Origin of the sequence: Sphingomonas sp. 37zxx (genome assembly GCF_000786205.1) — a bacterium.
Taxonomy (GTDB): Bacteria; Pseudomonadota; Alphaproteobacteria; order Sphingomonadales; family Sphingomonadaceae; genus Sphingomonas.
Map to the genome: position 1 here is coordinate 1 of NZ_JROH01000012.1, position 57,671 is coordinate 57,671.

A 57,671-nucleotide genomic window follows, 5' to 3' on the forward strand; every position below is an offset into this window, starting at 1 on the left:
GAAGCGTTACTTAAAGGCGGGCGCTCACACCGACCGTGATCACACGGCCCAGATCGAACGTATTGGTGTCGCGGCGCACACCGTTGTCGAAGGTCTGAAACTCCTGATAGCGGGTCCGCGTCAGGTTTCGGCCCTCAACCTTGAATTCGATCGCCTGATCCTCGCCCAATCGAATGCCCTGGCGATAAACCACATCGAAACGCAGCCCCGGCCGCTCGACCAAATCAGGCAGCCGCAATCCGTCGATCACCGGTCCACGGCTTGTCACGCGATCGCTGGCATAAGTGACCAGAAAGGTAGCCTGGCTCATCGTATCTTCGTTCTCGAGCCCGATCTGCCCGTTCACCAGATGATCCGACTGGCCGATCAGCGGCGCGTTGTTCTGAAACAACTGGTTCGCTTGCACCTGTCCAGCACCCAAAATCGGACTGGATACGAGTTGGGTACCAACCTTCAGATCGGACTGGGTGAAGGTGTAGTTCGCAAGGAGCAACAACCGAGTGCCGCCAAACGAATCACCAAGCGAGTCGAGGCTGATGTATTTTAGCGCCTCAACCTCCGCGCCATAAAGGATCGCTGAAGGAGCATTGGAGAAACCAGTGTTGAACGTGCTGCTACCGGGGGCCAGAATCGCGATCGTTTCGATCGGGTTGTCGATCCGCTTGTAAAAGCCGGCAGCGGTAAAGCGCTGATCGCGGGCAAAAAACCACTCATAACGCGCTTCCAGATTGTACAGCTCGGAATCAACCAGCGCCGGGTTACCGAAAAACTGGCGGTTCGAGTCGAAGTCGACGTAAAGCTGGGGTGCAAGCTCGCGAAACTGCGGGCGAGCGATCGTCTTGGACGCATGCAGTCGCAGCTGCATGTCTTCGGCGAAGTTCCAGGTAATGGTCGATGCTGGCAACAAATAGCTATTGTTCAAATTCGTACCCGGCAGCACGCCGCTCCCGGTGATCAGCGACACATTCTGCTGTGCATCTTCATAGCGCACGCCGATCGTGGCACGGACACCGTCAAGCACCTCGGCATCCGCCTGAATATAGCCGGCATGAACTTCCAGCGCCGCCTCATAAGCAGGAGCAGCATTGGCACCCGCGCCCGAAATATTCTGGAGGTTAATCCCCCAATAGCCGATTGTGGCCTGCGACAGCAGATAGTCGGGGCGCAGCTGGCCGACCGTGTCGTTCAGCGTGCCGTTGTTCGGGCCGACATAGCGGAATTGGTAGCGGCTCGCTGCGCGCTGGGCGTCGCTATAGGCATAGCCCGCCGACACCGTCACGGGGCGATCCCAATTAATCTCATAGCTGGCGTCGACTGCGCCCGTCCAAAGGTCTTCGTTCAAATCGCTGAACGCCACCTGAGCGGTCTGGGTCGTGCCGCCCAGCGTGTTGATATAGTCATTGATGCCGTTGGCGGCGGTGTATTCATAGCGGAAGAACCGCTCGAACGGGGCCTTACGCTTGGTGTTGGCATAGGCACCGCGAAAATCGACCTGGAGTGCGTCGAAATCCAGTTCGCCGACCATTTGCGACGTGAACAACTGGCGCTCGAACCAATGGGTATACTGCTCGATATAGGTAGGGATCGGTGCAAACGGCCCCGGAATGCCGAGGTTATCGAGATCACCGGCACCAAGAATGCCCTGCTTCAACGTGTCGTGAATATACAGGTTAGTGAAGCGGAAGCGATGCTTGCCCACTTCGGCACCCAGGCCCAGCAGCCCGTTTACCAGGATGCGGTTGTCAGTGGTGACCGTCGTAAAATCGCTGGCCAGCGCACCATCGGCCGAGATTGCGGTCTGCTGCGTCGCAGATCGGGTACGCCAGCTATTGGTGATACCTCCGCCTGCGATGATGCCGATCCGCGCATCGCTGCCCACGTCGAATGAAGTTCCGGTGCTGACATCGACGCCCCAATTGGCCGGGATGTCGTTATTTTCCTGCAACAAGGTGGTTTCGGCATTTCGCAAGGCCGCGGCCTGACTTGAGCTGAGACCGGTGTTGTTCACGCCAGCCTCTTTCACGAAACCGGGAACGGTGCGTGTGCCATCGTCATAGCCGAAAACATCGGCAGTGCCGCCGTCATAGACATAGCCGAGCTTGCTGGTGGTGTAGGTGTCGAACCCGATCGAACTGCCGACCTGAATGAAGCTCTCTTCCGGTACTGCCCGGGTGGTGAGGTTGATCGCGCCGCCCCCGAACTCGCCAGGGTAATTGGCCGAATAGCTTTTTTGTACCAGCGCCGAAGCAACAAGGTTGGTCGGAAAAATGTCGAGCGGCACAACCCGGCGCAATGGCTCCGGGCTGGGCAAAGGAAGGCCGTTTAGCAAAGAAGACGAGTAGCGATCGCCAAGGCCGCGCACGAAAACAAATCCGTTGCCGACGACACTGAGGCCGGTCACACGCGACAAGGCACCCGCAATGTCACCCTCACCAGTCCGCGCAATGTCTTCGGTCGACAACACCGATACGACCTGCGGCGTCGCGCGCACGATGTTGGGGATGTTGCGACCGATGACCACGATGTCGTCGTTGACGTCGCCCATACCGGGAGCCGAAACCTCGATCTGCTGTTCGGGCGACTGTTCGTCGCTGCCTTCCTCCCTGGAAGTACCATCAGGCGCGAGCGTTTGCGGCGTGGTGGGGTTGGCACCGCTGGCATCAGGCGTCGTCACCTGGCCCGAAGGTGGCGTTGTGGTCGACACACCGCCCGATCCCGATACCTGCGCCAGCGCAGCGGGTGCCACGAGTTGTGTGGTAAGCAGGAGCATGGTCCCGAATGCGATTTTTTTGTTCATCGTGGGTTTCCGGATCAGGAAGCTGTCGAGAAAATAACGGCAAAGCCGGGAGAGGCGGCCCCTTTGCCACCGCCCCCGGCCATAGCGCGCCGTTACTTAGAGGCCGGGGAGCGTGGTGCAGCTCTGGCTGGTCGCACCGAAGTTCCCGCGGTTCGAGTTACAGGTCCATCCGCGGTACCAATTGTCGTTCGGGCCTGCGACCGCGCCGATGAAGCTGGTCTGGACGAAGAACGACGTACCGCTGGGATTAAGCGTCGACGCATTGAACGCAGTGACTGCGGCCGCACCGGTGCCGGGAAGGAAGCCGTCGGTCAATGCAGCAGCGGCAGTGCCGTTGGTTACATTGTTCGACCCGGCATTGATGATTGCCGCCTGCTCTTCATTGGTCACGGTCACGCTGTTTTGCGTGGTCGTGGTCGTCAGCCCTTCCTGGCACGCGAAGTAGATCGAGTTGAACACCGGCGGACCAACCTCGTCGATGGCTGGGTTGGCAGCACGAATGGTCGACTTCCCGCCATTCTCGGTCGAACCAGCTACGATATTCACGCAAGGACGCTGGCCGACGATAATCCCGTTGAGGAAGGTCTGGTCAGCGCCACCGCGCAGACGGATAGCGGCGTTCACGCCGGTCGAGCGATGGATGAAGGTGAAGTTTGCGATGCGGCCATTCTGACGCGGCGTCGCATCCTCGTTACCGTTCGAGTCGATTTCCATCATGTAGGTATCGGTCTGGGTGTTGTTCGGACGCTGCGCCGCGATCACGAACTGAATGAAGCCCTTCCAGCCCACATCGGTGTCGACGCTGTCGTCATCCGATCCGGTGATCACCAGGTAGCGAGCGTTGTGGCGACCGCCGAAAATTTCGATGCCGTCATCCGAGCTGTTGTGAATCTGGATATATTCGATCCGCGTCCCCGATCCAACGCCGCCGGTGGTGAGGCCCTGCAGCTCGTTATTCGGGCTGATCACCGTACCCGAATAACGGATCTGAACGTAACGCATCACGCCCGAGCTGTCGGTTGGAGTGGCACCGCCGTAGAGGACGTTGCCCGTCCCCTCGACAACGAACTCGCAGTCCACCGTGCCGCCCACAACGCCGTCACGATTGCAGTTCGAAATCGGCGCACGGCCAGCGAGGATGATGCCACCCCAAAGGCCCTGCGACTCGTCGGTCACGTTGCCGGTCAGGTTTGCCTGCGCCGTGAAGATAATCGGCTGCGTTTCGGTGCCTTCAGCCGAGATGACCGACCCACGATTGACGACAAGGAAATCGTTATCGGCGTTGGTGGTGTTGGCATAAATGATCGCGCCGGGCTGGATCGTCAGCGTAGCGGCATCGCCGCCGGTGCCTGCGCCACCGCGATCGATACCCACATCGACGCGGCCATTCATTTCATACGCCACGCCGGCGAGACCCGGCAGCGTCAGGCTGTCAAGAATTTGCGACGGCAGGCGGCATGAACGGAAGTTGCCGATGACGCCAACGCTGGTGGTTCCGGTTGGGCAGCTTGCAGCTGGGCCGGTCGGCGTCGGCGTCGGCGTGGGGGTTGGCGTCGGCGTTGGGGTAGGCGCAGGAGCCGGCGTCGGGGCGGGCACGACGATCACGCCTTCGCCGGGCGATGCGACGCTGGTCGCGCCGTCGCATGCAGCGAGCGAGGCAGCGGCACAGCTGGTGAGCAGGACGAGGCTGAGGCGTTTGAAATCGGCCATGAAAATCTCCGTTCCGGTGTTTCCGGTTGCCAGGGTTGGGCATGGGTGCCCACGATCGACTCGGAACTCCCCCTGCCGACCACGCGCCCTGACTAGGCGCGAAGCATGACTGCAGGATGGGATTTTCACGAAAGTTTCGTGGCAGTTATATTACTTATCCGTGACGGTTATGACGGCAAGGTTACAGCCCCCCGCTGCACCAACCGGCGCGCGAAGACCCGAGATACACCGGCCTCGAACAGCAAAAACCCCGCCAGGCTAGGTGCCGGCGGGGTTCTGTATCTGGTGGGCGCGGCAAGGATTGAACTTGCGACCCCACCCGTGTGAAGGGTGTGCTCTACCACTGAGCTACGCGCCCGCTGCCGAAGCGGTGAACCGAACGGCGGGAGCGCGCTCTTAAGCGAGATGCGCGCCCTTTGTCCAGCCCGCCGATCGGCGGCGTCATTCAATCGATCAGTTGACCGAATCCTTCAGGCCCTTGCCGGCCTTGAACTTGGGCTGGGTCGACGCCTTGATCGTCATCGGCTCGCCCGTGCGCGGGTTGCGCCCGGTCGACGCCTTGCGCTTGCTGACCGAAAAGGTACCGAAACCGACCAGACGCACTTCATCGCCCTTTTTCAGCGCGCTCGAGATCGAATCGAACACCGCTTCGACCGCCTTGATCGCGTCGCCCTTGGTCAGTCCCGAATGGTCGGCGACCTGGCCGATCAGTTCCTGCTTGTTCATCCCTCAAAACCCCTGCTGTAAACTTGGAAATCGTTCGCTCGCGGCTGAAACCTCCGCAATCGGTGCGGCAGTAAGGCCGCTCCGACGCGCTGTGTCAAAGAAAATTGGGCTTTTTTGCGGCGAAACGCTCGAAAATCGGGGGTTCAATGATGTACCGAGCCTGCCACCGGTGGCACGCTGGCTGGTGGCAGTGCCGCGAGCTCGTCGGCCTCGGTCCAGTCGATCGCCGTCAGCGGTTCGACCAGCGCCAGACGAAGCACCTCGTCGACATGGCCGACCGGGATGATTTTCAGCCCGTCACGGATCACGGCGGGGATTTCGACCAGATCCTTCTCATTCTCCGCCGGGATCAACACGGTGGTGATGCCGCCGCGCATCGCCGCGAGCAGCTTCTCCTTCAGCCCGCCGATCGGCAGCACCCGGCCGCGCAGCGTCACTTCGCCGGTCATCGCGACCTCGCGGCGAACCGCAACCCCGGTAAGCGTCGAGACGATCGCGGTGACGATGCCGATACCCGCCGACGGCCCATCCTTGGGCACCGCGCCCTCAGGCAGATGGATATGGATGTCCTTGCGCGCGAACAGGCTTGGCTTGATGCCATAGGAGGGTGCGCGTGCCTTGACGAAGCTGAAAGCGGTTTCGATCGACTCCTTCATCACATCGCCCAGCTTGCCGGTGATCTTCGCCGCGCCCTTGCCCGGCACGGTCACGCTTTCGATCGTCAGCAATTCGCCGCCGACTTCGGTCCAGGCAAGCCCGGTGACCGCGCCGATCTGATGCTCTTCCTCGCCGATGCCGAAGCGATGCTTGCGCACCCCGGCATAGTCGCCAAGATTTTCGGGCGTGATCGTGATGCTGGTCGCCTTGCCCTCAAGGATCTGGCGCAGCGCCTTGCGCGCCAGCCGTGCGATTTCGCGCTCAAGGGTACGGACGCCCGCTTCGCGGGTGTAATAGCGGATCAGGTCGCGCAACGCCGATTGTTCGAGCGTGAACTCGCCTTCCTTCAGGCCATGCGCGTCGATCTGCTTGGCGATCAGATGCCCCTCGGCGATCTCGACCTTTTCATCCTCGGTATAGCCCTCCAACCGGATGATCTCCATCCGGTCGAGCAGCGCCTGTGGCAGGTTCAGCGAGTTTGCGGTGGTGACGAACATGATGTCCGACAGGTCGACGTCGATTTCGAGATAATGGTCCTGAAACTTGCCGTTCTGTTCGGGGTCGAGCACTTCGAGCAACGCCGATGCCGGATCGCCGCGGAAATCCTGGCCCAGCTTGTCGATCTCGTCGAGCAGGAACAGCGGGTTCGACGTACCGGCCTTGCGAAGGTTGGTCACGATCTTGCCCGGCAGCGACCCGATATAGGTCCGGCGATGGCCGCGAATCTCGGCCTCGTCGCGCACACCGCCCAGCGACTGGCGGATGAATTCGCGCCCGGTCGCCTTGGCGATGCTCTTGCCAAGCGAGGTCTTGCCGACGCCCGGCGGCCCGACCAGGCACAGGATCGGCCCCTTCAGCTTGTTGGTGCGCGCCTGGACCGCGAGATATTCGATGATCCGGTCCTTGACCTTCTCCAGGCCATAATGATCGGCATCGAGCACCGCTTCGGCCTCGACCAGGTCCTTCTTGACCTTCGATTTCTTGCCCCAGGGCAGCCCCAACAGCACGTCGAGATAGTTGCGGACCACCGTCGACTCGGCCGACATCGGCGCCATCGTCTTGAGCTTCTTCAGCTCGGCGGTGGCCTTGGTCCGCGCTTCCTTCGACAGCTTGAGCGTCGCGATCTTCTGCGTCAGTTCGGCGATTTCGTCGCCATCGCCTTCCTCGCCCTCATTGCCCAGCTCGCGCTGAATCGCCTTGAGCTGCTCATTGAGATAATATTCGCGCTGGGTCTTCTCCATCTGGCGCTTCACGCGGCTGCGGATCTTCTTTTCGACCTGCAACACGCCAAGCTCGCCTTCCATGAAGGCGAACACCATTTCGAGCCGCTTGCGCGGATCGATCTCGACCAGCAGCGATTGCTTGTCGGCGACCTTGACCGCGATATTGCCCGCGATCGCATCGGCGAGGCGCGAAGCGTCTTCCAGTTCGCTCAGCTGCACCGCAGTTTCGGCAGGCAGCTTGCGATTGAGCTTGGCATAGTTTTCGAATTGATCGACGACCGAGCGCATCAGTGCCTGCACCTCGGTGCCTTCGACGGCCAGCTCCTCGACCGGCGAAACCGTCGCGGTCAGATAGCCGTCCTTGGCCTCCAACTGATCGAGATTGGCGCGCGCCTTGCCCGACACCAGCACGCGAACGGTGCCGTCGGGCAGCTTCAACAGCTGCAACACTTCGGCGGAAACGCCGGTATCATATAGATCGTCGCGACCGGGGTCGTCCTCAGCCGGATCGAGCTGTGCGACCAGGAAAATTTCCTTGTTGCTCGCCATCGCGGCTTCAAGCGCGGCGACCGACTTGTCGCGGCCGACAAAGAGGGGCACGATCATATGCGGAAACACGACGATGTCGCGTAGCGGCAACACTGGATAGCTGGACTTCATGAACACTCCGATGGCGCCCGATAGGCGACGCTGTTGCATATTATATGGGGGCCAGATGCAAGGCATCAATCGTACCATGTTGCTGGCAGCAATTGTGCTGCTGTCGCCAGCCGCCGCCGATCCCGGCAAGCCGCCGCTGACGACGCAAACCGAGACGACCGGCGGGCCGCTCGATTCCGATCAGGCAAAGCTGATATTCGACACCGCCGACCTGGCGTTCGAGATATTTCCCGATCGCGAGGCGATTGCGGGCGTCGCGACGTTGGGCTTCACCGCAAAAGCCCCCTTGCAGCGGCTGGTGATCGATCTGGATCGTAACCTGCCGGTCAGCGCGGTGGCGATCGATGGCGTCGCCCTCCCCGCCGATGCATGGCGCAACCCCAGCGGGCGGCTCAGCATCGATCTGCCGCGCCAAGTCGCTGCTGGTGGCAAGCTCAGCGCGCGCATCACCTATGGCGGCACCCCGCATGTCGCGGTGCGCGCGCCCTGGGATGGCGGCTTTGTCTGGGCCAAAACGCCTGCGGGCAAGCCCTGGGTGGCCACGGCCGTTCAGGGGGAGGGATGCGACCTATTCTGGCCGTGCATCGATTACCCGACCTATGAGCCCAAGCAGGTCGATTTGCACATCACCGTCCCTGCGGGCCTTAGCGCGCCGTCGAACGGCGTTTTGACAGGGGTCGATACGCTCGCCGACGGGCGCAGCCGCTGGAATTGGCGCGCCGCGAATCCGACGCTCCATTCGGTCGCGCTTAATGTCGGGCCATATCGCGAATTGAAGGCGGTCCATAGCAGCCGCTTCGGCAACCAGATTCCGATGCATTTCTGGTATCTGGAAGGCAATGACGACAAGGCGCGCGGGCTGTTCGCAGAGTTTGCGCCGATCATCGACTTTTACGAAGCGACGGTCGGCCCCTACCCGTTCGCCGCCGAAAAAATGGGCGTGGTCGAGACCCCGCATCTCGGCATGGAGCACCAGACGATCAACGCCTATGGCAATGGCTATCGCAAGGCTCCTGAGGGGTTCGACTGGCTGCTGCACCATGAATTCGGCCATGAATGGTTCGCCAATCAGATGACGGTCGCCAACTGGGACGATTTCTGGCTGCACGAGGCTTATGCCCAATATATGCAGCCGCTCTACGGCCGCGCGCGCGAGGGCGACGGCCGCTATATGACGATGATGCGCGCCGGGCGGGCGCGGTTCGAGAATCTCCACCCGATCGTCTCCGGCACCCCGCGCGCGGCCAATCTGGTGGGCGATGCCGCGACCGGACCGGGCATCGACATTTATTTCAAGGGCGCGTGGATGCTGCACACGCTGCGCGGGCTGATCGGCGATGCCAAGTTCGGCGAAGTCACGCGCCGGCTGGTCTATGGCCGCCCCGATCCGGCACCCGGCAATTTCACCTCGCGCTTTACGTCGACCGCCGAATATCGCCGGATCGTGGATCAGGTGGCGGGGCGCGATCTGGGCTGGTTCTTCGACGTGTATCTGGGCCAGGCGGCTTTGCCCGAACTGGTCGAGACGCGCGCTCCGGGGCGGCTGTTGCTGGCATGGAAAGTGCCCGGCGGCGGCGCATTTCCGCTGCCGGTTGAGGTATCAGTTGGCGGGGCAATACAGACCCTGGCGATGACCGATGGACGCAGCTCAATCGCCGTTCCCGCCGACACGCAGGTAGTGGTCGATCCGCAAATGCGCGTGCTGCGGAAATTGCCGGGGGATGGCGGCTAAATCGGGGAAAACATGGCAGCCCTAAGCTCTATGGCCTACCCGCTGATCGCCGCCGCCATCGCGCTAAACTGCTGGACGGTGCTGCGCTTCTGGCAGGACAAGCAGCGCGCAATCGCGGGCAAGCGCCGTATTCCTGAAAGCAAGTTGCTCGGCCTCGCACTGATCGGCGGCTCGCCTGGCGCACTGCTGGCGCGGCAATGGTTTCGGCACAAGACGCGCAAACAGCCCTTTTCCACCCAATTGCTGTTGATCGTGATGATCCAGGCCGGCGTGGCGATCGGCCTGCTCATGGCGCAATAAAAAAGGCCCCGGTTCCCCGAGGCCCTTTCCAATCGCTAACGCTAGGTCAGGCAGCGCCGCTGCCCGCCTTTTCCTTCTTGGCATAGACGCGAACCGGTTCCTTGCGGCCCTCGATCACGTCCTTGTCGACCACGACTTCGTCGACACCATCCATGCTGGGCAGGTCGAACATCGTGTCGAGCAAAATGCCCTCGAGGATCGAGCGAAGCCCGCGCGCGCCGGTCTTGCGCTCGATCGCCTTCTTCGAGATCGAGACCAAAGCCTCGTCGTTGAAGCCGAGCTTCACGCCCTCCATGTCGAACAGCTTCTGATATTGCTTCACCAGCGCGTTCTTCGGCTCGGTAAGTATCTTCATCAGTGCCGAAACGTCGAGATCCTCGAGCGTCGCGATCACCGGCAGACGACCGACGAATTCGGGGATCAGGCCGAACTTCAGCAAATCCTCTGGCTCGACCTGCTTCAACGTCTCGCCGGTGCGGCGTTCCTCGGGCGCGGCGACATAGGCACCAAAGCCGATCGACTTGCCCTGCAGGCGATCGCCGATGATCTTCTCTAGGCCCGAGAACGCGCCGCCGCAGATGAACAGGATGTTGGTCGTATCCACCTGCAGGAATTCCTGCTGCGGATGCTTGCGCCCGCCCTGCGGCGGCACCGACGCGGTCGTCCCCTCCATCAGCTTGAGCAGCGCCTGCTGCACGCCTTCGCCGCTCACGTCGCGCGTGATCGAGGGATTCTCGGCCTTGCGGCTGATCTTGTCGATCTCGTCGATATAGACGATCCCGCGCTGCGCCCGCTCGACATTATAGTCGGATGCCTGGAGTAGCTTGAGGATGATGTTCTCCACATCCTCGCCGACATAGCCCGCCTCGGTCAGCGTGGTCGCATCGGCCATGGTGAAGGGGACGTCGAGGATTCGCGCCAGCGTCTGCGCGAGCAGCGTCTTGCCGCAGCCGGTTGGGCCGACGAGCAGGATGTTCGACTTGCTCAGCTCGACATCGGCACCCTTGGCACCGTGGTTGAGCCGCTTGTAATGGTTATGCACCGCCACCGACAGCACGCGCTTGGCGCGCTTCTGGCCGATGACATAATCGTCGAGCACGTCGCAGATTTCCTGCGGCGCAGGCACGCCGCCATCCTTCTTGCTCACCAGCGCGGATTTGGTTTCCTCGCGGATGATGTCGTTGCACAATTCGACGCATTCATCGCAGATGAACACCGTCGGCCCCGCGATGAGCTTGCGCACCTCGTGCTGCGACTTGCCGCAGAAGGAGCAATAGAGGGTGCTCTTGGAGTCGCCACCGCTCAACTTCGTCATTCGATTTCATCCTTGGCGCCCCATCGGGCGCTTTAATCCGCCCGCCATCCTACACGGCGGGGTAATGGGGGCAACGCACAAATTGGGGGTGCCCCCGCCCCGCTGCAACACATGCCCCACCACATCGGGCCTGCGCCGCCGTTGTTACATCGTCGGCGTGGTGCCCGTCGACGGATCCTCGACCGGTCCGGGGCGCTTGTCATACACTTCGTCGACAAGGCCGAAGGTCTTGGCTTCTTCGGCTTCCAGGAACGTGTCGCGGTCCATCGCCTTCTCGATGTCCACCAGCGGCTTGCCGGTGTATTTGGCGTACAGTTCGTTCATCCGGCGGCGGATGCGAAGTATCTCGCGCGCCTGAATCTCAATGTCGCTCGCCATGCCCTGGGCACCGCCTGAAGGCTGATGCACCATGATGCGCGCGTTGGTGAGCGCGACGCGCATGCCCGGCTCGCCCGATGCCAGCAGGAAGCTGCCCATCGACGCCGCCTGGCCCATGCAGACCGTGCCGACGCGCGGGCGGATATACTGCATCGTGTCATGGATCGCCATGCCAGCGGTCACGACGCCGCCCGGCGAATTAATATACATCCAGATGTCTTTCTTCGGATTCTCCGACTCGAGAAAGAGCAACTGCGCGGTGATGAGCGAGGCCATGCCGTCCTCGACCCCGCCGGTGACGAATACGATGCGTTCGCGCAGCAGGCGCGAGAAAATGTCGAAGCTGCGCTCGCCACGGCTCGACTGTTCGATGACGATGGGAACGAGTGCGCTCATAGGGTCGTGCATGGAAATCCCGCTCAGAAGTTGAAGCGCCAACATCGGCGCTCATGAAGTGCCGCGCAAGGGGGCGCGAAGGGGTTCAGCAATTGCAGTCGTTTGCCCCACCCTACTGGTCATAGCCTCGCGATGGTGCGGGGTACGCCAGATACGCCAGCCGTCGCACCTCGCGCCGCCCGCGCACCACCGTATCGAGGATCAATCCTGCAAAAAGGTTGAGAAAGGCGAGAATCATCAGCCCGGTGGCAAGAATCGCAGTGGGAAAACGCGGCACCAGGCCGGTCGCCAGATACGTCGCCACCAGCGGCACCGACAGGACCAGCGCGATCAGCGCGATCCCCGCCGCGATCAGGCCAAAGAACAGCATCGGGCGCTCGATCCGGTACAAGGTCGCGATCGTCGTGGCGATACGCAGGCCATCGCCATAGGTATTCAGCTTCGATTCGGAGCCTTCGGGCCGAGCGAAATAGGGGGTTTCGATCTCGGCGACCGGCATTTTCAGTTCGAGCGCATGCACGCTGATTTCGGTTTCGATTTCGAACCCCGCCGACAGCGCCGGAAAGCTTTTGACGAAGCGGCGCGAAAAAACGCGATAGCCCGACAATATGTCGCTGAAGCTGCGACCGAACAGCCGCGCCAGCATGCCGGTCAGCGCCTTGTTGCCGAACTGATGGCCACGGCGATAGGCTTCGGTCGCCTCATGCACCCGGCTGCCGACCACCATATCGAGTTGTTCATCGAGCAATCGCGCCACCAGTGCCGGGGCCGATGCCGCGTCATAGGTCGCGTCGCCATCGGCCATCACATAAACATCGGCATCGACATCGGCGAACATCCGCCGCACCACCGCGCCCTTGCCCTGCACCCGCTCGGTACGAACGATCGCGCCTGCAAAAGCGGCAACCTCGGCGGTGCGATCGCTGCTGTTGTTGTCATACACATAGACGCGCGCGTCGGGCAGCGCGGCGCGGAACGCCACCACCGTCTGCGCGATCGCGGCTTCCTCATTGTAGCAAGGCAGGATCACCGCGATGCGTGGTTCGGTCACATTGCCCCCAAAGCTTCTCCCGGCGGCGGGGGAAGGATACCGTAGCTCGGACACGAAGCAGCCTGGCGCAGGTTAAAAGAAGGCGATGCGAGCTGACTTGCTCGCACCGCCCTCACCCATATCACTCGGCGTCGGTCTTCTTTTTACGTGCCGGAGCCTTCTTCTTGGGGGCCTCGGCGGCCTCGTCCGAAGCTTCTGCCACAGGCTCAGCGGCCTTCTTGGCGGCTGCCTTCTTCTTGGGCGCAGGCGCTGCTTCGGCCTCGGCCTCGGCCTCGACTTCCGCCGACCCTTCAGCAGCTACTTCCTTTGCAGCCGCCTTCTTGGCCTTCGCCTTGGGCTTCGCAGGCGCTTCGTCATGGTCATGGCCATGATCGCAATCGGGGCCATGCACATGCGGCACCGCGCCGTCTTCGCTCTCGATCGCAGCTTCCAGTTCCTCACGCGACACTTCGCGGTCGGTCACTTCGGCCTTGTCGAACAGGAAATCGACGACCTTGTCCTCATACAGCGGCGCGCGAAGCTGGGCAGCGGCCATCGGCTCCTGCTGAATATACTGCATGAAGCGCTCGCGGTCTTCCTGGCGATATTGCTGCGCGGCCTGTGCGACCAGGCGGTTCATCTCGGCCTGGGTGACTTCGATGCCATTGGCCTGACCGATCTCCGACAGGAGCAGCCCCAGCCGCACGCGGCGCTCGGCGATCTTGCGGTAATCGTCGCGCTCGGCTTCAAGCTCGGCCATCGCCGCCGCAGGATCTTCCTCATGGCCGGCTTCATGCTCGAGCTGCTGCCAGATCTGGTTGAACTCGGCTTCGACCATCGACGGCGGCACCGGGAAATCATGCCCCTCGGCAAGCTGATCGAGCAGCTTGCGCTTCATATGGGTGCGCGTGAGCTGGCCGGTTTCGTTCTCGAGCTGGCCCTTCATCAGGCCCTGCAACTGCTCAAGGCTCTCGAGCCCAAGCGACTTGGCGAAATCATCGTCGATCGCCATTTCGCCAGAAATCTGGACCTTCTTGATCTTCAGGTCAAAGGTCGCGGGCTTGCCCGCCAGCGTATCGACGCCGTAATCCTCGGGGAAGGTCACCTCGATCTGCTTTTCGTCGCCGACCTTCACGCCGACGAGCTGATCCTCGAACCCTGGGATCAAGCGACCCGTGCCGATCTCGACTGACATGTCCTCGCCGGTGCCGCCGTCAAAGGCGACGCCATCGACCTTGCCCAGGAAATCCATCACGACCAGGTTGCCGGTGGCGGCTTCATGCCCCTCGGGCGCGTCGTCGAACTTCTTCTGCTGCGATGCCAGCTGGTTGATCTGCTCGGCGACCCGCTCCTCGGGCACCGGCACGATCAGCCGCTCGAGCTTGAGCCCCTCGATCGACGGCGCAGGCACGTCAGGGAGGACTTCCAGCTCGACCTTGACCGCTGCGTCCTTGCCCGGCGCATAATCGTCGAGCGACACTGCCGGGGCCATGGCCGGGCGCAGCTTCTGCTCGGCGATCAGCTGCTGAATGCCTTCCTGGATCGAATTGTTCAGCGCGTCCTGCGCGATCGATTCGCCGTGCATCTTGCGCACCAGGTTCGCTGGCACCTTGCCGGGGCGAAAGCCGGGCATGCGGACCTGCGGGGCAACACGCTTCACCTCGGCATCGACCTTGCGATCGATATCCTTGGCGGTGATGGTGAGCGTGTAGGCGCGCTTGAGGCCCTCGTTCAACGTCTCGACAGTCTGCATGTGCGGGGTCGCGCTTTCGTTTCTCGTGAATCCATATGTGGCTGCATCGCCCCTGCATGGGGCGAGACTGGTGCGGGCGAAGGGACTCGAACCCCCACATCTTGCGATACTTGGACCTAAACCAAGCGCGTCTACCAGTTCCGCCACGCCCGCCTGAGAGGACACCGCCGATCAGCCGGCGTCTATAGCAGCCGTGTGAGACAGGGCAAGACACAAGGCAACCGCAATCGACGCCGATCGTTGAGCAGGTGAAGGAGAATGTCGATGCCCGTAGAACCCCCGATGCCCGAACAACCAATGCCCAACGAACCCGGCCAGCCCACCGCGCCCCCTCCCGAGGCCCCGCCGCACCCAGGCGAACAGCCAAGCACGCCCGGCATCCCCGACAGCCCGCCGCCCGAGTTCAACCCGCCAGGGCCGGATATCGATGTGCCTTCACCGCGGCCAGGCGGCGATCCGGGTGTTGCGCCGGGTCAGCCGGTAATGTGATTCTCCCCAGCAGGGGATGCCATAAGCGATCGCGGCCGCAGGCCGTGCTGACGGTATCGCCCGCCCGCGCAGGCCGATTGGGCGTCGGCGTTGGCGTTCAGGATGCCAATGCGCAGAAACTTCAATCGCCGTCATGCCGGGCTTGACCCGGCATTCATGCGAGCCGCCAGCGGCAGATACCTCGCCGGCACTAATCTGCGCCTGCACGCCAGACCCAGGGCGAATGCCCCCTACCCGAGCGCCTTTTTAAGCAACTCATTCACCACGCCGGGGTTCGCCTTACCCGCCATCGCCTTCATCGTCTGCCCGACGAAGAAGCCGAACAGCTTGTCCTTGCCGCCGCGATAATCGGCGACCTTGTCGGGATTGGCGGCGATCACCTTGGCGATCTCGGCCTCGATCGCGCCGGTATCGCTGGTCTGCTTCAGCCCGCGCTCCTCGACGATCACGCCCGCAGCCTGCCCGGTTTCGAGCATGATCTCGAACACCTGCTTGCCCAGCGTGTTCGAGATCGTCCCGCCGGCGATCAGCGCCAACAGCTCGGCCCCTTGAGCGGGGCTGACCGGGCTATCGGCGATGTCGCGGCCAAGCCGGTTCAGCGCGCCGAACAGGTCCGAAATCAGCCAATTCGCCGCCGCCTTGGCCGTCACCTTCGATCCGCATTCGGCCAGCAACACTTCGAACCAGCGGGTGGTTTCGACCTCGGCCGTCAGCACCGCGGCATTATAGGCCGACAGCCCCAATTCGGTTTCATAGCGCCGGCGCTTAGGATCGGGCAGCTCAGGCAAGCTCGCCCGGCATTCTGCCAGGAAGGCATCGTCGAGCACCAGCGGCAACAAATCGGGATCGGGGAAGTAGCGATAGTCGTGCGCGTCTTCCTTCGACCGCATCGAGCGCGTCTCGCCGCGATCGGGGTCGTAGAGCCGCGTTTCCTGCACGATCTTGCCGCCGGCTTCGAGCACATCGACCTGGCGGCGCGCCTCATGCTCGATCACCGCCATCACGAATCGCACCGAATTGACGTTCTTGGTTTCGGTCCGCGTGCCGAATTCCTCGCCGGGCTTACGCACGCTGACATTGACGTCGGCGCGCATCGAGCCTTCCTCCATATTGCCGTCGCACGAACCGACATAGCGCAGGATCGAACGCAGCTTGCGGACATAGGCCCCCGCTTCGGCGGGCGAGCGCATGTCGGGCTTCGACACGATTTCCATCAGCGCAACGCCCGACCGATTGAGATCGACATAGCTGCGCGTCGGGTGCTGATCGTGCATCAGCTTGCCCGCGTCCTGCTCGACATGGATGCGCTCGACGCCGATCGCCTTGACCGGCGAATCGGGGTCTTTCTCGTCGAGCTGGACGGTGATCGTCCCCTCACCCACCAACGGATGATAAAGCTGGCTGATCTGATAGCCCTGCGGCAGATCGGCATAGAAATAATTCTTGCGGTCGAAGCGCGACCATTTGTTGATCGCCGCGTCGATCGCCATGCCGGTACGCACCGCCTGGGCGATGCACTCGCGGTTGAGCGTCGGCAACATCCCCGGCATCGCCGCATCGACCAGGCTGACCTGGCTGTTCGGCTCAGACCCGAAAGCGGTCGACGCGCCCGAAAAGAGCTTGGCGTTCGAGGTGACCTGCGCGTGAACTTCGAGGCCGATCACGACCTCCCAGTCGCCAGTGGCGCCCTGAATACGATAGCTGCTCATCTTACCACCATGCCTCGGCGCGAGCGGTGAAGCCGGCGCGTTCTTCCAATGCCAGGCCGGCATTCAGCACGCCCTGCTCGTCGAGCGGGCGGCCGATCACTTGCAGCCCCAGCGGCAGGCCGCCGGCGTCCAGCCCGCCGGGTACCGACATCGCGGGCAGCCCCGCCAGTGACGACGGCACCGTGAACACGTCGTTCAAGTACATCGCCAGCGGATCGGCCATCTTCTCACCCAGCGCGAACGCCGCCGACGGCGCGGTCGGGGTCAGCAGCAAATCGCAATGGCCCCAAGCCTCGGCGAAATCGCGCGCGATCAATGTGCGGACCTTCTGCGCCTGGGTGTAATAGGCATCGTAAAAGCCAGCCGACAGCACATAGGTGCCGATCATGATCCGGCGCTTCACCTCGGGACCAAAGCCCGCCGAACGGGTCGCGGCGTACATGTCCTGGAGGTTCGCGCCTTCGGGCAGCTCGCGCTGGCCATAGCGGACGCCGTCATAGCGCGCGAGGTTCGACGAAGCTTCGGCCGGGGCGATGATGTAATAGGCTGGCAGCGCGTAGCGGGTGTGCGGCAGCGACACCTCGACGATCTCGGCCCCCGCATCACGCAGCCAGTCGATCCCCTGCTGCCACAATGCCTCGATCTCGGCGGGCATGCCATCGACTCGATATTCCTTGGGGATGCCGACTCGCTTGCCCTTCAGGTCGCTCGACAAACCAGCTTCCCACTGCGGTACTGCCAGATCGAGCGAAGTCGAATCCTTGGGGTCGAACCCGCTCATCGCCTCGAGCATGATCGCGCAGTCACGCACGTCGCGCGCCATCGGCCCCGCCTGGTCGAGCGACGAGGCGAAGGCGACCACGCCCCAGCGCGAGCAGCGGCCATACGTCGGCTTGATGCCCGAGATGCCGACAAACGCCGCAGGCTGGCGGATCGAGCCGCCGGTGTCGGTGCCGGTCGCCGCGGGGCACAGCCGCGCCGCGATTGCCGAGGCGCTGCCGCCCGACGATCCGCCAGGCGCCATTGCGGCGTTGCCGCCGTCGCTCCGCCGCCACGGGCTGATGACGTTACCGAAATAGCTCGTCTCGTTCGACGAACCCATTGCGAACTGGTCGAGGTTGAGCTTGCCGAGCATCCCTGCCCCGGCTTCCCATAATTTCCCCGACACCGTCGATTCATAGGGCGGCACGAAGCCTTCGAGGATGTGGCTGGCGGCGGTGGTCTGCACGCCCTTGGTGCAGAACAAATCCTTCATGCCGATCGGCACGCCCGCCAGCGGCTTGGCCGCGTCGCCTGCCGCGCACGCGGCATCGGCGGCGTCGGCGGCGGCTAGCGCATGATCGGGGGTGTCGACGATGAAGGCGTTGAGCGCCTTCGCGCCGGCAACCGCCGCGTTGAAGCCTTCGGCCACTTCGCGCGCCGAGAAATCGCCTGCGCGAAAGCCGTCACGGATACCGGCGACGGTGAGGTCGGTAAGCTTGGTCATTCGATCACCTTGGGCACCGCGAAAAAGCCATGTTCGGCCTGCGGCGCGTTGGCCAGCACCAGGTCGCGCTGGTCGGGCTCGGTCACCACGTCTTCGCGCAAACGAAGCGTGTTGGGGATGACGGCGGTCATCGGCTCGATGCCGGTGCAGTCGACCTCGCCCAATTGCTCGATCCAGCCAAGGATGTTGTTGAGTTCGGGCGCCATTGCCTGCGCCTCGTCATCGGTGATCGCGATCCTGGCGAGGCTCGCGATGCGTTTCACGGTTGCGGTGTCTACGGACATTTGTCGCGGCTAGCATCGTGCCTTGCCCGCTTCAAGCGTCCGACTGGCGAACCAGCGGTTGCACCTTGCACGCAGGTGACGCACGAGAAGGCCCAAAGCTGGGAGCGGTGATGCCGCATCGCGAAGGGAAAGGCCGAAATCGTGGAGCGTAAGTTTCTGTATCTGGTGGTCGTGCTGATCGTCCTGGTGATCGCCGCCGGCATAGCTTATCAAATTGATGCTATTGGGTTGATGCGAAAAACGATGGTGCCGAAAGTGCCATTCGTCGCCCAGCCAGCCGCCGCGCCCAATGCCTATGCACAGCCGGCCATGTGGATCGCCCGCCCCGACCGCGCCGAAAATCCGGCGATGTGGGTGCCTGAAGGGTTCGCACCCGGCAAAAACCCGCCCGCCGCCGTGTTTTTCATCCATCCGACATCCTATCTCGACACCGGCCAGTGGAACGCCCCGCTCGACAATGCCGTTGCCAATGCCCGCGCGGCGACGTTCCTGCGCGGCCAGGCGAGTGCCTTCAATGAAGTCGGCGCGATCTGGGCACCGCGCTATCGGCAGGCGACGTTCGGCGCGTTCCTGACCAGCGAGCAAAGCGCACGCCAGGCGCTGGCACTTGCCTATGGCGATGTGCTGGCGGCGTTCGATCGGTTCGTCCTCGAAGTCGGGCCGGAGCGCCCGATCATCCTGGCGGGCCACAGCCAGGGCGCGCTGCACCTAACCAATTTGCTCAAGGACCGGATCGCAGGCCAACCGATCGCACGGCGAATCGTCGCTGCCTATGTCGTCGGCTGGCCGGTATCGAAGCCTGCCGACCTGCCCGCCTTGGGCCTGCCCGAATGCCGCACCGCCGATCAGACCGGCTGCATCCTGTCGTGGCAGACCTTTGCCGAACCCGCCGATCCGGCGCTGCTGTTCGACACCTTCGATCAGACGACTGGCTTCAACGGCCAGCCGCGTGCCGGGACGCCGGTGGTGTGCACCAATCCGATCACCGGCAATGCCGGCGATTCGGCCCCGGCCTCGGCCAATCTTGGCACGCTGTTGCCGTCCGAGGATCTTACCCAGGCGACACTGGCGGCGGGACAAGTCCCCGCGCGATGCGACGGACGCGGCATCCTGTTGATCGGCGCGCCGCCCGAAATGGGCAATTTCGTGCTGCCGGGGAACAATTATCACGTGTTCGACTACAGCCTGTTCTGGGCCAATGTCCGCCGGGATGCGGCACAGCGCATGGCGGCATTCGCGCAATGATCACCACCGACAAGGGCGCGTTTGCGGCGGTCTTGCCCGATGGCGGACGCTTGATCGGGCTGGACGTGGGCACCAAGACGATCGGCACCGCCTTTTGCGACGCGGGCTGGAGCTTTGCCAGTCCGGCGACGCTGATCCGCCGCACCAAGTTTCAAAAGGACAAGGCCGAAATCATCGCCATGATCGCCAAACAGGCGGTGCGCGGGATCGTCATCGGCCTGCCGCTCAACCTGGACGGCAGCGATTCGCCGCGCACCCAATCGACTCGCGCCTTTGCCCGCAATGTCGATGATCTGGCGTTGCCGGTGTTGCTGTGGGACGAACGCTGGTCGACCGTGGCGGTGGAGCGAACGCTGATCGAGCAGGACGCAAGCCGCGCCAAGCGCGCCGAACGGATCGACAATATGGCCGCCGCCTGGATCCTTCAGGGCGCGATCGATGCGCTGGCGCATGGATGACGGCGGGTAATCAACGCCTTAGATCGCCGCCCCTTCGGCATGGTCCCAAAGCGCGTATCGGCATAAGCTTGCGCCCAGGGCGGGGGCGTTCTACCCGCCAGTCTTAATGTCAGCATCGGACCACTCCCCCGCCGCCGTCCTCGACGGACGAGCCGCGTTCCCGCACCGGCACCTCACCGGAATCGGCGGATTGCAACCGCACGAAATCACCTTCCTGCTCGACGAATCCGAACAATGGATCGAGGCGAATCGCGCGCGCGCCAAAAATGATCGCCGGCTCGACGGGGTTACCCAGATCAACGCCTTTTTCGAAAATTCGACGCGCACCTTGCTGTCGTTCGAAATCGCGGGGAAGCGGCTGGGGGCCGATGTCGTCAACATGGGCGTCGGCCAATCGAGCGTGAAGAAGGGCGAAACGCTGATCGACACCGCGGTGACGCTCAACGCGATGCGCGCCGACGTGATCGTCATCCGCCACGGCAGTTCGGGCGCGGTGCAGTTGATTGCCGACAAGGTCGATTGCCCGGTGCTCAACGCCGGCGACGGCAGCCATGAACATCCGACACAGGCACTGCTCGACGCGCTGACGATCCGGCGGCGGCGCGGCAGCATCGCCGGCCAGCGCGTGGTGATCTGCGGCGATGTGCTGCACAGCCGAGTCGCGCGGTCGAACATGCTGGCGCTCGCCTCGCTCGCCGCCGAAGTCCGCGTCGTCGGCCCGTCGACGCTGATGCCTGCGGCGGTCGAGCAAATGGCGGTCACGCGCTTCACCGATTTCGATGCCGCATTGGAAGGCGCGGACGTCGTCATGATGTTGCGGCTGCAAAATGAACGGATGTCGGGGGCGTTCATCCCGTCGACCCGCGAATATCATCGCCGCTATGGCCTGACGCCGCAGCGGCTGGCGCTGGCCAAGCCCGACGCGCTGGTGATGCACCCCGGGCCGATGAACCGTGGGGTAGAGATCACCTCTTCAGTCGCCGACATGCCCGGACGATCGGCGATCACCGAACAGGTCGAAATGGGGGTCGCGGTGCGGATGGCCTGCCTGGATGTGCTTACCCGGCGCGCCCGCGGTGTGGAGGGTTGGGCATGACCACCGTTTTCGTGAACGCGATGCTGGTGTGCCCCGAGGCTGGCGCGCGCCGTGGCAGCCTGCAGGTGGGCGGCGATCGAATCACCCGCGTCGGCGATTTCGATCCGCCGACGGGTTCGACGATCATCGATTGTCGTGGCCGGATGCTCGCGCCCGCGATCGTGGATCTGGGCGTCTTTGCGATCGACAAGCCTGCATGCCTTGCCGGCGGGATCGTCCGTGTCGGGCTGATGCCCGATCAATCGCCGATCCTCGACGATCCGGGCATCGTTCAGCGCGCCGCCGACATGGGGAAGCCCGAGCTGTGGGTCCATCCGATCGCCGCCGCCACGCGCGGCCTGGCGGGAATCGACCTTGCTGAAATGGCGATCAACCAGGAGGCGGGCGCACGCGCCGTGGCGACCGGACGCGGCTGGATCGCCGACAGCGGCGTGATGCGCCGGGTGCTGGCCTATGCCGCCGACATCGGCCTGACCGTGATCGCGCATCCCGAGGATGCCGGGCTTGCCGCAGGCGCCGTGGCGACCGAGGGAGAGACGGCGACGCGGCTGGGCCTTCGCGCCGCGCCCGCCATCGTCGAATCGCTGGCGATCGCGCGGGACCTGATGCTGGCGCAGGAAACCGGCGCGGCGATCCATTTCCGGCAAGTGACGACCGCCGGCGGGTTCGACCTGATCCGCGCGGCGCGTGCCAGAGGCGTTCGCGTGACTTGCGGCATTTCGCCCGCGCATCTGTTGCTGTCGGACATCGCGATGAACGATTTCCGCACCTTCGCGCACCTGTCGCCACCGCTGCGGTGCGAGGCAGATCGTCAGGCGGCGCTGGCCGCGCTGGCCGACGGCACGATCGACGTGCTCACCTCGTCGCACGATCCACGCGGGCCGGAGGAAAAGCGCCTGCCCTTCGCCGATTCGGCTCCGGGCATGTCGGGCGCAGAGACGCTGCTGCCGCTTGGGCTTGGGCTGGTGCATGACGGCACCATCACGATCGAGCGGCTGTTCGCGCTGCTGGCGCACAATCCCGCGCACATCCTTGGCCTGGAAACCGGATCGCTCACCGTCGGCCACCCCGCCGACCTGATCCTGGTCGATCCCGACATCGGCGCGCAAATTGTCGGGGAGAAAATGGTCGGACGCGCCGGCAACACGCCGTTCGACGGGCTGCCCGTGCAAGGCCGGGTAAAGCTGGTGATGAAGGGCGGCACCCGGCTCGATTGAGCCTGGCGCTGCCGAACGCTGCGGTTCAGCGCATCGCCATGCGTGCGGGCGTAACCCACGCCGCCATGCGATCCCCTGCCTGCACTCGAACGAAGCAATTGCCGCCACCGGCGCGTACCGCGCGGCAGACGCGATCGGCGTCGGCGCGGGCGAAGCCGCCCACAGAAAGCCTATAGAAATTCTGAGTCCGCACGCTGATGCTCGCAGCCTGCGGCGTCATCGCGCCCAACGTGCCGACACGGCGCGACAACCGGCTCCACGCCTCGCGCGCTATGCCCGCATTTTCATAGGCACCAAGCTGCACATAGAAATCGCCGCGCGCTGGACCGGCAGCGGCAACCTGCACCGGCACGGCGACCGACGCTCGCCGGGACGGAGCCGCTGCTAGGCGCGTGGTTGCGCCATAGGCCGAGGGCAGCGCTTGCACGACCTCCCGGCGCTCGGCAAAAACGATGCGGCGCGCAGTAGCCTCGGCACGCACGGGCGCAGCGGCGGCGGGCACATCGACGCTTGCGACTACCGCAGGCTCGATCGCGCTCGCCACCGGCTCGCTGATGGATTCAGCCCAGATCGGCGCGGCAGCAACTTGCTGCGGCATGGCGTTGAGCGCGAGCCGCACAGGACGCCCCTGATCGGCGACGGGCACGATGTTCATCAGCGCGGCAACCTGATCCGATGCAGTCGTCGGTCGGGCAAAGGCTGCCCATTGCATGATGCGCTGCTGCACCTGCGCTGCGGGCAGATCGATCTCGGCGATCGTCTTTGCTTCCATCCACCGCCCCGACAGCGCCAGGCTGAGCGCCAGGTTCTGACGGACTTTTGCGTCGGCTTCGGGCTGACGCGCCGCCTCGCCCAGCAACTGCACCGCAGCAACCGGATCGCCAGCCAACGCCAGCGCCAGTCCGCGATCGGCAGCGCTGATATAGGCGGCATGTGCGGCAAGCGTTCCGCGCGCACGCTCCCACTGCCCCATCGCCGTCTGCGCCAGCGACAGGTTCAGTGCGGCACGGCCGTTGGTCGGATCGAGGCTGAGGGCTTCCTCAAGCGCCTGCGCCGCTGACAGGAAGCGCCCGCCGCTGAGGTAGGTCTGGCCGAGCAGCGCGCGATAGCCCGCATCCTGCGGCACCATCGCCACTGCCTGTTCGGCATGACCGATCGCCTGCACGAAGGCGCGGTCGTCGAGTGCATTTTGCGCTGCTTTGGCGTCTTTTGCCGCCCGCTTGGTGACGGCATCCGAATCGGTCTTGCCTGCGAAGGCTGCGGAAAAATGCATCGACGTGCCGCCAATCGCCGACACCGCCATCACGGTCACGGCAGCCCCAAGGCCAATCTTGGTCACGGTCTTCATCGTGCAGTCCCCAACATCATCTTTTGGCCACAGGAAGCTGGCTCGCCAGCACTTCGACCTCGGGCACGGTCGCCAAAAAGGCGTCGAGCGCCTGGATCATCAACATCTGCGCCGATTGATTGCGTACCGCCGACGCCAGCCGCAGTCGCAAATGGCGATCGGCTTCGAGCCGCAGGGTAAAAGCCGCCTTGGTCTTCTTGGCCGTCACCTCACGCGCCATCCTGGCAACGGTGTTGGCTGAAACGGCACGCGATACCGGCGATTCCACAGGAGCAAACGGCACGACTTCCTGCGCCAGCGCCTCTCGCTGCCGAAGCACTGGAGGAACCGGCGGGTGCGGATCGGGCTGGGTTGCCGAAGCAATCGGTTCGGCCGGCGCAGGCGAACCCATGTCGTTCCAGCCAAGGTCTTCGGCCAGCGAATTATAGCCCATCAGCCCTTGCGGGCGCATTGCCGGCTTGGCCTGCCCTTTGCGGGCGAGCAGCCCCGATGACAGCGAAGCGATTGGCTTGGCGGATCCGAACATCGCCATGTCAGCCCACCACCCGGCGGCCAAAGCCGCCAGCGGCGCGCGAGGCGGCGAAGCCGCTGGTAGCGGCGGGTGGGGCGAAGACGGTGCGGCGGAAATTCTTTTCCAGCCGGTCGGAGATATAGGACCAAAGCGCCGTGACTTCGGCGGCCGATTTGCCCTTGGGGTCGACCTCCATCACCGTGCGTCCGTCGATCATCGACGCGGCGAAATCGGTGCGATGATGCAGCGTGATCGGCGCGACCGTGCCGTGCTGCGACAGCGCGATCGCCGCTTCGCTGGTGATGCGCGCCTTTGGCGTGGCGGCGTTGACGACGAAGATCAGCGGCTTGGCGGCGCGATCGCACAGGTCGACCGTCGCGCCCACCGCGCGCAGGTCATGCGGACTGGGCCGAGTCGGGATGACGATGAGTTCGGCAACCGCGATCACGCTCTGGATCGCCATGGTGATGGCAGGCGGTGTATCGATCACCGCCAGGCGAAAGCCCTGTTGGCGCAGCACTTCGAGATCGGCGGCGAGGCGCGCGACCGTGGTCTGGGCGAACGCCGGCATCTCGGTCTCGCGCTCGTTCCACCAATCCGACAGCGAGCCTTGGGGATCGATGTCGATCAGCACCACCGGGCCGGCACCTGCAAGCTGGGCCTGCACCGCCAGATGCCCCGACAGCGTGGTCTTACCCGAACCGCCCTTCTGCGATGCCATCGCCAGTACGCGCATGAGTTCCCCTGAAATCCCGCTATTCCAGCCTCCTCCTATCCGCGAGAAGCCATAAGAAGCCGTTAATAGCGACATGCGGGCACCGCTTCGCCGGGTGGTTATGGTTCAGGAAATCTTTGCCAATTATTGCTAAGCAGCGCTATTTATGAACAGGATTATCGAAGTGGGGGCATCGTTATGAAGAAGCGTCTATTGCTGGTCGCGGCGGCAAGCCTTGGCCTGTTGGCAGCCGCACCGATGCAGACGAGCGATGTGAAGGCCGGTGTCGATGCCTGGGCGCGCGGTGATTTCAAACGCGCGGTGGAGCAGTGGCGTGGTCCGGCGGTGAGCGGCGATGCCGATGCCCAGTTCAATCTGGGGCAAGCCTATAAGCTGGGGCGCGGCGTGCCGGTCGATCTGGCGATGGCCGAGGAATGGTATCGCAAGGCAGCGCTGCAAAACCATGCGCAGGCGCAGGATAATTACGGCCTGGCGCTGTTCCAGAACGGCAAGCGCGGCGAGGCGGTGCCATGGCTGGAGAAATCCGCCGCGCGGGGCGAGGCGCGATCGCAATTCGTGCTGGGGACAATGTTGTTCAACGGCGATGCCGTGCCCAAGGATTGGGTGCGCGCCTATGCGCTGATGGCCCGCGCCAATGCCGCCGGCTTGCCGCAAGGATCGCAGACGCTGGCGCAGATGGACAAATTTATCGGCCTGGCCGACCGGCAGAAAGGGCTGGCGCTGGCGCGGCAATATGAAAACGAACTCACCCGCGCACCCTCGCTAACCGCCGCCAACCCCCCGACCGGCCCAGCAGCGATGGCGCGTGTCGATGTGCCCCAGTCGCAACCAGCGGCTAGGCCAGCGCCGGCTGCGGTGCCGCTGGCAGCAGCCGACAAGCCACCAGTTCCCGGTGCAACACCAAAGTTGGTGGCGGCGCGCACTTCAGGCGATTGGCGGATCCAGCTCGGGGCATTCCGCGATGCTGGCAATGCGCGATCGCTGTGGACCAAGGTGTCGGGCATCGGCGCGCTGGCGGGCACCAAGCCCTATTACGTCAAGTCGGGCGAGGTGACGCGCATGCTGGTGGGGCCGTTTGCCAGCAACGCCGAGGCTGCCCGGGCCTGCGCCGCGGTAAAGCGGACGGGGCAAGACTGCCTGCCGACCAAGGGCTAACCATATTCCCCGGTACGGGAAGGCTTAGCTGGTCACCCAATCTGCGCGGCCAATCCCCTGAGCATATAGTAACGCAGTGAGGTCACCATGCTCGATCCGCGCCGCTGCGGCAGCGGCGACGATCGGCTTGGCACGATAGGCAATTCCCAGCCCCGCCGCGCGGATCATCGGCAAGTCGTTGGCACCATCGCCCACCGCCATCGTCGCTTCGGGCACCAGCCCCAGATCGGCCATCGCTGCCCGCAACGTTGCTTCCTTGGTGCTCGAATCGACGATGGGCTTCTCCACCTCGCCGGTCAGCACATCCTCGGCGATCAGCAACCGGTTGGCGATCACGCGATCAAAGCCGATTTCTGCCCCCACCGGGTCAGCAAAGCGCGTGAAGCCGCCAGAAATCAGGATCGTCGCCGCCCCGCGTGCGCGCATCGTGCGCACCAGCGTCTTTGCCCCCGACGTCAGCGTCACCCGTTCGGCAAGGCAGCGGTCGATCGCCGATGCTTCCAGCCCCCGCAGCAGCGCCACCCGCGCATCGAGCGCTTCGGCGAAATCGAGTTCGCCGCGCATGGCCCGCTCGGTAATGTCGGAGATCTGCGGCTTGACCCCGGCATAGTCGGCGAGTTCGTCGATGCACTCAACAGTGATCATCGTCGAATCCATATCGGCGATCAGCAGCCGCTTTAGCCGGTCTGCTTGCGGCTGGACCACGATGTCGACGCCGGGGATTACCCCCTCCAGCGCATCGCGAGCGGCGAGCGAGGCTCCGTCGAAATACAGATCGGCGGCGACACCCTCGTCGATCCAGGCCCAGTCGCCCGGCAAGCCCAGTGCATCGCGCGCGGCGGAAATATCCCCCGCAGTAAGCGATTCGGATGCTATCAGCGTCGCTGTGAACAAGGTGTCTTCCTCTGGCCGACCAATTGTGGCGCTCATCGCAGGGCCGACCGCAAGCGGCAAGTCCGCGCTCGCACTGGCGCTGGCCAAGCGTCATGGTGGAACGATCATCAACGCCGATTCGGCGCAAGTCTATCGCGACCTGCGAATCCTGTCGGCGCGCCCTTCGATCGCGGAGGAAGCACAAGCACCGCATCGGCTGTTCGGCCATGTCGACGGGACCGAAGTATATTCGGCGGCGCGCTGGGCCGATGAAGCCAAAGCCGCGATCGATGAGGCACACGCGGCTGGCGGCCTGCCGATCCTGGTCGGTGGCACCGGGCTGTATATCCGCACCTTGCTCGACGGCATTGCGCCGGTGCCCGATATTGATCCGGCGGTGCGCGACGCGGTGCGGGCGATGCCGGTGGCGGCGGCGCATGCAGCGCTGGCCGCGCTCGACCCGGCAGCCGCCGCGCGTCTTGCCGCGGCCGACACAACGCGGGTGGCGCGCGCGCTGGAGGTGGTACGGTCGACCGGCCAAACGCTTGCCGCCTGGCAGGCCGAGCGCCACGGCGGCATCGCCGATGCGATCGACTTGCGCCCGCTGATCCTGCTGCCCGAGCGTGAGTGGCTGTTCGATCGCTGCGATCGCAGGCTGGAGTCGATGTTCGACCAAGGGGCGGTGGACGAGGTAAGGGCATTGCTGGCGCAGCCGGGTATTCCAGTCGTCGCCCCGGTTCGCCGGGCAATCGGGGTGCGCGAAATCGGTGACTGGCTGGCGGGGAGGATCGACCGTGACACGGCATTGGCAATGGCCAAGCTGGCAACGCGGCAATATGCGAAACGGCAATATACCTGGTTCCGAAACCAGCCCCCGGCCGCATGGCCGCACCATCAAGCGACAGAATGTGACGATATTGTGTCAATTTTTGCCATTTAGTTACGCAATTGTGAGTTGACGTGTAGTTTTAATGCCGGTAGCAGCGCCCCTCGCGACCCTGCTGCGGCGCAATAAAGGAGACGAACTGTGACGCAGAAAAGTGGAGCCGATATCCTGGTCGAGGCGCTGTGCGATCTCGGCGTGGAAATCGTGTTCGGCTATCCCGGCGGCGCGGTGCTTCCGATTTACGACGCACTGTTCCGGTCGAAGCGCATTCGCCACATCCTGGTGCGGCACGAACAGGCAGCGACGCATGCCGCCGAAGGCTATGCGCGATCGACCGGCAAGCCCGGCGTCGTGCTGGTCACGTCAGGCCCCGGCGCGACCAATGCGGTCACCGGCATCACCGATGCACTGCTAGATTCGATCCCGATGGTGGTCATCACCGGACAGGTGCCGACCAGCCTAATCGGCACCGATGCGTTTCAGGAGGCCGATACCGTCGGCATCACCCGCCACTGCACCAAGCATAATTATCTGGTGAAAGACCCCGCCAAGCTGGGCGCGGTGATCCACGAGGCGTTCCATATCGCCACCTCGGGACGCCCGGGGCCGGTGGTGATCGACATCCCCAAGGATGTGCAGGTCGCAACCGCGCATTATACCAAGCCCGGCCCGATCCAGCACAAAGCCTATCGCCCCCAGATGAAGGCCGATCGCGCGTCGATCGAGGCGGCGGTCGACATGCTGGCAGCGGCGGAACGCCCGATCCTCTACACCGGCGGCGGCGTCATCAATGCCGGCCCCGGCGCATCGCTGTTGCTGCGCGAACTGGCGCGGATCACCGGCGCGCCGGTCACCTCGACGCTGATGGGCCTGGGAGCCCTGCCCGCCTCCAGCCCGCAATGGCTGGGGATGCTGGGGATGCACGGCACGTATGAAGCCAATATGGCGATGAACAAGGCCGATTTGATCGTGTCGGTCGGCGCGCGATTCGATGATCGCGTGACCGGCAGGCTCGATGCGTTCAGCCCGCTCAGCCGCAAGATCCACATCGACATCGACCGTTCGAGCGTGAACAAGAATGTCCGTGTCGACCTGCCGGTGATCGGCGATGCCGGGCTGGTGCTGGAGGACATGATCCATGTCTGGAAAAGCCGGCATTACCCCAAGCCCGACCTTGCCGAATGGTGGAACCGGGTAAATGGCTGGCGCGCGGCCAAGTGCCTCGACTTCACCGACGCCGAAGATTCGATCATGCCGCAGCGCGCGATCCGGCAATTGTACGACGCGACCAAGCATCGTGCGCCGATCATCTCTACCGAAGTCGGCCAGCATCAGATGTGGGCGGCGCAGCATTTCGGGTTCGAAGCGCCGAACAAATGGCTGACTTCGGGCGGCCTCGGCACGATGGGCTATGGCCTGCCAGCCGCGATCGGCGCGCAGCTTGGCAATCCAGGTGCCTTGTGCATCGACATCGCCGGGGAAGCATCGATCCAGATGAACATCCAGGAACTGGCGACGGCAACGCAATATCGGCTGCCGGTGAAGGTGTTCATCCTCAACAACGAATATATGGGGATGGTCCGCCAATGGCAGGAGCTGACCTATTCGAGCCGCTATGCCGAAAGCTATTCGGATTCGCTGCCCGATTTCGTGAAACTGGCCGAAGCCTATGGCTGGAAGGGTATTCGCATCGAAACCCGCGACCAGCTCGATCAGGGTATTGCCGATATGCTCGCGCATGACGGGCCGGTGATGGTCGATTGCATGGTGTCGAAGCTCGCCAACTGCTTCCCGATGATCCCCTCGGGCGCGGCGCATACCGAAATGATGCTGCAAGCCAATGAAGTTACCGGCGAAATGGACGACGAGGCCAAGGCGCTGGTGTAACTTCTGCCCCCCTCCCGCTTGCGGGAGGGGTCGGGGGAGGGCTTTCTAAGCGCCGTCCTCCATCTCCCCACCCCTGCCCCTCCCGCAAGCGGGAGGGGGGAAGAGACGATCATGAAGATTCGCCAAGAATTGCAGGAACGACACACCCTGGCGGTGCTGGTCGATAACGAACCGGGCATCCTGGCGCGCATCGCCGGGCTGTTTTCAGGTCGCGGCTATAATATCGAAAGCCTGACCGTTACCGACGTGTCCGAGGACGAAAGCGTCAGCCGGATCACCATCGTCACCAGCGCATCGGCGCATGTGATGGAACAGATCATCGCCCAGCTCGACCGGCTGGTGCCGGTGCACAAGGTGACCGACCTCACCGCGCTTGGCCCGCATGTTGAACGCGAGTTGGCGCTGCTGAAAGTCGCCGGGGTCGGCGATCACCGGATCGAGGCGCTGCGGCTGGCCGATGTCTATCGCGCGCGCGTCGTCGATGCGACCACCAGCAGTTTCGTGTTCGAAGTGACCGGCGGCAGCGAAAAGATCGACAAGTTCGTCGAACTGATGCGCGAAGTCGGCCTGATCGAGGTCGCCCGCACCGGCGTCGTCGCGATCTCGCGCGGGAAAGAAGCCGCTTAACCCGGATTTCATCGTCATCCCCGCGCAGGCGGGGATCCATAATCACTGGCGCCTGCGGGTATGGATTCCCGCCGGCGCGGGAATGACAAAAGGAAAAAACATGCGTGTTTACTACGACTCCGACGCCGACCTGAACCTGCTGACCGGCAAGAAGATCGCCATCCTCGGCTATGGTTCGCAGGGTCACGCGCATGCGCAGAACCTGCGCGATTCGGGCGTTACCGACGTCGCGATCGCGCTGCGCGAAGGATCGGCGACCCGCGCCAAGGCCGAGGCCGCCGGCTTCAAGGTGCTGTCGAACCGCGAAGCTGCGCAATGGGCCGACCTCATCATGATGGTTGCCCCCGACGAGCATCAGGCGGCGATCTGGGACGCCGACCTCAAGGGCCATATGAAGCCCGGCGCGGCGATCGCCTTCGCGCATGGCCTCAACGTCCATTTCGGCCTGATCGAGCCGCCCAAGGACATCGACGTCATCATGATCGCGCCCAAAGGCCCCGGCCACACCGTGCGCAGCGAATATGTGCGCGGCGGCGGCGTGCCGTGCCTGATCGCGATCCATCAGGACGCGACCGGCAACGCGCATGACATCGCGCTTGCCTATGCCAGCGGCGTCGGCGGCGGGCGTTCGGGGATTATCGAAACCAATTTCCGCGAGGAATGCGAAACCGATCTGTTCGGCGAGCAGGCAGTGCTGTGCGGCGGCATCACCCATCTGATCCAGGCGGGGTTCGAGACGCTGACCGAAGCGGGCTACGCCCCCGAAATGGCCTATTTCGAGTGCCTCCACGAAACCAAGCTGATCGTCGACCTGCTATATGAGGGCGGCATCGCCAACATGCGCTATTCGATCAGCAACACCGCCGAATATGGTGACATCACCACCGGCCCGCGCATCATCACTGACGAGACCAAGAAGGAGATGAAGCGCGTGCTCGACGACATCCAGTCGGGCCGCTTCGTCAAGAACTTCGTCCTCGACAACCGCGCCGGCCAGCCCGAGCTCAAGGCGGCGCGGAAGCGTGCCGAGGCGCACCCGATCGAAAAGGTCGGCAGCGAATTGCGCGCGATGATGCCGTGGATCGGTGCCAACAAGCTGGTGGACAAAGAAAAGAACTGACCGAGTAAATACAGGCCCTCACCCTATCGGCGCTGCGCGCCTCTTCCCTCTCCCGCCTGCGGGAGAGGGAGGGAGCGGCGTAGCCGCGGAAGGGTGAGGGACTGTCACCCAAAACCAGCATAGTTGGAAACGCTGGGTTCCGATCCAACGGTTTGACTCCACCGCCCGCACAACCGACCTTCCCGTTCGGTATCAACGAACAGGGAACCTCCATCATGCGCAAGAGCCTCACCTTCCTCGCCCTTCTCGCCGCGACCCCGCTGATCGCGCAGTCGACCCCCGGCCTCCCCGGCCAGCAGGATGCCAGCCGTGTCACCGCCGGCACCTACACCGCCGATGCCAATCATTCGCTGATCGGCTGGGAAGTCGATCATTTCGGCTTTAACCCCTATTTCGGCATTTTCGGCGACGTCGCTGGCACGCTGACGATCGACCCCGCCAATCTTTCGGCGACCAAGGTCGATGTCACCATTCCAGTGTCGAAGGTCGTCACCGCCAGCGCCGGCCTGACCGGCCATCTCACGCGCCCGGGCAAGGACGGCGGCAAGCCTGACTTTTTCGGCGCGAATGCCTCCGATGCGCGGTTCGTCTCTACCGCGGTGAAGGCAACGGGCAATACGGCGCTGATCATGGGCAATCTGACGCTGAACGGCGTGACCAAGCCTGTCACGATCGAAGCCGAGTTCGTCGGCGCGGGCAATAACCCGATGAACAAGAAGCTGACCGTTGGTTTCGAGGGCGACACCACGATCAAGCGCAGCGATTTCGGCATCATGGGCGCGCTGCCCGTCGTGTCGGACGAAGTCGAACTCGACATCACCATCGCGTTCGAGAAAAACTGAATAGTGATTCAGTCGCCGCGTAGCCCCTTGCGGGCTGCGCGGCGCTTTTACTGGCCCTCGCACAAAGATGCTGGACGCGGCGGCACTGGGAAGGCATAGCGGGGTCATGACCTTGGCACCGATCGCATCGCTTCGACTTACGCGCCCTTAAGGCGCGACGCGACGATCCTGCGCGCCCCTTAAGGGTGACTTTCGAACCATCGATTTTCCCGCCGGCGCTCGTGAAGTGCCGTGCCAGCGTGTTCAGAGAGGCCAGCGATGCTGCGCGATCCATCGACCAAATACCGCCCCTTCCCCGCCGTCGACCTGCCCGATCGCCAATGGCCTTCGCGCAGCATCACCCAGCCGCCGCGCTGGCTGTCAACCGACATGCGCGACGGCAATCAGGCGCTCATCGATCCGATGGATGCCGAAAAGAAGAACCGGTTCTTCGACCTGCTGGTATCGGTGGGCTTAAAGGAAATCGAGGTCGGCTTCCCCAGCGCGGGCGCTACCGAGTTTGATTTCATCTCGGGGCTGGTGCGCTCTGGCCGCATTCCCGACGATGTAACGGTGCAGGTGCTGACGCAATCGCGCCGCGATCTGATCGAAAAGAGCTTCGAGAGCCTCGACGGCGCGAATCGCGCAATCGTGCATCTGTACAATGCGGTGTCACCGGCATGGCGGCGGATCGTGTTCGGCATGAGCCGCGACGAAGTGCGCGACATCGCGGTGACCGGCGCGAAGATCATGCGCGACGAAGCGGCCAAGCGCCCCGCCACCGACTGGCATTTCGAATATAGTCCCGAAACGTTTTCGACCGCCGAACTCGATTTCTCGCTCGAGGTGTGTGCCGCGGTGATGGAGGTGCTTCGCCCCACCCCCGATCACCCGCTGATCCTGAACCTGCCCGCGACCGTCGAGGCGTCGAGCCCCAACATCTATGCCGACCAGATCGAATATTTCTGCCGCAACGTGCCCAATCGCGACAGCGTGGTGATCAGCCTGCACCCGCATAATGATCGCGGCACCGGCGTCGCCGCGGCCGAATTGGGGCTGATGGCGGGTGCCGATCGGATCGAGGGTTGCCTGTTCGGCAATGGTGAGCGGACGGGTAATGTCGATCTCGTCACGCTGGCGCTGAATATGTACACCCAGGGGATCGACCCGAAGCTCGATTTTTCGGACATCGACCGGGTGATCGGCACCGTCGAATATTGCAACGCGCTGCCGGTGCATCCGCGCCACCCCTATGCCGGCGAACTGGTGTTCACCGCCTTTTCAGGCAGCCACCAGGACGCGATCAAGAAGGGTTTCGCCGCGCAGGAAGCCCGCAACGACGAGATCTGGAACGTCCCCTATCTGCCGATCGATCCCGCCGATCTGGGCCGCAGCTATGAGGCGGTGATCCGCGTCAATTCGCAATCGGGCAAGGGCGGTGTCGCCTGGGTGCTCGAACAGGACAAGGGGCTGAAGCTGCCCAAGCGGCTTCAGGCCGATTTCAGCCGCCACGTCCAGGCGATGGCCGACGAAACCAGCCGCGAGCTGAACGCCGGCGACATCTGGCACACCTTCAACCGGGTCTATCGCCTCGATCCGGCGCAATATTTCACGCTCGAAGCCTATGAGGAAACCCGCGCCCCCAATGGCGACCGCATCTTCGCCGGCCATGTCGGCATCGGCGGCGTCACCCGATCGGTCAGCGGACGCGGCAATGGTCTGATTTCAAGCGTGCTGGCGGCGCTCCGCGATGGGTGCGGCATCACCCTCGACGTCGCCGATTACAGCGAACATGCGATCGGCCACGGATCGGACGCGCGCGCCGCCGCCTATATCGAATGTGTCGATGCCGATGGCCGAACATTGTGGGGCGTGGGTATCGACGAAGATGTCGCAACCGCCAGCGTGCGCGCGGTGCTGTCGGCGGCAAATGCCGCGCGCGGCAGGGCGTAACCCCCTGCTGCCAAGCCCTCTCCCGCACGCGGGAGAGGGTTGGGTGGGGGCTTTCTTACTTCTGCGCAGCGACGAAGAAGAACGAACCCTCACCGACTGCGACTAGGCCGCGCAAGTGCGCGACCAAGTCTCCGTTGCCTCTCCCGCACGCGGGAGAGGGTCGAACATTCACATCCCCATCAGCGCCAGCACTTCCTTGCGGCTGCGTTCGTCGTCGCGGAAAATGCCCATCACCCGGCTGGTGACCATCGACACGCCGGGGGTTCGCACCCCCCGCGCGGTCATGCAGGCGTGGCTTGCCTCGATCACTACCGCTACGCCGCGTGGCTTGAGGTGGGTCCAGATGCAGTCGGCCACCTCGGCGGTCAGCCGCTCTTGCACCTGAAGCCGGCGGGCAAAGGCATGCAGCACGCGCGCCAGTTTGGAGATGCCGACGACGTGATTGTCGGGCAGATAGGCGATATGCGCCTTGCCGATGATCGGGGCCATGTGGTGTTCGCAATGCGACTGAAACGGGATGTCGCGCAGCAGCACGATCTCGTCATAGCCGCCGACTTCCTCGAACACGCGCGACAAAAGATGGCCCGGATCGTCGCCATAGCCGCTGCAATATTCCCGCCAGGCGCGCGCGACACGCTTGGGGGTGTCAAGCAACCCCTCGCGCGTGGGGTCGTCGCCAGTCCAGCGGATCAGCGTGCGGATCGCTTCTGCAACATCCTCTGGCACTTCGATCTTGGGTGGGGATGCGACCAGGTCGCCCTCGCCGATAGCGGCGTCGTCGTCGATACTCATCATCACTCCCCCTAGAATCGGTCCTGCCGCGTCGGCAAGCCTTGCGCCGTGCCCGCCTCATTTAAAGCGCGCGAAACCGGCGGTTTTCCACATCGCCAGCCGTCAAAAATGGCGAGTCGTAGCGCCGATACAAGATCAAAGCTGGCAACCTAGCCCAAAGCCCGTTCGCACCATGGGCCGGTAGCCGGGCAGCCCGCCGGCGATGCGGCACAGCATTTTCGGCTGTTGCCCCGCCGCCACGCCGCCTGTCCTTGCAACCGCAGCCAATCACGTTACGATATTTGCTGCTTGATCTTCTGCCGGAAGGCTAGGAGACACAAAGCGTGAAGCATGGCGCGCTGTTGCGTCGATGCCGGTACAGGGGGGCGTATGGCCAAGGAAACGACTGCAAAGACTGCTGCCAAGGGCGGCCTCGCCAAGCCGGTGACGCCGTCGCCCGAACTGGCCGAGATCGTCGGCACGGCAGACCTGCCGCGCAGCGAAGTCGTGAGCAAGATGTGGGAATACATCAAGAAGCACGATCTGCAGAATCCGAACGACAAGCGCGAAATCCTTGCCGACGACAAGATCGAGAAGATCTTCGGCAAGAAAAAGGCCAGCATGTTCGAGATGAACAAGCTGCTGAGTGCACATTTGAAGTGATCATGTCCGATGACCGGGGCGATACGCCCCGGTCATCGGCATATCCCCTTTCCCAAGCGGCAGCGGGAAGCGTATCGCAAGCGCCATGACCCGCCTGACCGTGAACAACCAGCCAGTCCAGTACCGGCTCGACCCGGCAACGCCGCTGCTTTTCGCGCTGCGCGACGCTTCCAATCTCACCGGCACCAAATTCGGCTGCGGCACCGGCGAATGCGGCGCATGCACCGTCGATATCGATGGGCAGGCGGTGCGATCCTGCCGGATCACCCTGGCTGCGGTCGAAGGCACGTTCGTCACCACGATCGAGGGGCTTTCGCGCGATCGCGGGCACCCGGTGCAACAGGCATTTCTGGCATCGAACCTGTCGCAATGCGGCTTTTGCATCCCCGGCATGGTGATGGCGGCGGCGGCGCTGATCCGGCGGGATCGCGATCCCTCAGACGACACCATTCGTGCGGCGATGACCAATTTGTGCCGCTGCGGCATTCATCCGCGCTTGCTAGAGGCGGTGCGGCGTGCGGCCCGGATCGCGCGCGGCGACGAAAATGTCGTGCCGATCGCATCCCCCGACATCGAGCCGGCCGACGCCGCGCGCACCGTACCGGCGCTTGCCCCGCCGCCCGCGACCGCGCCCGAAAGCTGACAGACTCCTTTCATCTCAATTCAGCCATCGCTAATCTCATCCAGTGCAAAAGTGAAACGTCGGCAAAACCAGATAGGCAAAGCGCCGGCGGAGGATTTCGCGATGATGAACAAGTGGATGGGTGCATTGCTGGCAGCGACCGCGCTGATCCCGGCAACGGCAATGGCGCAGGACGGCAACCGCCGCGAAGGCCGCCAGCAGCAACGTGCCGAACGGCAGGTGATGCGCGTGCAGCCACAGACGCGCGAAGTCGGCAATCTCAACATCCGCGCGCAGCGTCAGGATGGCGGCGAACGGCCAGCAGTGCGCCAGGAGCGCCCGGCACAGCGTTTGTCCGACCCGGTGCAGCGCGAGCAGTTCGTTCGCGAACGTCAGGCGGTGCAGGTTCAGCGCGAGAGCAATCGGGCCGATCGGCAGGTAAACGGCCAGCCGATGCGTTCCGAACTTCGCCGTCAGGACGCGGCTCCACAGCGTCAGGCGTTTCGGGACGACCGCCAGGATGACCGCGGCGACTTCCGGGACGAACGCCGCGTCGATCGCGACGCCCGGCGCGGGGGCGTGGTGACCCAACCGCAATTCCGCGCCGATCGCAACGACGCACGGCAGGATTTCCGCCGCGACCGCGCCGACGATAGGCGTGATTTTGACCGCGATGGTCGCAACAATTGGGGCCGCAACAATTGGGGCAGCAATAACTGGGGCAACAACAATTGGGGTCGCGACAACTGGGGCGGTAATAGCTGGAACAACAACCGCGCCTATGCGGGCAATCGCGGCGGCTGGAACCGTGGCTGGCGGAATGACAATCGCTATGACTGGCGCGGCTATCGGCAGGTCAATCGCAACGTTTTTCGCCTGCCGCGCTATTATGCGCCGACCGGCTATCGCTATGGCTATCAGCGGTTCGGCATCGGCGTGACGCTCGGGTCGATCCTGTTTGCGCAGGATTACTGGATCGCCGATCCATGGGCGTATCGCCTGCCGCCGATCGACGGACCGTTCCGCTGGGTGCGCTATTACAATGATGCGCTGCTGGTCGATCTTGCCTCGGGCCAGGTGGTCGATGTCGAGCATGACATCTTCTGGTGATTTGTAGCGGATAGGGTGAACAAGGGGCTCGGTGCGACGGCATCCGGGCCTCTTGCTTTTTGCCGGCCGCGCGGCGACTTGGGGCGGATGGCAACCCAAGCGAAGAAGCCCGGCGCCCCATCGCCTGTGCGGCAGGAAATCGGTTCGGCCACCGCCGCTCGGCTCGAAGCCAATCCCGCGATCAAGAAGATCCGCAACGACAGCGTACAGGCGTATTTCCACGCCGATTTCCTCTCCAACGCCGAATGCGCGACGCTGATCGACATCATCGATGCTGGCCGGCGACCCTCGACGCTGTTGTCACGGACCAAGGACGATACGTTCCGCACCAGCGAAAGCTGCGACATGGATCGTTACTCGCCGATCATCCAGCCGATCGACGAGCGCGTCGCGGCGCTGCTCGGCATGCAGCCCGAACATGGCGAGACGATGCAGGGCCAGCGTTATGCACCGGCGCAGCAATTTCGCGCGCATCATGATTATTTCCATCAGGGCGAGCCCTATTGGCCCAAGATGCAGCAAACCGGCGGCCAGCGCACCTGGACCGCGATGTGCTATCTAAACGATGTCGGCGAAGGCGGTGCCACCTGGTTTCCGCAAGCGGGCATCCGCGTGCCGCCGCGCAAGCGCATGCTGCTGATCTGGAACAACATGAACCCCGATGGCAGCCCCAATGAGCGCACGCTGCATGAGGGGATGGCGGTGGTACGCGGCACCAAATACATCTTCACCAAATGGTTTCGCGAGCAGCCCTGGCTGCAAGGCTGACCGGGCGGTGCGACCACCACCGTTCGTCCTGAGTAGGGACTGAGCGAAGGCGAAGGCCCGTATCGAAGGTTCTGCCCAACCGGCTCCCGCTGCCGGTTTCCGCTGGCCCCCTCCCCCGTCTCTCGCTACCCCCGGCGCCATGTCATCGGTATGTAACGTCACCGCCTCGATCCTTGGCCAACCCTGGCGCTGGCGGGGGCTGGCAAGCGACACGCTGGGTGGCGGTTTCGTGCCCGACGATCTGGTCACCGGCCTGTTGCTGTCGCGCGGTGCCTCGCGGGAGGCACTCGATCTGTATCGCAATCCGTCGATCCGCGGCTTCATGCCCGATCCGTCGATCTTTCGCGACATGGACCGCGCCGCCGATCGGCTCGCCGATGCGGTGCAGGCGGGCGAGCAAGTGGCGATTTTTGGCGATTATGATGTCGATGGTGCCACTTCCGCCGCGCTGATGGTGCTGCTGCTGCGCGACCTGGGGATCGAGGCGCGGCCCTATATCCCCGATCGGCTGATGGAGGGCTATGGCCCGTCGGGCGCGGCACTGGTGCGGCTGGCGCGTGAGGGGGCGACGCTGATCGTCACCGTCGATTGCGGCGCACAAGCCTTCGAAGCGCTCGACATGGCGCGCGATGCCGGGGTCGAAGTGATCGTGGTCGATCACCATAAATGTTCGACCGCTCTGCCCTTTGCCCATGCGCTGGTGAACCCAAACCGGATGGACGAGGACGAAGGCGCGGCGCACGGCCATTTGGCGGCGGTGGGGGTTGCATTCCTGCTGGGCGCGGCACTGATCCGCACCTTGCGCGCGCGCGGCTTTTTCGCCGGGCGCGAAGAGCCGAAATTGCTCGAGCTGCTCGACATTGTCGCGCTGGGCACCGTGGCCGATGTGGCGGCGCTACGCGGGCTCAACCGCGCGTTCGTCGCGCAGGGGCTGAAGGTGATGGCCAAGCGCCGCAATATCGGCCTGACCGCGTTGATCGAGGCATCGCGGCTGACGCGCGACCCCACCTGCACCGATCTTGGCTTTGCACTGGGGCCGCGAATCAATGCCGGTGGACGAGTCGGGCGGGCCGATCTTGGCGTGCGTCTGCTAACCACCCGCGATCCTGCCGAAGCGCGCGCGATTGCCGAGGAGCTCGACCGGCTGAACGAAGAACGCCGGATGATCGAAGCAGCGGTGCAGGAGGGCGCGGAACTGCTTGCCGAACGCCAGGCCAATCGCGCGGTGATCGTCGTCGCCGCGCCCGGCTGGCACCCCGGCGTCATCGGCATCGTGGCGGGACGGCTGAAGGAAGCGCTTGGCCGCCCGGCGATCGTCATCGCGCTCGACGAGCATGGCGTTGGCAAGGGATCGGGGCGATCCATTCCCGGTGTCGATCTGGGTGGCGCGGTGCTTGCCGCCAAGGACGCCGGCCTGCTGGCGGCGGGCGGCGGCCATGCGATGGCGGCGGGCCTGACCGTGGCCGAAAGCGACATCGACGCCTTTTCGACCTTTCTCGACGACCGGCTGTCTGCCGCCGTCACCCGATCGATCGCCGATCGCGCGCTGCTGGTCGATGCGGTGCTGGCCCCGGGCGGTATTCATCCCGGACTGGTCGACGCGCTCGAAGCCGGCGGACCCTATGGCATGGGCTGGCCAAGCCCGCGAATCGCCGCCGGGCCGGTGCGCGTGATCAAGGCCGACCGGGTCGGCAACGGCCATGTCCGCGCGATCGTTGCGGGTGACGATGGCCGCAGTCTGAAGGCAGTGGCATTTCGACAGGCCGAAACGGCATTGGGGGCCGCGCTGCTGGGCTGCCCACCGCATCGCCGGCTGTGGCTGGCCGGGCGCGCCAAGCGCGACGACTGGGGCGCAAGGCCCGCCGCCGAGCTGCATATCGACGATGCCGCATGGGTTGTGTGAAATACCGCCCAACGCCCCCTTGACCACCACACCCACCTTGCCCTAGTTGCCCTCTCTCGCTGACGGCCCCTTCGTCTAGCGGTTAGGACGCGGCCCTTTCACGGCTGAAGCACGGGTTCGATTCCCGTAGGGGTCACCACCACATTTGGTGCGAGGTTACCAATAACAGCCACTCTGCAAAAAGCGTTTGCTGCGAGAGCTGTATAATATTCGGCAGGTATCGCACTTGTTTGTCGGTTGGCGTGCGCATCGGTACAGCGTTTAGCTCACCGCATATCTGTGATCGGCCCCTGCCTTGGATTTCCTGATATCCCTCGCCGTCATTTTAGTGATGGTCGCTGCGAACGCGCTTTATGTCGCAGCCGAGTTCGCCACCGTCGGCGCGCGCAAATCGCGCGTTCAGGAATCTGCCGAAGCGGGCGATCCCGCCGCCGCCAAATTGCTGCATATTCTGCGCGACCCCAAAAAACTCGACAATTATGTGGCCGGTTGCCAGGTCGGCATCACGCTGAGCAGCCTGGTTGCCGGTGCTTATGGCCAGGCACAATTGACGCCATTGCTGGCGCCAATGCTGGGCGCGGTCGGCGGACAGGTCGCGGCGATCGTCATCGTGCTGCTGGTGGTGACGGTGCTGCAGGTGGTGCTGGGCGAATTGCTGCCAAAGACGATCGCGCTGCGATACCCCGAGCGGCTTTCGATCGCGACGCTGATGCCGATGCGCTTCAGCCTGCTGATTTTCCGCCCATTGACCGTCCTGTTCAACGGCACCGCCTTTGCGTTGATGCGTGCGTTCAGGCTGCATAGCGACCACGGCCATCTTCACGTCCATTCGGCCGATGAACTCGAAGCATTGTATCGCGATAGCGCCGCCGGCGGTCTGATCGACGCCGAGGAACGCGACATGCTTGCCGGCGCGCTGGGCATTGACGATACCCGCGTGCGCGAGATCATGACGCCGCGGGTGCGGATGACCACGATCGCGGCCAGCGACGACGTCGCGACCGCCGTTCGCGTCGCGGCGGCTTCTCCTTTTTCGCGATTCCCGGTGACTGGACCGAATGTGGAGGACATTGTCGGCATCGTGCATTTGCGGGCGATGTTTGCCGCCGCGCAGCGCGACCCGACGACGACGGTGGGGGCGATCATGCGCGAGCCGCTGATCGTTGCCGAGTTCATGAGCGTGCCCAAGCTGTGGAGCACGCTGCGCGATTCGGGACGGCGCAGCGCAGTTGCGATCAACGAATATGGCAGTGTCGCCGGGATGGTAACGCTGGAAGATGCGCTTGAAGAGATTTTCGGCGAGTTGCAGGACGAATTCGACCAGGAGGAAGAAATCGTGATCGAGCGCGGCCCGGCGGCCAGTGTGCGCGGTGACGTATCGCTGTCGACGCTGGCCGACCGCTACGCGATCGAATTGCCCGATGACCGCGCCGACACGATCGGCGGCCTGGTTTGGCATTTGCTGGGTCGGTTGCCCCAGGTGGGGGACGACATGGCGGTGCCTGGCGTCGCCTATCACCTGCGGGTCGAGGCGATGGAGCGGCATGCGGTTCGGCGGGTGCTCGTCACCCCGGATGTGTCACCGGTTGAGGAAGAGACGTCGTGAGCGCCTATCTCGTGCCGATCGGCATCATCATCGGCTTGATCATCGTCAACGGCGTTTTCGTCGCCGCCGAGTTCGCCCTGGTCGGTTCGCGCAAAAGCCGGCTGGAAACGATGGCGCAGGGCGGCAACCGGGTCGCACGCTGGCTGGTCAACATGTTCGACCGGCCGATGGGCAAGGACGCCTATATCGCGATCGCGCAATTAGGCATCACCCTCGCCTCGATCGGGCTGGGCATGTACGGCGAGCCAGCGGTCGCGGCATGGCTGTATCCCGCCCTTGAAAGCTGGGGGCTGAGCTATGACCAATCACATGGCGTCGGTTTTGTCCTGGCGCTGGGAGCGATCACCTATCTGCACGTCGTGTTCGGCGAGATGATCCCCAAGGCACTCGCGCTGCAATTGCCCGAAGGCGTGAGCATCGCTGTCCATCCGGTGATGCGGATATTCGGTTTTCTGTTTCGCCCGATGGTGATCGCACTGAACTGGGTCGCGTTCGGGCTGATGCGACTGCTGGGCATCCCCGATCCGGCCAAGTCGGCATCACTCTATACCTCAAAAGAACTGGCGATCGCGACCGGCGAAGTCGCTGCCAGCGGCCAGTTGGACGAAGCGCAGCGGGTGCTGATCGACAATATCTTCGAGATGGAGGATCGCACCGCCGAGGAGCTGATGACCTCACGCACCCGGCTAAACGCGATCGATGCCGACACCGAACCCACGGCGCTGGGGATCAAAGTCGCCAACAGCCGCGAGACACGATACCCGGTCTATGCAGGGTCGCTCGACACCGTGCTGGGGGTGCTGCACGTCAAGGACTTCATCCGCGCGCAGCTGAACGGCGAACTACAGACGCTGCGCCAGATCGTCAGGCCGCTTGCCCGCGTCGCGGCGACGACGCCCGCCACCGAATTGCTGGCGCTATTCAAGAAACAGCGTGTGCATGCGGCGCTGGTCGTCGACGAATATGGCGGCACGATGGGCTTCGTCACGATGGATGACATCATCGAAGATCTGATCGACGATGATGAAGCGCTGATGACCGACTGGATTCGCCGCATGCCTGATCGCAGCCTGAAGCTGGACGGCGAGGTAACGCTGGCCGAACTACGCGAGGATCATGCGATCGACCTTACCGCCCCCGACGTCGTCACCGTCGCCGGGCTGTTCCTGGCGATTGACGGCACGCTGCCACTCGCGGGCGCGAAACTGGAGCGCAACGGGCATTTCCTGCAGATCGAGGAGATGCAGGGCCTGAAGATCACTCGGGTAAACCTGATGCCCGCCGCCGCAAATTCGCCGGCGGACTGATTCAGCCGGCGGCGCTTCCTACCCCAGCCAGCCGCCCGAAAACCCGGCGCGCTCCAACCCGCGGCGGACATGCGGGTTGCGCTGCATCGTTTTCCACACCAGCCCCGACCGGTGATTTTCGATCATCGCGACGATCGGCCCCTGGTCGATCCCCAGATAATCCTTGTCGACCCAACCCACCCCCGGGCGAAGTTCACCGTGCTGAAACGGCCTTGGCGGACGTGCGGTCAGCGTCGGGTTGAACGCATCGAGAAAGCCGTATTTGTCGTATAGCCCTGCGCCATAGCGCGCATAAAGCGCGCTGACGGTCGGTTCGACAATCTCGGGCGCGAACGGCAGCGAACCGAGCAATGCGGTGGGTGCCAGCGTGCCGTCGTCGCGCTCGCCCGGACCGCGCGCCGAATAGCTGAAGAAATCGCGTTTGCGCCCGCCGATCGTCATCGCGAAATCGCCGGGGCCGTCACAGGCGGTCAGCCCCCAGCAGTCCGCGCCATAGCCCGCCCAGCCGCCAGGATTCTCGATGGCATAGGCCCGCTGGGCATAGGTCGCGCGGCGGCTGTTTTCGAAATAATCGATGCCCTTGGCCGCCATGAACCGATCGCGGATGCCGCGAAAGTCGATCCAGACATGGCTGTATTGGTGGCCGAACATCGGCGCGAATTGCAGATGCGGCTCGCCCCAGCGATTGCCCCAGCTTGCCTCGAACCGGTCGGTCCATGCGTCCCAGGTGCCGTCGGCCAAGGGATGCGTGGGCGACCCGAGCCCCAGGATATAGAGGATCATGCCCTCGTTATAGACGTCCCAGTCGTGCGGGATGAAGCCGCTTTCTGGGTGCCAGCCCATCGAAACCAGCGGCGCGCGCGGGGTGATCCACGGCCATTCGATCGCGGTGTAAAGCTGTTCGGCAAGCGCGCGGATCCGCGCTTCTGCGGGATCATCGGCGCGGTCGAACCAGCTTTGCGCGAACAGCACGCCGCCCATCAGCAGTGCGGTATCGACCGTCGATAATTCGGCGCGCGCGAAGCGCCAACCCTGGGTGACGCCAAGGAAATGATAGAAGAACCCCCGATTACCGCTGGTTCGCTCCCCCTCCCCCATCGGCGCTGCCGCCAGAAACTCCAGCGTCGCGAGCGTTCGATCACGTGCCGCCGCGCGCGTTACCCAGCCATGCGACGCGCCGATCGGATACGCCGTCAGCGCATAGCCCACCGCCGCGATCGAGGCGAAGGACGGCGTCGGCCAGCGATCAGGGGCCAGACCGGTCCTGGGATCGGTGGTTTCCCAGAAATAGCGGAATGCGCGGCGCTGGATGTCATCGATCAGCGGGGTGACCGCCACGCCGGCCGCCGGGAGATCATCCAGCGGTGTCCAGCCATCGACCGCGATACGCGGACTGGAGCCCGGCGCGCACCCGGCCACCACGGCTCCAAGACCAAGCCCAGCCGTGGCCATGAACTGGCGTTTGTTCAGCAAATTGCAGGCTCCCAGAATCACGCGGGTAAAAAAAGGCCGGGGCGGGCAAGGGGGGAACGCCCGCCCCGGCAGTCAGGAGTTAGAAGCGATAGCCGACGCGGAACTGGATACGCCGCGGCAGGGTGAGGAGCCGGCTGGCGTTCTCCAGCGTAGCCGGCTGCAACAGATCAGGATCCGGCGTGGCGCTCCGGTTGATGAATTCATCAAAGCCAGCCCCGTTCTTGTTGTTGAACGCATTCAGGACGTCGACCGCGAACTCGACTTCGTTGCCGGTGCCGAACAGCTTTTGCCGATTGGCAAGCGTCAGGTTGACCTCACAAAAGGCAAAGACGCCGGCGATGCAGTTCTTGTCGGGATAGGCAGCGGTGAATTCACGCTGGCCCGGCTCGAAGCCATCCGAGGCGTCGACGACATTATAGGCCTGTCCCGAACCAAGCGTCGTCAGCGTCGAGAACTGGAAGCCAAGCGGAAGATCGACAATGCCCGACAGCACCAGCCGGTGCCGCTCATCGCCGACGGTCGGACGCCAGCCATAATCGTCGGGGGTGATCTCATCGAGACTGAACAGATCACCGCCATTCCGTTCGGCCTTGCCCAACGTATAGGCGATGTTCAGCCCCCAGCCTGACGAAGCGGTGTAGTTCTTGTCGAGGGTGACGAACAGCGCCTTGTAGCGGGTATCCAGCCCGTCGAAACCGATCAATGCATTTGAGTAGCCAAGGCTGCGTAGCGTCCCCAGCGCGGCCCCGTCGCAACAGCCGCCCTGACCGGCATTGTTCCGCGTGGCGAACAGATAGGTATAGCCATTGCGCCCGCGCTGGTACGAACCGGTAACCGACGCCTGGAAAACCCCAAGCCGCTGGCGCACGCCGAACGAGAACTGATCGTTTACCGGCGGCTTCGTATTGTTCTTGGTCACCAACAATTCGGGCAGACCAGTCTCGGGGTTGCTGGCAAGCAACTGCAACAGCCCATCGCGGGTCAGATAGGATTCGTCGAAGGCGACCGTGGGAAGCCCGCGCCGGGGCGTTCCATCGGGCGAGAAGCGGAAAACACCTACCGGGTTGATCGTCCGCGACAGTTCATCGACCGTCGTGTTGAAATTGTTGCGGTCATAATAGCGGCCCGCGCCGCCGAAAATCACCGTATTCTCGGTACCGAAAATATCCCACGAAAAGCCTACGCGCGGCGCGATCGCGCCCATGAACGGTTCGCGGTTGTCGCCCGTGCTGATGTAATCTTCGGGGTTGAAATAGTCGGTCGTCGGCAGCGAGCGGAGGGCTGTCGCCGCATTGGCCGGCGTTATGAAGTTGTTGTTCTTGGCATTAGTCTCATAGTCCTAGCGCACGCCAAGGTTCAACTGCAGCCGGTCGCTGACGTCCCAGTCATCCTGCAAATACAGGCCGACTTGGGTGTTCGACCCATAGATACGCCCATTGCCCAGACCCAGCCGTGCCTCGGCCGGAAATGCAAAGGTCAGATCGTCGGTGGGGTCGAGCGGAGTGCCGGCATTGTCGCCACGATTGAAGCTGTAGCGCGGCTGGATGAAGGCGTTGTTAGTGAACTCGATATCGGTCACCTCCACCCGGACACCCGCCTTGATCGCGTGCCGCGCAAACCCGGTCCAGGTAAGATCATCGCGCAGCGTATAGCCCTGCTGCAGTTCGCGCCGTGTCGAATCCTTGCCGCCGAACACGACCACACCGGCATAGTCGAACGATGGCAGATCGGGGTTCAACGACGTTGGATTGAAGACATAGTTCAGATAGTTGGCATTGAATTCATTGACGAAATTGTTGCCGTTGTACGTCCATTTGAAGACATAGGTGTCGACGACATTGATCTTGTTTTCCGCCGCTTCGAACGCGACGTTGCCACCAAAGCCCTGAATATCGGTTTCTTCGCGACGGCTGAACGACAGGTCGAATACCTGCCGGTCGTCAGGAGTCAGCGTCATCTTGCCGAAATAGAAATCCTGGCGAAACGGGCTGACGAATGCGCCCTCGAACTCCGATAGGCGACGGCCCGAAGCCTGTTCAAACTCCCGGATCGCGCCGGGGTCAGCCGTGACGCTTGGATTGACGTTGAACGCCCGGTCCTGATCGTTGCCCTCGTAGGCGGCAAAGAAGAACAGCCGATCCTTGATGATCGGGCCACCAAGCGAGATGCCATATTGCTTGCGCTCGAATGCAGGTTCCGCGTTGCCGTCGCGGATGTCGATATAGTTTTTCTGCGAGAGTGCCTTGTCGGTATATTGCCCGAACGCTTCGCCATGAAACTCGTTGGCGCCCGACTTGGTGATCGCGGTGATAACGGCGGCACCGGCCTGCTCATATTCGGCCTTATAGTTCTGCGTGATGACGCGGAACTCCTGCACGGCAAGCTGGCCGAACGGGTTGCCGCGGCTGTTCTGCTGGTCGGCGACACCGCCCTCGCGCAGCTTGTTCTTCAGGCTGACGCCGTCGATGAACACATTGACCTGGCTGGCGGGCGATGCACCCGACTGGAATCCCTTGTCGGTTTCGCTGTCGTTGTACCGCACGCCGGGGGCAAGCGCGGCGAACGACAGAAAGTTGCGGTCAGTCTGCGGAAGCCTGCGGATCTGCTCCTGCGACACGTTGGTCGCGATTTCGCTGGTGCGGGTTTCAGCCAGCGCCGATCCGGTGACGACGATGTCGCCTTCCTGCGCCGACTGGTCGCCGACGCTGATGTCTGCCGGTTCCTCGGCACCGGCAGCGGCCCCTAGCTGTGCGTCGAGCGTAGCCGACTGGCCGATCGAAACCGTCACCAGCCGTTCGAACGTCGCCCCGTCGGCACCGGCGATCGTCACCCGATACTCGCCGGTTCGCACGCCGTTGAGAATATAGGCGCCATTCGCGGCGGTGGTGGCGGTGCGGGTGATGTTGTTGGCGGTCGCGACGGCGGTGACGGTCGCGCCGGCAACGGGTGCGCCCGATGCGTCGGTGACGGTGCCGCGAATGCTGGCGGTCGTCGTCTGCGCGGCGGCGGGGGCCACCATCGCAACGGTGCCGCCGAGCGCGGTCGCACTGGCGAGCAATAAGCGGAAGGCTGAAATGGTCTTCATGATGTTCTTCCCTGCTGATCCCCCTGTTCGCCGGGGGCTTCGTTTAATTCTGGGCTAAATTCTGGAGCGTGGTCGTGTTGCGGACGATCAACTGCGGCATGGTGTGTTCGACCTGCATGTCTTCGCCGCCGCCGATCATCTCGGTCAGCCGTGCGACGGCGCGCATCCCGAGCGCGGCGATGTCGATCCGCATCGTGGTGAGCGACGGGGTGACGAAACGGGCGAGCGGAATGTCATCGAAGCCGGCGATCGCGATCCGCCCCGGCACATCGACCTCCGCGTCGCGCAGCGCCACCAGCGCGCCCACCGCCATCATGTCGTTGGCGGCGAAGATCGCATCGACGGGGGCAGTATCGGCGAGCAGTGCCCGCGCGGCCTGCGCACCCGATTCCTCATGAAAGTCGCCGGCGACGATCCGGGGCGTCAGGCCGGCCTGCGCCATCGCATCGGCATAGCCGCGCTGCCGCTCGCGCGCGTCGATATTGCCGTCCGGGCCCGCGATATGAACGATATGCCGCCGCCCGACCGCAACCAGGTGCGCGACCATCGCCGCTGCGCCGCCGGCATTGTCGACGTGCAGTTCGGCGCGCTGCTGATGATGCGGGGCGCAGTTGATCAGGACGGCGGGGACGCTGGGGGGCAGATGGGCGAAAAGCTGATCGGCATCGACATGCGGTGCCATCACCACCAGCCCATCGACACAGCCACGCATCGCTTTCAGCGCCTCGATGCCCGAGGCTGGATCGCTGTGCATGTTGGTGAGCAGCAAATGCAGCCCGCGCGCCGATGCTTCGCGATCCATGCCGCGCAGGATTTCGGAGAAGAACTCACCGTGCAGATCGGGCAGCACCACGCCAAGCGCGCCGGTGCGCGACAAACTTAGATTGCGGGCTCCGGCGTGCGGCACATAGCCCAGCCGGGCGGCAACAGCCGCTACCCGCTCGCGCAATTCGGGACTGACATTGTCATGGCCGTTCAGCACACGCGAAACCGAGGCGACCGAAACCGCCGCTTCACGCGCAACATCACGGATGGTGGCATTCGCCATCGCTTCAGAACGGTCCTCTACCGGGTCATCTTCTGTGCAGGCGCTGCTGGTCGGCGCATTCGCCATCGCTTCGCCCTTGATGTAACCGGTTACATCAAACTACAACGGCCATCAATATGATTCATGACGCCCCGGCTGCTAAGGCGATCGGGCGACGCGAGAGGAACCAGATCGATGAAAAAGCCGGTAATTTCGAGACGCGCGATGCTGATGGGCGCGGGCGCGATCACCGCCTGGGCAGCGTCGCCCGCACGCGCAATGCTGGCGCAAACCGCCGGCGCGGCGCTTCCCGCCAGCGTCGAGTCGCTGCTGTCGCAAATGACCGTCGTCGAGAAAACGGGACAGCTCACGCTCAACGCCGCCGCCTGGGCGGGCAGCGCGGCGACCGCGCTCAACCCTGCGGGCGCGCAGACCAATTTCGAGGGGCAGCTCGCCGAAGTGCGCCAGGGGCGGCTCGGCGGCGTGTTCAACGGCAATGGCGCCGAAATGGCGCGGCAGATGCAGTTGGTGGCGATGCGCGAGGCACGGCTCAAGCTGCCTTTGGTGTTCGCCGCCGACGTCATCCACGGTTTTCGCACGGTGTTCCCGATGCCGCTGGCCGAGGCGGGCAGCTTCGACGCCGATCTTGCCGAGCGCACCGCGCGGGTCGCGGCGGTCGAGGCGACCGCGGCGGGGATCGACTGGAATTTCGCGCCGATGGTCGATGTCGCGCGTGACGCGCGCTGGGGTCGCGGGATCGAGGGCGCGGGCGAGGACGTGCTGCTCGGCCGGATCATGGCCGAGGCGCGGGTGCGCGGCTTCCAGGGACGCAAGGGGCTGAAGGCGACCGATGCGATGGTCGCCTGCGCCAAGCATTTCGCCGCCTATGGCGCGGCCGAGGGCGGACTCGACTACAACACCGTCGACATATCCGAACGCACGTTGCGCGAAATCTATTTCCCGCCCTTCCAGGCGGCGTTCGCGGCGGGTGCGGGCACGACGATGGCGGCGTTCAACGAATTGTCGGGGATTCCCGCGACCGCCAATCGCTGGCTGCTCACCGATGTGCTGCGGACCGAATGGGGCTTCGATGGCGTCGTCGTGTCGGACTATACCGGCGACATGGAGCTGATCGCGCACGGCTTTGCCGCCGACGAGCGCGAAGCGACCAAGCTCGCCTTCCTCGCGGGCGTCGACATGTGCATGCAGTCGAGCTTTTACATCAACCACTTGCCCGACCTGGTCGCCAAGGGCGACGTGCCGATGGCGCGGCTCGACGAGGCGGTGCGGCGCGTGCTGGCGATGAAGGTGATGCTGGGGTTGTTCGACGATCCCTTCCGCCGGATCGACGTGCGGCGTGAACGCACACGCATCGGCACGCCGGCGCACCGCAAGGTGGCGCGCGAGGCGGGAGCCAAATCGATCGTGCTGCTCAAGAACGAAGGCGATCTGCTCCCCCTGCCCCGCAGCGGCAAGCGGATCGCGCTGATCGGGCCGTTCGTGCAGGGCAAGCGTGAGCTGATCGGGCCGTGGAACGTCTATGGCACCGATGCCGATGCGGTCGATCTGCTCACCGGCGTTCGCGCCGCGCTGGCCGACGCATCGATGGTGACCGCGACCGATGGCTCGGGGATCCTCGAGCCGCTGCTCGGCGGGATCGAGGCTGCGGTGGCGGCGGCGCGCGCGGCGGACATCGTCGTGCTCGCGGTGGGCGAAGCGCAGAACATGTCTGGCGAAGCACAATCGCGCACCGACATCACCATCCCCGCGCCGCAAATGGCGCTCGCCGAAGCCGTCGCGGCGGCGGGCAAGCCGATGGTGGTGCTGCTGCGCCATGGTCGCGCGCTGGCGCTCGAAGGCGCGGTGAAGGACGCGCCGGCGATCCTGGCGACGTGGTTCCTGGGATCGGAATCGGGTCCGGCTACCGCCGACATCCTGTTCGGCGCGGTCGCCCCCTCGGCACGGTTGCCGGTGAGTTTTCCGCACAGCAGCGGCCAGGCGCCCTATTATTACGCGCACAAAAATACCGGGCGCCCCAACCCGCCGGGTGACCGCGTCGCGTTTAAGGCGCGCTACATGGACGTGCCGGGCGGCGCGCTCTACCCGTTCGGGCATGGGCTTACCTATGGCCGGATCGCCTATTCGGCGCTCGATACGGGAGACGGCGTGCTGGCGGCTGGGGGCAAGCTGACCGTCCGCGCGGTGGTGACCAACAGCGGCGCGCGCGATGCCGATGAAGTGGTCCAGCTCTATGTTCAGGACGTGACCGCCAGCATCACGCAGCCGGTCCGCGAGCTGAAGGCGTTCCGCAAGGTGCGCGTTGCGGCAGGCGCGAGCGAAACGGTCGAATTCACGCTGGCACGCGGCGACCTGACCTTCATCGGGCAGGACCTGAAACCCACGGTCGAACCGGGCAAATTCCGCCTGTGGATCGCCCCTTCCGCCGAGGCCGAAGGCGTGAGCGGCGAGTTTACCCTGGCCTAAGCCGGGCGGCCCGCCGCCAGTTCCTCGATAATCGCGGCATGTCGCCCGCGCGGCAGCGGGTTGGCGAGCATCGCCGCGATCGACAGGACCAGCCCGGCGGCGGGGGCGGCGATCATCAGCCAGCGTATCCCCTCGCGCGCAGCCGCGTCAGGGGCCACGCTGCCGTCATAGCCGAGCAGCGTATAAACTCCGCCGAGCAGCATCGCCGCGGCGGCAAGCGCGAGCTTTTGCAACAGCGCCGAAACGCCGAACGCGGTCGCCTCGACTCGAAGCCCGCCGCGCGCCTCGCCATAATCGACGGTGTTCGGCAGCATCGCCCAGCCGGCAAGGCCAAGCCCGGTGAGCACCATCTGCATCGCGATCAGGAAGGGCCTGGCCAGCCAGATCGCCTGTGGCCCGGCGACCGCGAAGATCGCCAGCGCCGCCAGCCCCAGCGTCGCCGCGATGATCCAGGCGGCGCGCGCGCCGATCCGCACGGTGATCGCGGTCCAGATTGGTACCGCCAGCACCCCTGCGGCGGCCATCGCGGCAAAGGTGGCGGGGCCGCCCGCCGGGTCGCCAGCGACGTGGCGGAAATAATAGAGCACCGACTGGTTGAGGATCGCACCCGCGATCGCCGCGGCGGTCATCGCGATACCCAGCGTCACGAAGGCGCGGTTGCGGGCGAGCGCAGCCAGGTTGCGCGCCACCGATGCCTGGTTGATCGCAGGCGCGATCCGCGTCGCCTGGCGGGTTGCGATACCGACGATCAGCAGCAACGGGGTGGCGATCGCGGCGAACAAGGCAGCGACCAGCGCATAGCCCCCCGCCCCGGTGCGCGCGAGCAGCCACGGCGTGCCCAGCGCGACGACCGCCGCCGCCGCCGCACCGAACAACAGCCGGAACCCGGCGATCAACGTCCGGTCGCGGCTGTCGTCGCTCACCCGCGTGCTCCACGCGGCATAGGGCACGTTGGTGACGGCATAGAGCGTGCGGAACGCAAGCTGCGCGCCGATCGACAGCGCCACCAGCGGCGCGCCATCGAACGGCGGCAGCAGATAGAGCAACGGAAACGTCAGCCCTAGTGGCACCGCCCCCAGCACGACGAAGCGTCGATAGCTGCGGCGCGATCGTTCGGCGGCGATGCCGACGATCAGGTCGGCCACCCCGTCCCAGATCGCCCCCGCCATATAGACCAGCCCCGCTATCGCCGGGGGCAGCCCCAGCGTGTCGGTGTAGAAGAACAGCAGATAGAGCGTGACGCTCTGCCAATAGAGGTTGAACGCGAAATCGCCCGAGCTGAACAGCAACAGGCGCGGGATGCCGGGACGACCGGGAACGGCAGCGGTCATGATCGGCATGGCATCGCATCTCTCCGTCTGGTTCGAGCATCGTCGAAAAACGGCGAGACGCGCGCCTGTCTGATAGCAGCGGGCAGCGCAACGCGGCTGCCTACCCCCCGCAATCCAGCTTCACATCGGCATCGGTGCCCAGCGCAACGCGCGCCAGGCTGAAGGTGAAGGCACCATCGGTGGCGACCACCAGCGGCGTATCGACCGCCGACATATTGACCCCGCCTGCGCGGAAACATTTGAGGGGCACACCCACCTTGGTCCAGTTGCCGGGCTTCAACTGCTCAAGCCGCCCAAGCGAAATGGCCGCCTGTGCCGGGCCGGAACGCATCGCCAGCGTCACCGGCGCGGTGGGTGCCTGATCGACCCGGATGGTGCTGACCAGCAACACGTCGCCATTGGTCTCGCGCGTGGTATCGACCGCCGCCATCCCGGTCAGCGCTACCGACGCTGGTCCCTTGCCATCGAACGCGAAGCGGCGCGCGCCTTCTTGCACGCCAAAGTCGGTGGCGGTCACGCGCACCCGGCCATTGGCGGCGTCGATCGGCAGCGTCGTCACGCGCGTGGTGCTGCCGGCAGGGTCGCCCACCACCAGCGACCAGCTCGCCGCCGGAAGTCCCTTGTCCATGTAAATGCCGGCCTGTGCCTGCGGCTTGACGCCGGGGTCTTCGGATAGCTGGGGCAGCGTGGTGCGGCTGGCCGCCGTCAGGCCATAGCCGCGCTCGAACAGCGTCTTGCCCTTGGCATCGGCAGTAGCCGGCCAGGCGAAGCTGAGCGTCCCGGTGGAATCATGCGCCACGCCGCCGCTGCGGTTCCGCAGCAACACATCGGCCACGCCCGCCCCCTCGGACCCCGGCAACCAGGCAGCGACGAACGCATCGGCGGCGTTGAGTTCGGGATTTACGAACAGCGGGCGCCCGGTCAGCATCAGCGCGACGACCGGCACCCCTTGCGCCTTCAGCTTTTTCATCGTCGCGAGCGGCCCGCGCAACTCGGGCTTTAATTCCAGCGTCGAAATATCGCCCTGGAACTCGGCATATGGGGTTTCGCCGAACACCACGATCGCCACGTCGGGCTTCTTGCCCGCAAAGCTGCCGTCGGGCGAAAGCCGCGCGGTGCCGCCCGATGCCTTCACCGCCCCGTCAATCCCCTTCCAGATCGACGTCGCGCCGGGGAAATGCTTGGGATCAATCCCGGTGCCCTGCCAGGTCAGCGTCCAGCCGCCCGATTGGCGCGCCACATCATCGGCACCGTCTCCCGCGACCAGGATGTTCGCTCCCGGCCGAAGCGGCAGCAGACTGCCGTTGTTCTTGAGCAGGACAAGCGATTTGCGCACCGCCTCACGGGCGATTGCGCGATGCTCGGGACTGCCCAGCAGCTCGAACTGACCCGATAGCGGGCGGCTGGAGGGCTTGCCCATGTCGAGCAGCCCGGCGCGAATCTTCACCCGCAAGACGTTCGCGACGGCATCGTCGAGCCGCGCCATCGGCACTTCGCCCGACTTTGCCTGGAGCACCAGGCTTTCCCATAGCGGCTTCCAGCTATCGGGGGCCATGTACATGTCCAGCCCGGCATTGAGCGCGCGGGGGCAGCTGGCATTGGTGCAGCCCTGGATCTGGCCATGCGCGTTCCAGTCGCTGACCACGAAGCCGCCAAAGCCCATCCGCTGCTTGAGCACGTCGGTGACCAGCCCCTTGTGCCCGGCGATCTTTTCGCCGTTCCAGCTCGAAAAGCTGGTCATCACCGTCTGCACGCCGGCGTTGATCGCCTCGACATAGGGCATGCCGTGCGTATCGCGCAGTTCGGTTTCGCTGATCCGGGCATCGCCCTGGTCGCGGCCACCTTCGGTGCCGCCATCGGCCAGGAAATGCTTGGTCGATGCCAGCACATATGGGCCTTGCAGGATCGGCGTGGCCGATGGCTTGCCCTGCAACCCTTCGATGAACTGGCCGACATAGCTGGCGACCAGCTTGGGATCGGACGAATAGCCCTCATAGGCGCGGCCCCAGCGCAGATCCTGCGGCACGGTAATCGTCGGCGCGAAGGTCCATTCGATCCCGGTCGCGCGGATTTCCTTGGCAGTAGCCTGCGCGATCCGCTTGATCAGCGCGGGATCATGCATCGCGCCCAGGCCAATATTATGCGGAAACAGCGTCGCACCGACGATGTTCGAATGCCCATGCACCGCATCGGTGCCCCAGATGATCGGGATGCCCAGCCGGCCATTGCTGCGGTCGACCGACGCAGCATGAAAGGCGTCGGCAAGCTTGAGCCATTCGGCGGCAGGCGCGAATTCATCGCCATTCGGCGCGGAATTGCCACCATTCAGGATCGACCCCAGATGATAGCGCCGGGCATCGTCGGGCGTGACTGCCGAAATATCGGCCTGCACCACCTGGCCCACCTTTTCCTCGACCGTCATCCGCGCGATCAGATCGGCGATACGCCGCTCGATTGCCGGATCGGCCTTGTACGGCCAATTACCCTGTGGCCAGATTTCGGGGTGCGCGGTCGCCTCGGGCGGCGGGGCCGGCACCGTCTGCCCGATAGCCGTACCACCAATCGCAACCGCCAGCGCAAACCCCGTGGCACTGCCCAGCAGCCGATGAAAACCTCGCATCCGATCCCTTTCACTCTGCCATTGAAGGCAGTAACTTATGATTGCCCAGGCGAACCGCGCCTTGCGCATGCGTTTCTATGGTAAAGGCACCTCGCACGCTTCACAAACCCAAGAAGACGCTCAGGACCGAGGCACCGTGACCATGATCGATTCGCCGCTGCGCTATCGCCACCAATAAGGCAGCCGCTGGCGGCTGCCGGTTTCGACTTCGTTCATGGTTTTGGCGTCGAACATCCGGCCGCCGACCATCACCCTGCTGACCTTGTCCGAATTGCGGATGTCGGCAGTCGGATCGGCGTCGAGCACCACCAGATCGGCAAGCTTGCCGACTTCGAGTGAGCCGATGTCGCGCGCCATGCCGAGCGATTGCGCGGCGACGATGGTGCCGGCACCCAGCGCCTCGATCGGAGTCATCCCGCCGCGCACGAACGACCATAGCTCCCAATGCGAGCCGATTCCCGCCTGTTGGCCATGCGCGCCGATCGACACCAGCTTGCCCGCCTTGGCGATCTTGTTCGCCTCGCGGGCATTGTCGTCGTCGACGAAGTTGCTCTCGGGTGCCTTGGTCACGCGCGCGGTGGCGGCGAGCAAGGTGTCGGTGGGGGTGTGAACCAGCAACGGGTTTTCCCAGACGTTGGTTGCCTGCCGCCAATAGGGATCGCCCGCCAGGCCGCCATAGGACACGACCAATGTCGGCGTGTAATTGGTGTCCGACTGGCCGAACATCTGGACGACGTCCTTGTAGAACACGTCGAGCGGGATATTGTGTTCGAGCGTCGAATTGCCGTCGGCGATCAGGTTCATGTCCATGCCGAACAGCGATCCGCCCTCGGCCACGACCTGGATATTCTCGGCGCGGGCGGCGGCGACCACCATCTGGCGCTGATCGCGGCGCGGCTGATTGTAGTTCTTCACCGAACGCGCGCCCTGCGCCTTCAGCCGGCGGACATGCGACAATGCGTCGTCATAGCTGTCGATCTTGGCATACACGCTGGCGGCGCGCGCGCCGTAGATGATCTCGCCGGTCGAAAAGATGCGCGGGCCGGTGAGCAATCCTGCCGCCTGCAATTCCTTGGCGACGAAAATCTCGCTCGCCTGGCTAGACGGATCGTGGATCGTCGTGGTGCCGAGCGCCAGATTTTGCAGCAGCGACCAGTTTTGCTGCGGCACGACTTCGTCATCGCCCTGCGGGCCGTGCGCATGGGCATCGACCAGGCCGGGGATGATCGTCTTGCCCGCGACGTCGATCATCTTCGCGCCCGCCGGTACCGGGGTAGAGGCACGCGGGCCGATCGCGACGATGCGGTCGCCGCGGATCACCAAGACGCCATCATCGACGATACCGCCATCGGCCGACGCCATCGTCACGATCCGCGCGCCGGTGAGCGCGACCGTGCCGCCGGGCTTATCTGCGGCCTGCTCGATCGCCAGGCTGAGCCCTTGCGTCGGGGGCACGAACTTGGGCGCATCCTCCGCGCGCGGGGCATTGGCGAACAGCGTGGCGCGATCGACAGTGTAGAGCGTCGGCCCCATCGACCAGTGCAGCCGCTGGCCGTCCTGCGACCAGTTGACATAGCTAGCGCCATTGGCGCTGACGCGGGTGACGGGCAGTATCTTGCTGTCGGTATCGATGTCGACCGCCTGGTTGCCGGGCATCAGCGGCAGGACATGCGCCTCATAATTCTGGATAAAAGCGGCATATTGTCCGTCGGGCGCGACCGAATAGCTGACCGCCAGTTCGCCGACGAAATGCTTGCGCTTGGCACCGCCATTAAGGTCGGTGCTGACCAGCAACTGCTTCTGCTCCTCTTCGCCCACCATGAACAGCCGATCGGAGGCAGCGGCGAATTGCGGCTGCGCCATGCCCTTGGCGATCAGCACCGGCGCGCCGCCGCTGGCAGCGACACGATAGACGCCGGGATCGTCGCCATAACGGCGCGAGGTGACGCCGCCCGAGCGCTTCGCCTCGAACGCAATCGTCTTGCCGTCAGGCGAGAATACCGGGCGGGCATAATGGCCGGGGCGCGTGGTCACTGCCTTGGCCGCACCGCCGCTGGCGGCGACGGTGACGATCTGCCCCAGGCCGGCATCGGTCCAGTCGACAAAGGCGATGGTGCGGCCGTCGCGCGACCAGGTGGGGAACAGCTCGCGCCCCTCGCCGCCGCGCGTCAGCCGGCGCGGCGTGCCGCCGGCTGCGGGTTTGACATAGAGCTTGCCCAGGCTTTCGAACACGACTTGCCGCCCGTCGGGCGAGACGCTGGCGAAGCGCGGCATCGCGGTGGTGAAGCGATCGGGCGCGACCTCGACGGTCGGATGCGGAGCA

General features: G+C 64.2%; 43 protein-coding genes, 3 tRNA genes and 1 pseudogene (1 of these 47 running past the window's edge). 23 read left to right on the top strand and 24 right to left on the bottom strand.

Annotated features, from left to right (window positions below; genetic code table 11):
- Positions 1–10: 10 nt before the first annotated feature.
- The 5 genes from QU44_RS07510 to lon form a co-directional block, all read right to left on the bottom strand.
- Positions 11–2,770, bottom strand: coding sequence for a TonB-dependent receptor domain-containing protein (locus QU44_RS07510; RefSeq protein WP_231621655.1), 2,760 nt, complete (start codon positions 2,768–2,770; stop codon positions 11–13).
- A 123-nt stretch (positions 2,771–2,893) separates the two neighbouring features.
- Positions 2,894–4,636: a hypothetical protein gene (locus QU44_RS07515; RefSeq protein WP_331377442.1), complete on the bottom strand. Its 1,743-nt coding sequence runs from the start codon at positions 4,634–4,636 to the stop codon at positions 2,894–2,896.
- Positions 4,637–4,790: 154 nt separating this feature from the next.
- A tRNA-Val gene (locus QU44_RS07520) sits at positions 4,791–4,865 on the bottom strand.
- A 95-nt stretch (positions 4,866–4,960) separates the two neighbouring features.
- Entirely contained in the window at positions 4,961–5,233 is a 273-nt protein-coding gene (locus QU44_RS07525; RefSeq protein WP_033921310.1) for an HU family DNA-binding protein, read from the bottom strand.
- Positions 5,234–5,376: 143 nt separating this feature from the next.
- Positions 5,377–7,773: an endopeptidase La gene (lon, locus tag QU44_RS07530; RefSeq protein WP_033921373.1), complete on the bottom strand. Its 2,397-nt coding sequence runs from the start codon at positions 7,771–7,773 to the stop codon at positions 5,377–5,379.
- Between the two features lie 55 nt (positions 7,774–7,828).
- Between lon and QU44_RS07535 the strand changes: the two genes are divergently transcribed.
- Both QU44_RS07535 and QU44_RS07540 read left to right on the top strand, forming a co-directional pair.
- On the top strand, positions 7,829–9,505 hold the full coding sequence (locus QU44_RS07535) for a M1 family metallopeptidase (RefSeq protein ID WP_443018082.1): 1,677 nt from the start codon (positions 7,829–7,831) through the stop codon (positions 9,503–9,505).
- Between the two features lie 30 nt (positions 9,506–9,535).
- Entirely contained in the window at positions 9,536–9,805 is a 270-nt protein-coding gene (locus QU44_RS07540; protein WP_197054271.1) for a DUF1294 domain-containing protein, read from the top strand.
- A gap of 46 nt (positions 9,806–9,851) precedes the next feature.
- Here QU44_RS07540 and clpX read toward each other — a convergent pair whose 3' ends face one another.
- From clpX to QU44_RS07565, 5 genes are all read right to left on the bottom strand, one after another.
- Positions 9,852–11,120, bottom strand: coding sequence for an ATP-dependent Clp protease ATP-binding subunit ClpX (gene clpX, locus QU44_RS07545; protein ID WP_033921312.1), 1,269 nt, complete (start codon positions 11,118–11,120; stop codon positions 9,852–9,854).
- A gap of 144 nt (positions 11,121–11,264) precedes the next feature.
- Complete coding sequence (locus QU44_RS07550; protein WP_033921313.1) at positions 11,265–11,906, bottom strand: ATP-dependent Clp protease proteolytic subunit; 642 nt, start codon at positions 11,904–11,906, stop codon at positions 11,265–11,267.
- A 100-nt stretch (positions 11,907–12,006) separates the two neighbouring features.
- A complete protein-coding gene (locus QU44_RS07555) occupies positions 12,007–12,945 on the bottom strand; it encodes a glycosyltransferase family 2 protein (protein WP_033921314.1) in 939 nt (312 codons plus the stop codon).
- Positions 12,946–13,066: 121 nt separating this feature from the next.
- Entirely contained in the window at positions 13,067–14,677 is a 1,611-nt protein-coding gene (gene tig, locus QU44_RS07560) for a trigger factor (protein WP_033921315.1), read from the bottom strand.
- Positions 14,678–14,745: 68 nt separating this feature from the next.
- Positions 14,746–14,830: transfer RNA gene (locus QU44_RS07565), tRNA-Leu, on the bottom strand.
- A gap of 111 nt (positions 14,831–14,941) precedes the next feature.
- Between QU44_RS07565 and QU44_RS17740 the strand changes: the two genes are divergently transcribed.
- Entirely contained in the window at positions 14,942–15,166 is a 225-nt protein-coding gene (locus tag QU44_RS17740; RefSeq protein WP_156141012.1) for a hypothetical protein, read from the top strand.
- Positions 15,167–15,396: 230 nt separating this feature from the next.
- Here the strand turns inward: QU44_RS17740 and gatB are convergent, their stop codons facing one another.
- The 3 genes from gatB to gatC are packed head-to-tail and all read right to left on the bottom strand — an operon-like array spanning position 15,397 to position 18,645.
- Positions 15,397–16,875 (bottom strand): Asp-tRNA(Asn)/Glu-tRNA(Gln) amidotransferase subunit GatB, encoded by a 1,479-nt coding sequence (gatB, locus tag QU44_RS07570; protein ID WP_033921316.1) that lies wholly within the window; start codon positions 16,873–16,875, stop codon positions 15,397–15,399.
- Between the two features lies 1 nt (position 16,876).
- Positions 16,877–18,361: an Asp-tRNA(Asn)/Glu-tRNA(Gln) amidotransferase subunit GatA gene (gatA, locus tag QU44_RS07575; RefSeq protein ID WP_033921317.1), complete on the bottom strand. Its 1,485-nt coding sequence runs from the start codon at positions 18,359–18,361 to the stop codon at positions 16,877–16,879.
- Positions 18,358–18,645: an Asp-tRNA(Asn)/Glu-tRNA(Gln) amidotransferase subunit GatC gene (gene gatC / locus QU44_RS07580; RefSeq protein ID WP_033921318.1), complete on the bottom strand. Its 288-nt coding sequence runs from the start codon at positions 18,643–18,645 to the stop codon at positions 18,358–18,360. The genes gatA and gatC overlap by 4 nt, the downstream gene beginning before the upstream one ends.
- A gap of 141 nt (positions 18,646–18,786) precedes the next feature.
- Here gatC and QU44_RS07585 point away from each other — a divergent pair, with 141 nt between their 5' ends.
- The 4 genes from QU44_RS07585 (at position 18,787) to QU44_RS07600 (ending at position 22,661) form a co-directional block, all read left to right on the top strand.
- A complete protein-coding gene (locus QU44_RS07585) occupies positions 18,787–19,890 on the top strand; it encodes a DUF3089 domain-containing protein (RefSeq protein ID WP_033921319.1) in 1,104 nt (367 codons plus the stop codon).
- Positions 19,887–20,348 (top strand): Holliday junction resolvase RuvX, encoded by a 462-nt coding sequence (gene ruvX, locus QU44_RS07590; protein ID WP_033921320.1) that lies wholly within the window; start codon positions 19,887–19,889, stop codon positions 20,346–20,348. The genes QU44_RS07585 and ruvX overlap by 4 nt, the downstream gene beginning before the upstream one ends.
- Before the next feature lie 106 nt (positions 20,349–20,454).
- Positions 20,455–21,444: an aspartate carbamoyltransferase catalytic subunit gene (locus QU44_RS07595; protein ID WP_033921321.1), complete on the top strand. Its 990-nt coding sequence runs from the start codon at positions 20,455–20,457 to the stop codon at positions 21,442–21,444.
- Positions 21,441–22,661 (top strand): dihydroorotase, encoded by a 1,221-nt coding sequence (locus QU44_RS07600; protein WP_033921322.1) that lies wholly within the window; start codon positions 21,441–21,443, stop codon positions 22,659–22,661. The genes QU44_RS07595 and QU44_RS07600 overlap by 4 nt, the downstream gene beginning before the upstream one ends.
- Positions 22,662–22,686: 25 nt before the next feature.
- Here the strand turns inward: QU44_RS07600 and QU44_RS07605 are convergent, their stop codons facing one another.
- The 3 genes from QU44_RS07605 to QU44_RS07615 are packed head-to-tail and all read right to left on the bottom strand — an operon-like array spanning position 22,687 to position 25,256.
- Positions 22,687–24,009, bottom strand: a complete 1,323-nt coding sequence (locus QU44_RS07605; protein ID WP_033921323.1) for an SPOR domain-containing protein — start codon at positions 24,007–24,009, stop codon at positions 22,687–22,689.
- Between the two features lie 16 nt (positions 24,010–24,025).
- Entirely contained in the window at positions 24,026–24,541 is a 516-nt protein-coding gene (locus tag QU44_RS07610) for a hypothetical protein (RefSeq protein ID WP_033921324.1), read from the bottom strand.
- A gap of 1 nt (position 24,542) precedes the next feature.
- Entirely contained in the window at positions 24,543–25,256 is a 714-nt protein-coding gene (locus QU44_RS07615; RefSeq protein ID WP_033921325.1) for a ParA family protein, read from the bottom strand.
- 177 nt (positions 25,257–25,433) lie between these two features.
- Here QU44_RS07615 and QU44_RS07620 point away from each other — a divergent pair, with 177 nt between their 5' ends.
- Positions 25,434–26,411, top strand: coding sequence for an SPOR domain-containing protein (locus QU44_RS07620; RefSeq protein WP_033921326.1), 978 nt, complete (start codon positions 25,434–25,436; stop codon positions 26,409–26,411).
- Positions 26,412–26,435: 24 nt separating this feature from the next.
- Here the strand turns inward: QU44_RS07620 and serB are convergent, their stop codons facing one another.
- Positions 26,436–27,305: a phosphoserine phosphatase SerB gene (gene serB / locus QU44_RS07625; protein WP_033921327.1), complete on the bottom strand. Its 870-nt coding sequence runs from the start codon at positions 27,303–27,305 to the stop codon at positions 26,436–26,438.
- Positions 27,306–27,330: 25 nt separating this feature from the next.
- Between serB and miaA the strand changes: the two genes are divergently transcribed.
- The 6 genes from miaA (at position 27,331) to leuA (ending at position 34,578) form a co-directional block, all read left to right on the top strand.
- The gene (gene miaA, locus QU44_RS07630) at positions 27,331–28,224 is read left to right on the top strand and encodes a tRNA (adenosine(37)-N6)-dimethylallyltransferase MiaA (RefSeq protein WP_081987914.1); all 894 of its coding nucleotides are present in this window, start codon (positions 27,331–27,333) and stop codon (positions 28,222–28,224) included.
- Positions 28,225–28,311: 87 nt separating this feature from the next.
- On the top strand, positions 28,312–30,057 hold the full coding sequence (locus QU44_RS07635; RefSeq protein WP_033921329.1) for an acetolactate synthase 3 large subunit: 1,746 nt from the start codon (positions 28,312–28,314) through the stop codon (positions 30,055–30,057).
- A 111-nt stretch (positions 30,058–30,168) separates the two neighbouring features.
- Positions 30,169–30,684 (top strand): acetolactate synthase small subunit, encoded by a 516-nt coding sequence (gene ilvN, locus QU44_RS07640; RefSeq protein WP_033921330.1) that lies wholly within the window; start codon positions 30,169–30,171, stop codon positions 30,682–30,684.
- A gap of 100 nt (positions 30,685–30,784) precedes the next feature.
- A complete protein-coding gene (gene ilvC, locus QU44_RS07645) occupies positions 30,785–31,804 on the top strand; it encodes a ketol-acid reductoisomerase (protein WP_033921331.1) in 1,020 nt (339 codons plus the stop codon).
- Between the two features lie 215 nt (positions 31,805–32,019).
- On the top strand, positions 32,020–32,646 hold the full coding sequence (locus tag QU44_RS07650; protein WP_033921332.1) for a YceI family protein: 627 nt from the start codon (positions 32,020–32,022) through the stop codon (positions 32,644–32,646).
- A gap of 258 nt (positions 32,647–32,904) precedes the next feature.
- Positions 32,905–34,578, top strand: coding sequence for a 2-isopropylmalate synthase (gene leuA / locus QU44_RS07655; RefSeq protein ID WP_033921333.1), 1,674 nt, complete (start codon positions 32,905–32,907; stop codon positions 34,576–34,578).
- Between the two features lie 168 nt (positions 34,579–34,746).
- Here leuA and folE read toward each other — a convergent pair whose 3' ends face one another.
- Positions 34,747–35,370, bottom strand: coding sequence for a GTP cyclohydrolase I FolE (folE, locus tag QU44_RS07660; protein ID WP_033921375.1), 624 nt, complete (start codon positions 35,368–35,370; stop codon positions 34,747–34,749).
- Positions 35,371–35,739: 369 nt separating this feature from the next.
- Here folE and QU44_RS07665 point away from each other — a divergent pair, with 369 nt between their 5' ends.
- The 8 genes from QU44_RS07665 (at position 35,740) to QU44_RS07700 (ending at position 43,328) form a co-directional block, all read left to right on the top strand.
- Positions 35,740–36,012: an SWIB/MDM2 domain-containing protein gene (locus tag QU44_RS07665; protein WP_033921334.1), complete on the top strand. Its 273-nt coding sequence runs from the start codon at positions 35,740–35,742 to the stop codon at positions 36,010–36,012.
- An 85-nt stretch (positions 36,013–36,097) separates the two neighbouring features.
- Complete coding sequence (locus tag QU44_RS07670; protein WP_033921335.1) at positions 36,098–36,655, top strand: (2Fe-2S)-binding protein; 558 nt, start codon at positions 36,098–36,100, stop codon at positions 36,653–36,655.
- Positions 36,656–36,757: 102 nt separating this feature from the next.
- Positions 36,758–37,744, top strand: coding sequence for an RcnB family protein (locus QU44_RS07675; RefSeq protein ID WP_052134431.1), 987 nt, complete (start codon positions 36,758–36,760; stop codon positions 37,742–37,744).
- 87 nt (positions 37,745–37,831) lie between these two features.
- Complete coding sequence (locus QU44_RS07680) at positions 37,832–38,512, top strand: prolyl hydroxylase family protein (RefSeq protein WP_033921336.1); 681 nt, start codon at positions 37,832–37,834, stop codon at positions 38,510–38,512.
- A gap of 139 nt (positions 38,513–38,651) precedes the next feature.
- Complete coding sequence (gene recJ / locus QU44_RS07685; RefSeq protein WP_033921337.1) at positions 38,652–40,415, top strand: single-stranded-DNA-specific exonuclease RecJ; 1,764 nt, start codon at positions 38,652–38,654, stop codon at positions 40,413–40,415.
- Positions 40,416–40,479: 64 nt separating this feature from the next.
- Positions 40,480–40,554, top strand: a tRNA-Glu gene (locus QU44_RS07690).
- A 156-nt stretch (positions 40,555–40,710) separates the two neighbouring features.
- On the top strand, positions 40,711–42,021 hold the full coding sequence (locus tag QU44_RS07695; RefSeq protein WP_156141014.1) for a hemolysin family protein: 1,311 nt from the start codon (positions 40,711–40,713) through the stop codon (positions 42,019–42,021).
- A complete protein-coding gene (locus tag QU44_RS07700) occupies positions 42,018–43,328 on the top strand; it encodes a hemolysin family protein (RefSeq protein ID WP_033921338.1) in 1,311 nt (436 codons plus the stop codon). Before QU44_RS07695 ends, QU44_RS07700 begins: the two co-directional genes overlap by 4 nt.
- Before the next feature lie 18 nt (positions 43,329–43,346).
- On the opposite strand, the gene QU44_RS07705 is transcribed toward QU44_RS07700, so the two are convergent.
- From QU44_RS07705 to QU44_RS07715, 3 genes and pseudogenes are all read right to left on the bottom strand, one after another.
- Complete coding sequence (locus QU44_RS07705) at positions 43,347–44,801, bottom strand: glucoamylase family protein (protein WP_033921378.1); 1,455 nt, start codon at positions 44,799–44,801, stop codon at positions 43,347–43,349.
- 79 nt (positions 44,802–44,880) lie between these two features.
- A pseudogene (locus tag QU44_RS18955) lies at positions 44,881–47,886 on the bottom strand (TonB-dependent receptor).
- A 43-nt stretch (positions 47,887–47,929) separates the two neighbouring features.
- A complete protein-coding gene (locus QU44_RS07715) occupies positions 47,930–48,934 on the bottom strand; it encodes a LacI family DNA-binding transcriptional regulator (RefSeq protein ID WP_033921379.1) in 1,005 nt (334 codons plus the stop codon).
- A gap of 174 nt (positions 48,935–49,108) precedes the next feature.
- On the opposite strand from QU44_RS07715, the gene QU44_RS07720 reads away from it, so the two are divergent.
- Entirely contained in the window at positions 49,109–51,397 is a 2,289-nt protein-coding gene (locus QU44_RS07720; protein WP_033921339.1) for a glycoside hydrolase family 3 N-terminal domain-containing protein, read from the top strand.
- Here the strand turns inward: QU44_RS07720 and QU44_RS07725 are convergent.
- The 3 genes from QU44_RS07725 to QU44_RS07735 all read right to left on the bottom strand — a co-directional run.
- A complete protein-coding gene (locus QU44_RS07725; protein ID WP_231621658.1) occupies positions 51,394–52,737 on the bottom strand; it encodes an MFS transporter in 1,344 nt (447 codons plus the stop codon). The two genes, QU44_RS07720 and QU44_RS07725, sit on opposite strands and share 4 nt — an antisense overlap.
- A 91-nt stretch (positions 52,738–52,828) precedes the next feature.
- A complete protein-coding gene (locus QU44_RS07730) occupies positions 52,829–55,348 on the bottom strand; it encodes a glycoside hydrolase family 3 protein (RefSeq protein WP_052134435.1) in 2,520 nt (839 codons plus the stop codon).
- 162 nt (positions 55,349–55,510) lie between these two features.
- Positions 55,511–57,671, bottom strand: partial view of an amidohydrolase family protein gene (locus QU44_RS07735; protein ID WP_033921340.1) — the 3' portion only. It continues 1,058 nt past the right edge of the window; the window shows 2,161 of its 3,219 coding nt (coding positions 1,059–3,219); its start codon lies off the right edge, out of view; its stop codon occupies positions 55,511–55,513.

Excerpts from the sequence above, each read along its gene's own strand:
- QU44_RS07510 (WP_231621655.1), bottom strand. The coding sequence starts at position 2,770 with ATGCTCCTGCTTACCACACAACTCGTGGCACCCGCTGCGCTGGCGCAG.
- QU44_RS07525 (WP_033921310.1), bottom strand. The coding sequence starts at position 5,233 with ATGAACAAGCAGGAACTGATCGGCCAGGTCGCCGACCATTCGGGACTG.
- lon (WP_033921373.1), bottom strand. The coding sequence starts at position 7,773 with ATGAAGTCCAGCTATCCAGTGTTGCCGCTACGCGACATCGTCGTGTTT.
- QU44_RS07535 (WP_443018082.1), top strand. The coding sequence starts at position 7,829 with ATGCAAGGCATCAATCGTACCATGTTGCTGGCAGCAATTGTGCTGCTG.
- QU44_RS07540 (WP_197054271.1), top strand. The coding sequence starts at position 9,536 with ATGGCCTACCCGCTGATCGCCGCCGCCATCGCGCTAAACTGCTGGACG.
- clpX (WP_033921312.1), bottom strand. The coding sequence starts at position 11,120 with ATGACGAAGTTGAGCGGTGGCGACTCCAAGAGCACCCTCTATTGCTCC.
- QU44_RS07550 (WP_033921313.1), bottom strand. The coding sequence starts at position 11,906 with ATGCACGACCCTATGAGCGCACTCGTTCCCATCGTCATCGAACAGTCG.
- tig (WP_033921315.1), bottom strand. The coding sequence starts at position 14,677 with ATGCAGACTGTCGAGACGTTGAACGAGGGCCTCAAGCGCGCCTACACG.
- QU44_RS17740 (WP_156141012.1), top strand. The coding sequence starts at position 14,942 with ATGCCCGTAGAACCCCCGATGCCCGAACAACCAATGCCCAACGAACCC.
- gatB (WP_033921316.1), bottom strand. The coding sequence starts at position 16,875 with ATGAGCAGCTATCGTATTCAGGGCGCCACTGGCGACTGGGAGGTCGTG.
- gatA (WP_033921317.1), bottom strand. The coding sequence starts at position 18,361 with ATGACCAAGCTTACCGACCTCACCGTCGCCGGTATCCGTGACGGCTTT.
- gatC (WP_033921318.1), bottom strand. The coding sequence starts at position 18,645 with ATGTCCGTAGACACCGCAACCGTGAAACGCATCGCGAGCCTCGCCAGG.
- ruvX (WP_033921320.1), top strand. The coding sequence starts at position 19,887 with ATGATCACCACCGACAAGGGCGCGTTTGCGGCGGTCTTGCCCGATGGC.
- QU44_RS07595 (WP_033921321.1), top strand. The coding sequence starts at position 20,455 with ATGTCAGCATCGGACCACTCCCCCGCCGCCGTCCTCGACGGACGAGCC.
- QU44_RS07600 (WP_033921322.1), top strand. The coding sequence starts at position 21,441 with ATGACCACCGTTTTCGTGAACGCGATGCTGGTGTGCCCCGAGGCTGGC.
- QU44_RS07605 (WP_033921323.1), bottom strand. The coding sequence starts at position 24,009 with ATGAAGACCGTGACCAAGATTGGCCTTGGGGCTGCCGTGACCGTGATG.
- QU44_RS07610 (WP_033921324.1), bottom strand. The coding sequence starts at position 24,541 with ATGGCGATGTTCGGATCCGCCAAGCCAATCGCTTCGCTGTCATCGGGG.
- QU44_RS07615 (WP_033921325.1), bottom strand. The coding sequence starts at position 25,256 with ATGCGCGTACTGGCGATGGCATCGCAGAAGGGCGGTTCGGGTAAGACC.
- QU44_RS07620 (WP_033921326.1), top strand. The coding sequence starts at position 25,434 with ATGAAGAAGCGTCTATTGCTGGTCGCGGCGGCAAGCCTTGGCCTGTTG.
- ilvN (WP_033921330.1), top strand. The coding sequence starts at position 30,169 with ATGAAGATTCGCCAAGAATTGCAGGAACGACACACCCTGGCGGTGCTG.
- ilvC (WP_033921331.1), top strand. The coding sequence starts at position 30,785 with ATGCGTGTTTACTACGACTCCGACGCCGACCTGAACCTGCTGACCGGC.
- QU44_RS07650 (WP_033921332.1), top strand. The coding sequence starts at position 32,020 with ATGCGCAAGAGCCTCACCTTCCTCGCCCTTCTCGCCGCGACCCCGCTG.
- leuA (WP_033921333.1), top strand. The coding sequence starts at position 32,905 with ATGCTGCGCGATCCATCGACCAAATACCGCCCCTTCCCCGCCGTCGAC.
- folE (WP_033921375.1), bottom strand. The coding sequence starts at position 35,370 with ATGAGTATCGACGACGACGCCGCTATCGGCGAGGGCGACCTGGTCGCA.
- QU44_RS07665 (WP_033921334.1), top strand. The coding sequence starts at position 35,740 with ATGGCCAAGGAAACGACTGCAAAGACTGCTGCCAAGGGCGGCCTCGCC.
- QU44_RS07670 (WP_033921335.1), top strand. The coding sequence starts at position 36,098 with ATGACCCGCCTGACCGTGAACAACCAGCCAGTCCAGTACCGGCTCGAC.
- QU44_RS07675 (WP_052134431.1), top strand. The coding sequence starts at position 36,758 with ATGATGAACAAGTGGATGGGTGCATTGCTGGCAGCGACCGCGCTGATC.
- QU44_RS07680 (WP_033921336.1), top strand. The coding sequence starts at position 37,832 with ATGGCAACCCAAGCGAAGAAGCCCGGCGCCCCATCGCCTGTGCGGCAG.
- recJ (WP_033921337.1), top strand. The coding sequence starts at position 38,652 with ATGTCATCGGTATGTAACGTCACCGCCTCGATCCTTGGCCAACCCTGG.
- QU44_RS07715 (WP_033921379.1), bottom strand. The coding sequence starts at position 48,934 with ATGGCGAATGCCACCATCCGTGATGTTGCGCGTGAAGCGGCGGTTTCG.
- QU44_RS07720 (WP_033921339.1), top strand. The coding sequence starts at position 49,109 with ATGAAAAAGCCGGTAATTTCGAGACGCGCGATGCTGATGGGCGCGGGC.
- QU44_RS07725 (WP_231621658.1), bottom strand. The coding sequence starts at position 52,737 with ATGCCGATCATGACCGCTGCCGTTCCCGGTCGTCCCGGCATCCCGCGC.
- QU44_RS07730 (WP_052134435.1), bottom strand. The coding sequence starts at position 55,348 with ATGCGAGGTTTTCATCGGCTGCTGGGCAGTGCCACGGGGTTTGCGCTG.